The 56,355-nt window shown below is 58.6% G+C and carries 55 protein-coding genes (2 of these 55 running past the window's edge); 32 read left to right on the forward strand and 23 right to left on the reverse strand.

Translation table 11 applies throughout. The features are described from left to right. Nucleotides 1-840: the 3' portion of a LysR family transcriptional regulator gene (locus tag CKW16_RS22995; RefSeq protein ID WP_095130898.1), read on the forward strand. 33 nt of this gene lie to the left of the window's left edge; 840 of the gene's 873 nt are visible here — the last part of the coding sequence; its start codon lies beyond the left edge, outside the window; the stop codon is at nt 838-840. A gap of 116 nt (nt 841-956) precedes the next feature. Here the strand turns inward: CKW16_RS22995 and CKW16_RS23000 are convergent, their stop codons facing one another. Continuing rightward, on the reverse strand, nt 957-1,988 hold the full coding sequence (locus tag CKW16_RS23000) for a LacI family DNA-binding transcriptional regulator (protein ID WP_095130900.1): 1,032 nt from the start codon (nt 1,986-1,988) through the stop codon (nt 957-959). 213 nt (nt 1,989-2,201) lie between these two features. On the opposite strand from CKW16_RS23000, the gene CKW16_RS23005 reads away from it, so the two are divergent. Next, nucleotides 2,202-2,735: a gluconokinase gene (locus tag CKW16_RS23005; protein WP_046049516.1), complete on the forward strand. Its 534-nt coding sequence runs from the start codon at nt 2,202-2,204 to the stop codon at nt 2,733-2,735. A gap of 82 nt (nt 2,736-2,817) precedes the next feature. After that, the gene (locus tag CKW16_RS23010; protein WP_074879321.1) at nt 2,818-4,170 is read left to right on the forward strand and encodes a GntP family permease; all 1,353 of its coding nucleotides are present in this window, start codon (nt 2,818-2,820) and stop codon (nt 4,168-4,170) included. Between the two features lie 166 nt (nt 4,171-4,336). On the opposite strand, the gene alaC is transcribed toward CKW16_RS23010, so the two are convergent. Beyond that, the gene (gene alaC, locus CKW16_RS23015; RefSeq protein WP_095130902.1) at nt 4,337-5,554 is read right to left on the reverse strand and encodes an alanine transaminase; all 1,218 of its coding nucleotides are present in this window, start codon (nt 5,552-5,554) and stop codon (nt 4,337-4,339) included. Between the two features lie 139 nt (nt 5,555-5,693). Here alaC and CKW16_RS23020 point away from each other — a divergent pair, with 139 nt between their 5' ends. The 9 genes from CKW16_RS23020 to CKW16_RS23060 all read left to right on the forward strand — a co-directional run bounded on the left by CKW16_RS23020 (nt 5,694) and on the right by CKW16_RS23060 (nt 16,258). After that, nucleotides 5,694-6,356, forward strand: a complete 663-nt coding sequence (locus CKW16_RS23020) for a LysE family translocator (protein WP_095130904.1) — start codon at nt 5,694-5,696, stop codon at nt 6,354-6,356. A 67-nt stretch (nt 6,357-6,423) separates the two neighbouring features. Continuing rightward, nucleotides 6,424-6,909, forward strand: a complete 486-nt coding sequence (locus CKW16_RS23025) for a GyrI-like domain-containing protein (protein ID WP_095130906.1) — start codon at nt 6,424-6,426, stop codon at nt 6,907-6,909. 263 nt (nt 6,910-7,172) lie between these two features. Then, entirely contained in the window at nt 7,173-7,271 is a 99-nt protein-coding gene (gene kdpF / locus CKW16_RS23030) for a K(+)-transporting ATPase subunit F (protein ID WP_095130908.1), read from the forward strand. 167 nt (nt 7,272-7,438) lie between these two features. Then, nucleotides 7,439-9,145, forward strand: a complete 1,707-nt coding sequence (gene kdpA, locus CKW16_RS23035; RefSeq protein ID WP_095130910.1) for a potassium-transporting ATPase subunit KdpA — start codon at nt 7,439-7,441, stop codon at nt 9,143-9,145. A gap of 10 nt (nt 9,146-9,155) precedes the next feature. Further along, nucleotides 9,156-9,836, forward strand: a complete 681-nt coding sequence (gene kdpC / locus CKW16_RS23040; RefSeq protein WP_095130912.1) for a K(+)-transporting ATPase subunit C — start codon at nt 9,156-9,158, stop codon at nt 9,834-9,836. An 11-nt stretch (nt 9,837-9,847) separates the two neighbouring features. After that, entirely contained in the window at nt 9,848-11,917 is a 2,070-nt protein-coding gene (gene kdpB / locus CKW16_RS23045; protein ID WP_095130913.1) for a potassium-transporting ATPase subunit KdpB, read from the forward strand. Nucleotides 11,918-11,971: 54 nt separating this feature from the next. Next, nucleotides 11,972-14,665, forward strand: coding sequence for a sensor histidine kinase KdpD (locus tag CKW16_RS23050; RefSeq protein WP_095130915.1), 2,694 nt, complete (start codon nt 11,972-11,974; stop codon nt 14,663-14,665). After that, entirely contained in the window at nt 14,662-15,354 is a 693-nt protein-coding gene (locus CKW16_RS23055) for a response regulator (protein ID WP_095130917.1), read from the forward strand. The genes CKW16_RS23050 and CKW16_RS23055 overlap by 4 nt, the downstream gene beginning before the upstream one ends. Nucleotides 15,355-15,760: 406 nt before the next feature. Beyond that, on the forward strand, nt 15,761-16,258 hold the full coding sequence (locus tag CKW16_RS23060) for a GNAT family N-acetyltransferase (protein ID WP_095130919.1): 498 nt from the start codon (nt 15,761-15,763) through the stop codon (nt 16,256-16,258). Between the two features lie 135 nt (nt 16,259-16,393). On the opposite strand, the gene CKW16_RS23065 is transcribed toward CKW16_RS23060, so the two are convergent. Together CKW16_RS23065 and CKW16_RS23070 are read right to left on the reverse strand one after the other, a co-directional pair. Next, complete coding sequence (locus CKW16_RS23065) at nt 16,394-16,999, reverse strand: pyridoxamine 5'-phosphate oxidase family protein (RefSeq protein WP_095130921.1); 606 nt, start codon at nt 16,997-16,999, stop codon at nt 16,394-16,396. A 7-nt stretch (nt 17,000-17,006) separates the two neighbouring features. Continuing rightward, nucleotides 17,007-17,492 (reverse strand): N-acetyltransferase, encoded by a 486-nt coding sequence (locus CKW16_RS23070; RefSeq protein ID WP_095130923.1) that lies wholly within the window; start codon nt 17,490-17,492, stop codon nt 17,007-17,009. Between the two features lie 140 nt (nt 17,493-17,632). Here CKW16_RS23070 and CKW16_RS23075 point away from each other — a divergent pair, with 140 nt between their 5' ends. The 3 genes from CKW16_RS23075 (at nt 17,633) to CKW16_RS23085 (ending at nt 19,724) form a co-directional block, all read left to right on the forward strand. Continuing rightward, nucleotides 17,633-18,058 carry an SgcJ/EcaC family oxidoreductase gene (locus CKW16_RS23075; RefSeq protein WP_008151160.1) on the forward strand — a complete coding sequence of 142 codons (426 nt, stop codon included), beginning with the start codon at nt 17,633-17,635 and terminating at the stop codon, nt 18,056-18,058. Nucleotides 18,059-18,138: 80 nt separating this feature from the next. Continuing rightward, nucleotides 18,139-18,489 carry a YciI family protein gene (locus CKW16_RS23080; RefSeq protein ID WP_008151161.1) on the forward strand — a complete coding sequence of 117 codons (351 nt, stop codon included), beginning with the start codon at nt 18,139-18,141 and terminating at the stop codon, nt 18,487-18,489. Continuing rightward, nucleotides 18,489-19,724: an RNA polymerase sigma factor gene (locus CKW16_RS23085; protein ID WP_095130925.1), complete on the forward strand. Its 1,236-nt coding sequence runs from the start codon at nt 18,489-18,491 to the stop codon at nt 19,722-19,724. The genes CKW16_RS23080 and CKW16_RS23085 overlap by 1 nt, the downstream gene beginning before the upstream one ends. 142 nt (nt 19,725-19,866) lie before the next feature. Here CKW16_RS23085 and CKW16_RS23090 read toward each other — a convergent pair whose 3' ends face one another. Further along, entirely contained in the window at nt 19,867-20,721 is an 855-nt protein-coding gene (locus tag CKW16_RS23090) for a LysR family transcriptional regulator (protein ID WP_095130927.1), read from the reverse strand. Nucleotides 20,722-20,811: 90 nt separating this feature from the next. Between CKW16_RS23090 and CKW16_RS23095 the strand changes: the two genes are divergently transcribed. After that, nucleotides 20,812-21,249, forward strand: a complete 438-nt coding sequence (locus CKW16_RS23095) for a multidrug/biocide efflux PACE transporter (protein ID WP_095130929.1) — start codon at nt 20,812-20,814, stop codon at nt 21,247-21,249. Between the two features lie 206 nt (nt 21,250-21,455). Here the strand turns inward: CKW16_RS23095 and CKW16_RS23100 are convergent, their stop codons facing one another. Together CKW16_RS23100 and CKW16_RS23105 are read right to left on the reverse strand one after the other, a co-directional pair. Beyond that, a complete protein-coding gene (locus CKW16_RS23100; protein WP_095130931.1) occupies nt 21,456-23,069 on the reverse strand; it encodes an inorganic phosphate transporter in 1,614 nt (537 codons plus the stop codon). A gap of 239 nt (nt 23,070-23,308) precedes the next feature. Further along, entirely contained in the window at nt 23,309-24,331 is a 1,023-nt protein-coding gene (locus tag CKW16_RS23105) for a transporter (protein ID WP_008145929.1), read from the reverse strand. Between the two features lie 465 nt (nt 24,332-24,796). Here CKW16_RS23105 and CKW16_RS23115 point away from each other — a divergent pair, with 465 nt between their 5' ends. Both CKW16_RS23115 and CKW16_RS23120 read left to right on the forward strand, forming a co-directional pair. After that, nucleotides 24,797-26,422: a methyl-accepting chemotaxis protein gene (locus CKW16_RS23115; protein WP_095130933.1), complete on the forward strand. Its 1,626-nt coding sequence runs from the start codon at nt 24,797-24,799 to the stop codon at nt 26,420-26,422. A gap of 269 nt (nt 26,423-26,691) precedes the next feature. Further along, nucleotides 26,692-27,039: a hypothetical protein gene (locus CKW16_RS23120; RefSeq protein ID WP_095130935.1), complete on the forward strand. Its 348-nt coding sequence runs from the start codon at nt 26,692-26,694 to the stop codon at nt 27,037-27,039. 15 nt (nt 27,040-27,054) lie between these two features. Here the strand turns inward: CKW16_RS23120 and CKW16_RS23125 are convergent, their stop codons facing one another. The 3 genes from CKW16_RS23125 to CKW16_RS23135 all read right to left on the reverse strand — a co-directional run bounded on the left by CKW16_RS23125 (nt 27,055) and on the right by CKW16_RS23135 (nt 29,904). Then, nucleotides 27,055-28,227, reverse strand: coding sequence for a GAF domain-containing sensor histidine kinase (locus CKW16_RS23125; RefSeq protein WP_095130937.1), 1,173 nt, complete (start codon nt 28,225-28,227; stop codon nt 27,055-27,057). Between the two features lie 134 nt (nt 28,228-28,361). Further along, complete coding sequence (locus CKW16_RS23130) at nt 28,362-28,667, reverse strand: PepSY domain-containing protein (RefSeq protein ID WP_095130939.1); 306 nt, start codon at nt 28,665-28,667, stop codon at nt 28,362-28,364. Between the two features lie 109 nt (nt 28,668-28,776). Continuing rightward, nucleotides 28,777-29,904 (reverse strand): glycerophosphodiester phosphodiesterase, encoded by a 1,128-nt coding sequence (locus CKW16_RS23135; protein WP_095130941.1) that lies wholly within the window; start codon nt 29,902-29,904, stop codon nt 28,777-28,779. Nucleotides 29,905-30,138: 234 nt separating this feature from the next. On the opposite strand from CKW16_RS23135, the gene CKW16_RS23140 reads away from it, so the two are divergent. Then, on the forward strand, nt 30,139-30,495 hold the full coding sequence (locus tag CKW16_RS23140) for a DUF2025 family protein (protein ID WP_095130944.1): 357 nt from the start codon (nt 30,139-30,141) through the stop codon (nt 30,493-30,495). Between the two features lie 87 nt (nt 30,496-30,582). On the opposite strand, the gene CKW16_RS23145 is transcribed toward CKW16_RS23140, so the two are convergent. Both CKW16_RS23145 and CKW16_RS23150 read right to left on the reverse strand, forming a co-directional pair. Further along, the gene (locus CKW16_RS23145; protein ID WP_095130946.1) at nt 30,583-30,906 is read right to left on the reverse strand and encodes an antibiotic biosynthesis monooxygenase; all 324 of its coding nucleotides are present in this window, start codon (nt 30,904-30,906) and stop codon (nt 30,583-30,585) included. Continuing rightward, nucleotides 30,903-31,610, reverse strand: a complete 708-nt coding sequence (locus CKW16_RS23150) for a CTP synthase (protein WP_095130948.1) — start codon at nt 31,608-31,610, stop codon at nt 30,903-30,905. The genes CKW16_RS23145 and CKW16_RS23150 overlap by 4 nt, the downstream gene beginning before the upstream one ends. A gap of 15 nt (nt 31,611-31,625) precedes the next feature. Between CKW16_RS23150 and CKW16_RS23155 the strand changes: the two genes are divergently transcribed. Then, the gene (locus CKW16_RS23155) at nt 31,626-32,567 is read left to right on the forward strand and encodes a LysR family transcriptional regulator (protein ID WP_095131005.1); all 942 of its coding nucleotides are present in this window, start codon (nt 31,626-31,628) and stop codon (nt 32,565-32,567) included. Between the two features lie 7 nt (nt 32,568-32,574). Here the strand turns inward: CKW16_RS23155 and CKW16_RS23160 are convergent, their stop codons facing one another. Further along, nucleotides 32,575-33,114, reverse strand: coding sequence for a DUF1003 domain-containing protein (locus tag CKW16_RS23160; protein ID WP_095130950.1), 540 nt, complete (start codon nt 33,112-33,114; stop codon nt 32,575-32,577). A gap of 139 nt (nt 33,115-33,253) precedes the next feature. Beyond that, on the reverse strand, nt 33,254-33,862 hold the full coding sequence (locus CKW16_RS23165) for a TetR/AcrR family transcriptional regulator (protein ID WP_095130952.1): 609 nt from the start codon (nt 33,860-33,862) through the stop codon (nt 33,254-33,256). A 213-nt stretch (nt 33,863-34,075) separates the two neighbouring features. Here CKW16_RS23165 and CKW16_RS23170 point away from each other — a divergent pair, with 213 nt between their 5' ends. Next, nucleotides 34,076-35,134, forward strand: a complete 1,059-nt coding sequence (locus CKW16_RS23170; RefSeq protein WP_095130954.1) for an MBL fold metallo-hydrolase — start codon at nt 34,076-34,078, stop codon at nt 35,132-35,134. Between the two features lie 51 nt (nt 35,135-35,185). Here CKW16_RS23170 and CKW16_RS23175 read toward each other — a convergent pair whose 3' ends face one another. The 3 genes from CKW16_RS23175 to CKW16_RS23185 form a co-directional block, all read right to left on the reverse strand. After that, nucleotides 35,186-35,446 carry an XRE family transcriptional regulator gene (locus CKW16_RS23175; RefSeq protein WP_080932525.1) on the reverse strand — a complete coding sequence of 87 codons (261 nt, stop codon included), beginning with the start codon at nt 35,444-35,446 and terminating at the stop codon, nt 35,186-35,188. A gap of 11 nt (nt 35,447-35,457) precedes the next feature. Further along, the gene (locus tag CKW16_RS23180; protein WP_046045462.1) at nt 35,458-35,775 is read right to left on the reverse strand and encodes a helix-turn-helix transcriptional regulator; all 318 of its coding nucleotides are present in this window, start codon (nt 35,773-35,775) and stop codon (nt 35,458-35,460) included. Nucleotides 35,776-35,868: 93 nt separating this feature from the next. Then, nucleotides 35,869-36,636: a helix-turn-helix transcriptional regulator gene (locus CKW16_RS23185; RefSeq protein WP_095130955.1), complete on the reverse strand. Its 768-nt coding sequence runs from the start codon at nt 36,634-36,636 to the stop codon at nt 35,869-35,871. A 110-nt stretch (nt 36,637-36,746) separates the two neighbouring features. On the opposite strand from CKW16_RS23185, the gene CKW16_RS23190 reads away from it, so the two are divergent. Both CKW16_RS23190 and CKW16_RS23195 read left to right on the forward strand, forming a co-directional pair. Further along, nucleotides 36,747-37,562 carry a sulfite exporter TauE/SafE family protein gene (locus tag CKW16_RS23190; RefSeq protein ID WP_095130957.1) on the forward strand — a complete coding sequence of 272 codons (816 nt, stop codon included), beginning with the start codon at nt 36,747-36,749 and terminating at the stop codon, nt 37,560-37,562. Between the two features lie 149 nt (nt 37,563-37,711). Then, nucleotides 37,712-38,416: a hypothetical protein gene (locus CKW16_RS23195; RefSeq protein ID WP_095130959.1), complete on the forward strand. Its 705-nt coding sequence runs from the start codon at nt 37,712-37,714 to the stop codon at nt 38,414-38,416. A 14-nt stretch (nt 38,417-38,430) separates the two neighbouring features. Here the strand turns inward: CKW16_RS23195 and CKW16_RS23200 are convergent, their stop codons facing one another. Continuing rightward, entirely contained in the window at nt 38,431-39,420 is a 990-nt protein-coding gene (locus CKW16_RS23200; RefSeq protein ID WP_095130961.1) for a hypothetical protein, read from the reverse strand. A 253-nt stretch (nt 39,421-39,673) separates the two neighbouring features. On the opposite strand from CKW16_RS23200, the gene CKW16_RS23205 reads away from it, so the two are divergent. Both CKW16_RS23205 and CKW16_RS23210 read left to right on the forward strand, forming a co-directional pair. After that, nucleotides 39,674-41,233: an McrB family protein gene (locus CKW16_RS23205; protein ID WP_176471596.1), complete on the forward strand. Its 1,560-nt coding sequence runs from the start codon at nt 39,674-39,676 to the stop codon at nt 41,231-41,233. Further along, a complete protein-coding gene (locus tag CKW16_RS23210) occupies nt 41,230-42,531 on the forward strand; it encodes an McrC family protein (RefSeq protein ID WP_095130965.1) in 1,302 nt (433 codons plus the stop codon). Before CKW16_RS23205 ends, CKW16_RS23210 begins: the two co-directional genes overlap by 4 nt. Nucleotides 42,532-42,588: 57 nt before the next feature. On the opposite strand, the gene CKW16_RS23215 is transcribed toward CKW16_RS23210, so the two are convergent. From CKW16_RS23215 to CKW16_RS23230, 4 genes are all read right to left on the reverse strand, one after another. Then, nucleotides 42,589-43,044 (reverse strand): Bro-N domain-containing protein, encoded by a 456-nt coding sequence (locus CKW16_RS23215; protein WP_095130967.1) that lies wholly within the window; start codon nt 43,042-43,044, stop codon nt 42,589-42,591. A gap of 33 nt (nt 43,045-43,077) precedes the next feature. Continuing rightward, nucleotides 43,078-44,328 carry a ribonucleotide-diphosphate reductase subunit beta gene (locus tag CKW16_RS23220; protein ID WP_008034875.1) on the reverse strand — a complete coding sequence of 417 codons (1,251 nt, stop codon included), beginning with the start codon at nt 44,326-44,328 and terminating at the stop codon, nt 43,078-43,080. Between the two features lie 518 nt (nt 44,329-44,846). After that, nucleotides 44,847-45,122, reverse strand: coding sequence for a hypothetical protein (locus CKW16_RS23225; protein WP_046045455.1), 276 nt, complete (start codon nt 45,120-45,122; stop codon nt 44,847-44,849). 190 nt (nt 45,123-45,312) lie between these two features. Then, nucleotides 45,313-45,576, reverse strand: coding sequence for a DUF2790 domain-containing protein (locus CKW16_RS23230; RefSeq protein WP_038979415.1), 264 nt, complete (start codon nt 45,574-45,576; stop codon nt 45,313-45,315). A gap of 414 nt (nt 45,577-45,990) precedes the next feature. On the opposite strand from CKW16_RS23230, the gene acs reads away from it, so the two are divergent. The 7 genes from acs to argR all read left to right on the forward strand — a co-directional run bounded on the left by acs (nt 45,991) and on the right by argR (nt 53,864). After that, complete coding sequence (gene acs / locus CKW16_RS23235) at nt 45,991-47,946, forward strand: acetate--CoA ligase (RefSeq protein WP_095130969.1); 1,956 nt, start codon at nt 45,991-45,993, stop codon at nt 47,944-47,946. A 668-nt stretch (nt 47,947-48,614) separates the two neighbouring features. Further along, a complete protein-coding gene (locus CKW16_RS23240; RefSeq protein ID WP_008154331.1) occupies nt 48,615-49,388 on the forward strand; it encodes an ABC transporter substrate-binding protein in 774 nt (257 codons plus the stop codon). Nucleotides 49,389-49,479: 91 nt separating this feature from the next. Further along, complete coding sequence (locus CKW16_RS23245; protein ID WP_008154330.1) at nt 49,480-50,169, forward strand: ABC transporter permease; 690 nt, start codon at nt 49,480-49,482, stop codon at nt 50,167-50,169. Beyond that, nucleotides 50,166-50,864, forward strand: coding sequence for an ABC transporter permease (locus tag CKW16_RS23250; protein ID WP_095130971.1), 699 nt, complete (start codon nt 50,166-50,168; stop codon nt 50,862-50,864). The genes CKW16_RS23245 and CKW16_RS23250 overlap by 4 nt, the downstream gene beginning before the upstream one ends. A gap of 1 nt (nt 50,865) precedes the next feature. Continuing rightward, complete coding sequence (locus tag CKW16_RS23255; protein WP_095130973.1) at nt 50,866-51,978, forward strand: M14 family metallopeptidase; 1,113 nt, start codon at nt 50,866-50,868, stop codon at nt 51,976-51,978. A gap of 27 nt (nt 51,979-52,005) precedes the next feature. Continuing rightward, nucleotides 52,006-52,770 (forward strand): ABC transporter ATP-binding protein, encoded by a 765-nt coding sequence (locus CKW16_RS23260; protein ID WP_008154324.1) that lies wholly within the window; start codon nt 52,006-52,008, stop codon nt 52,768-52,770. 113 nt (nt 52,771-52,883) lie between these two features. Continuing rightward, complete coding sequence (gene argR, locus CKW16_RS23265) at nt 52,884-53,864, forward strand: transcriptional regulator ArgR (protein ID WP_008154322.1); 981 nt, start codon at nt 52,884-52,886, stop codon at nt 53,862-53,864. 32 nt (nt 53,865-53,896) lie between these two features. Here argR and CKW16_RS23270 read toward each other — a convergent pair whose 3' ends face one another. Then, on the reverse strand, nt 53,897-56,355 hold the 3' portion of the coding sequence (locus CKW16_RS23270; RefSeq protein WP_095130975.1) for a leucine-rich repeat domain-containing protein. 2,407 nt of this gene lie beyond the right edge of the window; 2,459 of the gene's 4,866 nt are visible here — the last part of the coding sequence; the start codon falls outside the window, past its right edge; the stop codon is at nt 53,897-53,899.

The raw sequence follows: 56,355 nt of genomic DNA on the forward strand, positions 1-56,355 counted from the left end.
CTCGCGGTGATCGAGCGCGGCTCGTTTTCCGCTGCCGCCCGGGCGCTGGGTAAAGTGCCGTCGGCGGTGAGCATGGGCATCGCCAACCTGGAAGCCGAACTCGGTTATCCACTGTTCGATCGCAGCCATCGCGAGCCGGTGCCGACGGCGATGGCCAGCGCATTGGTGCCGCATGCGCGACTGATTGCCGAGCAACTCAAACAGCTGCAAGTGCATGCGGTCGAGTTGTCGCTGGGGCTGGAAAGCAAGTTGTCGATCGGGGTCGTGGCGGACATCGACAAGGGCCGCGTGATGACGGCGATCAAGGTCATCGCCGAGCGACATCCGCTACTGGAAATCGAAATGCTCAGCGCGCCGCAGGATGATGTGCTGGCGATGCTCCACAGCGGCCGGGTCAGCGTTTGCCTGGCGTTCGCCGGGCTGAGCATGAACGTGCTGGAGCGGTTCCAGTTCGTCGGCACCGAGCGGATGATTGCCACGCTGGCGGCGGACAATCCGCTGTTTCAGGGCAAGGATTTGTTCCTGGAAGACTTGGTCCACGTACGGCAAATCATCGTCGCCAGCCGCGACCTGCCGATCAGCGAAACCCGGCCGCTGGTGGCCGAGTCTTACTGGCGCACTGACACGCTGGCCATGGCGCTGGAAATGGTCGAGGCCGGATTGGGCTGGGGTAATTTTCCGCTGTCGGTGGTCCAGCCGTTGCTGGATGCTGGAAGGTTCAAGTGCCTGAGCTTCCGCAACATCGAGAACGGGTTGGTGCTGCCGGTGCATGCGGTGTGGCTCAAGAGCCAGCCATTGCAGAAAGGGGCGTTGGCGTTTGTGGAACTCATTTCCACATGATCGTTCCCACGCTCTGCGTGGGAAAGCCTCAATGGACGCTCTGCGTCCGCTTCTGGGACGCGGAGCGTCCCGGGCTGCATTCCCACGCAGAGCGTGGGAACGATCAAGGTGCCGCGTCAGGTACTCTCGCGCACCTTCAACTCAAACCCCATGTCCTGCACCGGTTTCGCAACCGTATTACCAGCCATCAACGTCAACATCTGCTCCGCCGCGCGCCGACCGATGGCTTCTCGCGGGGTGCTGATGCTGCTCAGGCGCGGGACCATGTGGGCCGAGGCCGGCAGGTCGTTGAAGCCGAGGATCGCCACTTGTTCGGGGATCTTGATCCCGCAGCGCATGGCTTCGAGCAGTGCGCCCTGGGCGAGGTCGTCGTTGCCAAAGAAGATCGCATCGACATCGGGATGACTGGCGAGCAGTTGCAGGAACAGTTCGCCACCAAGGCCGACGGAGGAAGAACGAGGTGTCAGCACTTCCAGGTCCGGGTCATACAAACCGGCCTTTTGCAGGGCTTTGCGGAAACCTTCGCCGCGCAGCAACGTGCGTTGATCGAGTTGCGCGCCGATGTAAGCCAGGCGTTTACGACCGCGTGACAGCAAATGCCCGGCCGCGGTCTCGCCAGCCGCGAGTTGCGAAAAACCCACGCAATTCAGACCGGCGGCGCTGTCCAGTTCCATCATGTACACGCAGGGAATGTTGCTGGCCTCGATCATCCGGCGCGAACTTTCGGTGCGGTCGAAACCGGTCAGCAGCAAACCGCGAGGTTGATACGCCATGTAGTTGCGCAGCAGGTTTTCTTCTTCATCGCGTGAGTAATGGAAGTTCCCGATCAGCACTTCGAAGCCTTTTGGGCGCAAAACCTGATGAATGGCTTCCAGCGTGTCGATGAACAACAAGTTGGACAGCGACGGCACCAAAACCACCACCGAATGGCTCTGGGCCGAGGCTAACGCGCGGGCGGCGGGGTTGACCACGTAGTTGAGTTCAAGCGCCGCTTTCTGCACTTTTTCCACCAGTTCGGTGGCCACCGTGCTGACCCCGCGCAGGGCGCGAGAGGCGGTGATCGGGCTGACACCGGCCAGGCGTGCGACTTCGTTCAAAGTGGGGCGGCCAGTGGTGCGCGTATTTTTATCGTTTTTAGGAGAGATCATCGGACGGCTTGCCAAACAAAATTCGAGGCACTAAGGTAGCGCTGTCTCGACGCAGCTGCAAATGCGTGAGCGGGGTTTGCCTGATCCCCGTTTTTTGGCGTTGGGAACGAACATGCTGCAACCCACAAAAATGACAAGAAGGCGTCGGCAACTTCTGCTTTTTCTAGTGTCATAACTGGCAAAGGTAGCGCTGTCTGCGCGCTGAGGTGTTACATGAATCATCCCATCACCGCCCTGGTCATCATGGGCGTTGCCGGTTGCGGCAAGACTTGCGTCAGCGAGGCCTTGTGCCAACTCAGCGGCGCGACCGCCATTGAAGGCGACACTTTCCACCCTGCCGCCAATATCGAAAAGATGAGCGCGGGTATCCCCCTGAACGACGACGACCGTGCCGGCTGGCTCGACAGCCTGTGCGATGAATTGCGCCGCATTGACGCCAAGGGCGAACGCCCGGTGCTGACCTGCTCGGCCCTCAAACACATTTACCGCGAACGTCTGCGCAGCGCCTTGCCGGGCCTGGGCTTCGTGTTCCTTGAGCTGACCCCTGAAGTTGCCGCCGATCGTGTCTCCCATCGGCCGGGCCACTTCATGCCATCGACCCTGATCGACAGCCAGTTCGCCACCCTTGAATCACCTGTTGGCGAGCCCCTGACCCTGGCTCTGGACGCTTCGAACCACAGCGTCGACCAATTGGCGAAGCAAGCTCATGACTGGTGGCAGGCTCATGGCCTGAAACACGCCGTATGAGTTTTGCCAGAAGAGATAGCGCTGTCCTGATGGCTTGCGAATTCCCCGCTTTAATAACAACAACAACCAGGAGACACCCCTAATGTTTGGCATGTCCCACGAGACGTTCCTGCTGCTAGACGCAGTGGTCACGGTGATCGGACTTATCGTCCTGATTACCAAGTTCAAGTTTCACCCGTTCATTGCCCTGATCATCGCTGCAGCCTTTCTCGGGCTGACCTCCGGCATGCCAATTGGCACCATCATCAAGGCGTTCCAGGACGGCTTCGGTGGGGTGCTCGGGTTCGTCGGGATCATCCTCGCGCTGGGCACGATGCTCGGCAAAATGATGGCCGAGTCGGGCGGGGCGGATCAGATTGCCCAAACCCTGATTCGTGCGTTCGGCAAGGACAAGGTGCAGTGGGCGATGATGTTCGCGGCCTTCCTGGTCGGCATTCCGCTGTTCTTCGAAATCGGCTTTGTGCTGCTGATCCCGCTGGTGTTCATCGTGGCCCGGCGTACCGGCGTGTCGATCATCAAGATCGGTATCCCGCTGCTGGCCGGTCTGTCCGCCGTGCACGGTCTGGTTCCGCCGCACCCGGGTCCGTTGCTGGCCATCGGCGTGTTCGGTGCCGACATCGGTAAAACCATTCTGTACGGCCTGATCGTTGCGCTGCCGACGGCCATCATCGCCGGCCCGATCTACGGCACGTTCATTGCCAAGTACATTCCGGGTCATCCTAACCAGGAACTGGTCGATCAACTGGCGCGTGATGACGAATCTGCCGATCTCCCGAGCTTCGCCATCACCTTGATCACCGTGCTGTCGCCGGTGTTCCTGATGCTGCTCAAGACTTTTGCCGATGTGGTGCTGCCGGATGGCAACTTCTTCCGCACTTTCATGGACCTGATCGGTCACCCGATCTCGGCGTTGCTGCTGGCGTTGCTGCTGTCGCTGTACACCTTCGGTTACAAGCAGGGCATTGGCTCCAACCAGATGCTCAAATGGCTGGATGCCAGCCTTGCGCCAACCGCCGCCATCATCCTGATCATCGGTGCCGGTGGTGGCTTCAAGCAGATGCTGGTCACGAGCGGCGTTGGTAATGTCATCGGCAACATGGCGGTGGAAGCGCAGATCTCGCCAATCCTTCTGGCGTGGCTGGTGGCGGCGGTGATCCGTATCGCGACCGGTTCGGCGACCGTGGCGACCATTACTGGCGCAGGCATTGTGGTGCCGGTGGTGGGGATGATTCCGGGTGTGAACCGTGAGTTGCTGGTGCTGGCCACCGGTGCCGGTTCGCTGATCCTGTCTCACGTCAACGACGCGGGTTTCTGGCTGGTGAAGCAGTACTTCAACATGACCGTGGCGGAAACCTTCAAGACCTGGACCGCGATGGAAACCATCCTGTCCGTGGTGGGTCTGGGCTTCATCCTGCTGTTGTCGTTGTTCGTTTAAACACACTGCACTGATCGTTCCCACGCTCCGCGTGGGAATGCCGCGATGGACGCTCTGCGTCCACTGTGACGCGGAGCGTCACAGGATGCATTCCCACGCAGAGCGTGGGAACGATCAAGCACAAAAAAACCGCATCGCTGCGGTTTTTTTGTGTCTGCTTAATAAATCAGGCGTTGGCTTTCTGAACCAGCCCATCCGCCCGGAACATCCCGCGAATCCCGCGTATGGCCTGACGAATCCGGTCCTGGTTTTCGATCAGCGCGAAGCGCACGTGATCGTCCCCATACTCACCAAACCCTACGCCCGGCGAGACACAAACCTTGGCCTCGGCCAGCAGTTTCTTGGCGAACTCCAGCGAGCCCAAGTGCGCATACGCCTCGGGGATCTTCGCCCAGACATACATCGACGCTTTCGGGTTCTCGACCATCCAGCCCAGTTCATGCAGGCCTTTGACCAGTACGTTGCGACGCTGACGATACTGCTCGGCAATGTCTTTGACGCACTGCTGATCACCTTCCAGCGCCGCAATCGCCGCGACCTGCAGCGGGGTGAACGTGCCGTAGTCGTGGTAGCTCTTGATCCGCGCCAGGGCGTTGACCAGTTCGGCGTTGCCGACCATGAACCCGATGCGCCAGCCCGCCATGTTGTAACTCTTGGACAGGGTGAAAAACTCCACCGCAATGTCCTTGGCGCCCGGCACTTGCATGATCGACGGGGCTTTCCAGCCGTCGTAGACGATGTCGGCGTAAGCCAGGTCGTGCACCACCAAAACGTCGTACTGTTTGGCGAGTGCGATCACCCGTTCGAAGAAATCCAGTTCCACGCATTGAGCAGTGGGATTCGACGGGAAGCCGAGGATCATCATTTTCGGTTTCGGGATCGAGCCGCGAATGGCGCTTTCCAGTTCGGCGAAGAAGTCCACGCCCGGAATCAACGGCACCGAACGCACCTGGGCGCCGGCAATCACCGCGCCGTAGATGTGAATCGGGTAGCTCGGGTTCGGCACCAGAACGGTGTCGCCCTGGTCGAGGGTGGCCAGCATCAAATGCGCCAGGCCTTCCTTGGAACCGATGGTGACAATGGCTTCGCTTTCCGGGTCGATGTCGACCTCGTAGCGATCCTTGTACCAATTGGAAATCGCCCGGCGCAGACGCGGAATGCCCTTGGACGTCGAGTAACCGTGGGTGTCTTCGCGCTGGGCGACGGTCACCAGTTTTTCGACGATGTGCGGCGGAGTAGGGCCATCAGGGTTGCCCATGCTGAAGTCGATGATGTCTTCGCCACGACGACGGGCGGCCATCTTCAGCTCGGCAGTGATGTTGAATACGTAAGGGGGGAGTCGATCTATGCGCGCAAAGCGGCGCGGCGAACCTGGGTTAGCCATTGTTGCCTCGGATAACGTGAGCGCCCGGAACCGTCCGAGCGACGCTGGCCACTGCGGTGGCCTGTGGCGGAATGTAAGGGCTGATGTGGCAAACTGTCCAGCGACTATGTAAACAAATTTATCCGAAGGAAATCGGTTGATGGAATTTACCAGTGGCTTCTTGCTGAGCCTTTCGCTGTGCCTGGACATCGGCGTGGCCAATATCGCGATGATCACGTTGGCGATGCAGCGTGGCTATTTTCAAGGCTTTGCGCTGGGTTTGGGGACCTGTGTCGGCGACCTGATCTACGCCGTGCTGGCCTTGGCCGGGATGACCGTTTTGCTGCAATACGAAACCGTGCGCTGGGTGCTGTGGATTGGCGGTTCGGCGCTGTTGTTGTACTTCGCGGCGAAGATGATCTATTCGGCGATTCACCATGAGGCGGTATTGGCGCAGGCCGAAGACGTGGGACAGAACTCTCACCGGAAGGAGTTTTTCCGCGGGATCTTCCTCGCCATGTCGTCACCCAGTGCCATTCTCTGGTTCGCGGCGGTGGGCGGCACATTGATCGCTCGTTCCGGTGGCGGTGGTGCCCTCAGCTCGGCGTTGTTTCTTGGCGGGTTTCTCTGCGCCGGGTTGCTCTGGTGCGTGGCTTTGTGTTTCGCCGCGAGTCACGGCGGCAAGTTGCTGGGGGACAAACTGCTGCGTTACTCCTATATGGCATCGGCGGCGATCTTCTGCTATTTCGCGGTCTACGTGATCCTATCGGGGTATAACGAGTTTGTCGGCGCAGGTGCTGTCGAGCAGTTGCATGCACTGTAACTGGGCGAATTCGGTTTGGGTTCTATACTCCCAGCCGAACCCACTTTTTTGTTCCAGGAGTTGAGTCATGGATGAGCACGCACGCGTCGAAGTGGTTGAGCCGCGCTTCGAACACGGTCACTTCCTGCTGATTGCAGGGCTTGGTGGACGATTCAGTCAAGCAACCACCCAAGAGATTCCCGCGCTCTGGGATAAATTCATCCCCCATTTGGGCAAAATTCCGGGTCAGAAAGGTGAAGTGACCTACGGCGTCTGTTGCAATTTTGACGGCAAGGGCGGCTTCGATTACATCGCCGGGGTCGAGATCAGCAAACTCGACGATTTGCCGGAAACGTATCGCTGGGTGGAGGTCCAGCCTCAGCTGTACGCGGTGTTCGAGCACAAAGGGTCGTTGGATACCTTACCGCAGCTGTTTCAGTACATCTTCGGCACCTGGCAGCCGCAGTCCGGGTATGAGGTGTTGGATGCGCCGGAGCTGGAGCGCTACAGCGAAGACTTCAACCCGAAGCTCAATACCGGCAAGCTGGAAATCTGGGTGCCGATCAAATCTTAGTGAACCAAGCCTGGAACGGGCACTTCACAGTGCCCGTTCGTGACTGTCGTTGGCCCCTCGCATCACCTCCCGCATACCGCTCGTTTCGCTCGATCTATACGCCGTCTTAATACCGCTGCCCCCAATCAGTGTCCGTCCTTGATACCCCCTCACTTACCCTGCAAGGCGCAGATGAGAGCGCGAATTCAGTGCGTTTTTTGTACTGACGCTCTCAGCCGGTACCCGATTGCGGGTGTCCTTTCGTTTTGTCAGGGGGAGCTGTCTTGTTAACACTCGAGTTCATTTACATCGCCAGCGGCCTGTGTGCCGCCTTGTTGTTTGCCTACCTGGGTTACGCCCTTATCCGTGCAGAGAAGTTTTGATGGCCGCAGTCATTGCGGCACAGGCTTTTTTATCAGCCCGCCAGGGCGGTCTTGAGAAAGGAAATCGGCAATGTACGACCTGATTTTTATGGGGGTTAGCGTGGTTTTTTTTGCTGCGACAGCCATGGTCATCGTCGCCATGGGCAAGATTTGAACGGAGCATCGACATGTTGAGCACTATGCTGGAATTTGCGGTGATTCTCGGGTTGATGACCGGACTCGCCGTGTTGATGGGTAAGTGGCTGACGCTGGTATTTACCGGGCGTAAACATGCCTTGGCGGAGCGCGCTACTTATCGTCTGCTGGGGATCGATACGGCCGAAACGATGGGCTGGGCACGTTATGGCTCGGCCCTGCTGCTGTCTAATGCGGCGATGATGTTGCTGGGTTACATCGTGTTGCGCCTGCAAGTTTTCATGCCGCTCAACCCCTTGGGGCTGAACGCGCAAACCCCTGATCTGGCGTTCAACACCGCTGCGTCTTTTATCACCAACACCAACTGGCAGGCTTATTCAGGTGAAACCAGCCTGTCCAATTTCAGCCAGATGGCGGTCATCACCTTCCTGATGTTCGTCGGCGCAACGTCCGGCGTTGTGGCAGCGGCGGGTTTCATCCGCGGCCTCAGTCGGTCGAACTCCGCTGATATCGGCAACTACTGGGTGGACTTCACCCGAACGCTGTACCGGGTGATGCTGCCGCTGTGTTTTGGCATGGCGCTGGTTTATGTCTGGCAAGGCATGCCGCAAACCCTGAATTCCCAGGCACTGGCCACCACTCTGGAAGGTGCACAGCAGCAATTGATCGTCGGCGCGGTGGCGAGTTTCGAGTCGATCAAACACATCGGCACCAACGGCGGCGGCTTCTTCAGCATGAACGCCGCACACCCGTTCGAGAACCCGACTCCGCTGACCAACATGCTGCATATCCTCAGCATGCTGTTGATTCCGTCGGCGCTGACGTACACCTTCGGCAGCATGCTGATGCGTCGCCGTCAGGGGTGGGTGTTCTTTGGCACGTTCCTGGTGATGTTCGTCGGCTTTCTGAGCATCGTTTACACGGCTGAACAAAGTGGCAACCCGCTGCTGACCCGGGTGGGCGCAGACCAGGTGCTGTCGGCCACCCAGAGTGGCGGCAACATGGAAGGCAAGGAACTGCGCTTCGGGATTGCCGACACCAGCCTGTTCGTGACCACCACCACTGGCGCAACCACCGGTTCGGTGAACGCGATGCATGACTCGCTGACGCCCATGGGCGGCTTCGTACCGTTGGCGCAGATGATGCTCAATTGCGTGTTCGGTGGCGACGGAGTGGGGTTTATCAACCTGATCCAGTACGCGCTGCTGACGGTGTTTCTGGTGGGGATGATGATCGGCCGCAGTCCCGAATTCCTCGGCAAGAAGATCGAGGCACGGGAGATCAAGCTGGTCATGCTTTCGGTGCTGGCGCACCCCATCTGCATTCTCGGCTTCACCGCCCTGGCGACACTCTGGCCGGACACCCTGAACAGTCTCAACAACCAGGGGCCCCATGGCTTCAGCGAGGTGCTTTATGCCTACACCTCGGGCACTGCCAACAACGGTTCGGCGTTCGCCGGATTGAACGCCAATACGCCGTTCTTCAACACCACAATCGGTCTTGCCATGTTGCTCGGACGCTTCTTCACCATGTTGCCGATGCTCGCGGTCGCCGGTTCCTTGGCGATGAAAAAGAACATCCCGGCCGGTGCCGGCACCATCCCGACCGCCACACCGCTGTTCATGTTCCTGGTGGTGTTCGTGGTGCTGGTCGTGGGCGGCCTGACTTTCCTGCCGGCGCTCGCGCTCGGCCCGCTGGTCGAGCAACTGCAGTTGCTGTCTGGCCAGACCTACAAGTAAGGGGGCTGTGATGACTCAAGTACAAACACAAACCAAGACGCAATTTCTGTTTACCGGCCTGTTGCGCCCGGTGCTGATTTCGGCGGCGTTTTTCATGCTGCTGACCGGGCTGGCGTATCCGTTGTTCACCACACTGGTGGCCAACGTGCTGTTCCCGTTTCAGGCCCAGGGCAGTCTGGTTGAACGGGATGGGTTAGTGATCGGTTCGGCGGTGATCGGCCAGCACTTCACCCGTCCCGAGTATTTCCAGGGACGGGCGAGCATGACCCTCGGTGCAGATCCACTGGACCCGAGCAAAAGCGTGGCGCAGCCGTATAACGCAGGTTCCAGTGGCGCCAGCAACCTTGGCCCTACCAGCCAGAAGTTGATCGATGCTGTGGCCGTGCGGGTCGAAGCCTACCGCCGGCAGAACGGCCTGGCGGCAGACGCGCAGGTGCCGGTGGATGCGGTCACCTCGTCGGCTTCAGGCCTGGATCCGCACATTTCGGTGGCCAACGCACAGATTCAGGCGGCGCGCGTCGCACGTCTGCGCCACCTGCCGCAAGCCGATCTGTTGAAGCTGGTGAATACCCACACCGAACAACGCACCTTCGGCCTGCTCGGCGAACCCCGAGTCAATGTGCTGCAACTCAACCTCGCGCTGGATGCACTGACACCTGTGCATCAGCCACCCCTTGCGGCCAGTGAGTAAGAGAAACAACCATGAGTAAGCAAGCTCGTTTGCCTTTGTTCGACCGTGGGTTGTTGCTCACGGCGTGCCTGGATGCCTTCAAGAAGTTGCTGCCCCAGGCGCAGTGGAAGAACCCGGTGATGTTTGTGGTGTACCTGGGCAGCATTCTCACCACGCTGTTGTGGTTTCAATCACTGGGCGGCAAGGGTGAAGCCCCCAGTGGCTTCATTCTCAGCATCACGTTGTGGTTGTGGTTCACGGTGCTGTTCGCCAACTTCGCCGAAGCCCTGGCCGAGGGGCGCAGTCGGGCCCAGGCGGCCAGCTTGCGCGGGATGAAGCGCCAGACCCTGGCCAAGCTGTTGAAGCAACCCCGGCATGGCTCCGCCTGGATGCCGATGCCTTCCGGCGAACTGCTCAAGGACAATGTGGTGTTGATCGAGGCTGGCGATCTTGTGCCCCTCGATGGCGTGGTGATCGAAGGCGTGGCGTCGGTTGATGAAAGCGCGATTACCGGAGAATCGGCACCGGTGATTCGCGAGGCGGGCGGCGACTTTTCATCGGTAACCGGTGGGACAAAAGTGCTGTCGGACTGGCTGGTGGTGCGCATCAGTGTCAACCCGGGCGAGTCATTTCTGGATCGCATGATTTCCATGGTCGAATCCGCGAAACGCCAGAAGACTCCCAACGAGGTGGCGCTGAACATTCTGCTGGTGGGCCTGACATTTTTGTTTCTGCTGGTGATCGTGACCCTGGGTCCATCCTCGATGTTTGCGGTGGCCATGAGCGGAGGCGACGTGGTCAGCGCAACGGTACTGGTGGCGCTGCTGGTTTGCCTGATCCCCACGACCATTGGCGGTCTGTTGTCGGCGATCGGTGTGGCGGGCATGAGCCGGATGATGTCGGCCAACGTCATTGCCACCTCCGGGCGAGCCGTGGAAGCGGCGGGCGACGTTGACGTCCTGCTGCTGGACAAGACCGGCACCATCACGCTAGGTAACCGCCAGGCCAGCATTTTCCTGCCGGCGCCCGGGGTTAAGGAGTCGGAACTGGCCGACGCTGCGCAACTGGCCTCGCTAGCCGACGAAACGCCGGAGGGGCGCAGTATCGTGGTGCTTGCCAAGCAGAAGTTCGACCTGCGGGCGCGGGACCTCAATGCCCTGGGTGCGAGCTTCGTGCATTTCACCGCGCAAACCCGCATGAGCGGCGTCGATCTGGCCGGTGGCCGGAGCATCCGCAAAGGTGCGGCAGATGCCATTCGTCTGCACATCGAGGCGCTGGGCGGCAGCTTCCCGTCCGCGTTGCAGGCCAGGGTCGATGAAGTCTCGCGTCGTGGCAGCACACCGCTGGTCGTATGCGATGGCCAACAGGCCTTGGGCGTGGTGGAGCTCAAGGACGTGGTCAAGGGTGGCATCAAGGAGCGCTTTGCCGAACTGCGGCGCATGGGGATCAAGACAGTCATGATCACCGGCGACAACCGCCTGACGGCGGCAGCGATTGCCGTGGAAGCCGGGGTTGACGATTTTCTCGCCGAGGCTCGGCCGGAAGACAAGCTGCAACTGATCCGCGACTACCAGGCCCAGGGCAAGCTGGTGGCCATGACCGGAGACGGCACCAACGATGCGCCGGCACTGGCTCAGGCAGACGTGGCGGTGGCCATGAACAGTGGTACTCAGGCCGCCAAGGAAGCGGGCAACATGGTCGATCTGGACAGCAACCCGACCAAGCTGATCGAGGTGGTGGAAGTCGGCAAACAGATGCTCATGACGCGCGGCGCGTTGACCACCTTCAGCGTGGCCAACGATGTGGCCAAGTATTTTGCTATCGTACCGGCCGCATTCGTCGCGACCTACCCGCAACTGGGCGCACTGAACGTGATGCACCTGAGCAGCCCGAACTCGGCGATTCTCAGCGCAGTGATCTTCAATGCCCTGATCATCGTGTTTCTGATCCCGCTAGCGCTCAAGGGCGTGACTTACCGAGCCATCGGCGCGGCGGCGTTGCTCAATCGCAACCTGCTGATCTATGGCCTGGGTGGCGTGCTGGTGCCGTTCGCGGGGATCAAGGTGATCGACATGCTGTTGGCCGGGCTCGGCCTGGTTTGAAAGGACTGACTGCACGGCGCCGTGTATGGCGCCGTGCAGTTCAAAAGGATTGCCATGCCCGTTATTGATACGTTCACCGCTTCACGAGACGGCCGCCCTGATCCCGACGCGCTGTTGGAGAAGCTGCAACAGGACGAACAGGCCGCCCTGCGTGGGAAACTGCGCATCTATTTCGGTTCCAACGCCGGGGTGGGGAAAACCTGCGCGATGCTCACCGCGGCCCAACGCGAAGTGACCCTGGGCCGTGACCTGGTGGCTGGCGTGATAGAAACCCATGGCCGCCGGGAAACCGCCGAACTGCTCGCTGGCCTGGAGTTGCTGCCGCGTTATAACGTGATGCATCGCGAGTGTGCCCTCAGCGAGTTCGATCTGGATGCCGCGCTGGCACGGCGTCCGGCGGTGCTGCTGGTGGATGAACTGGCCCACAGCAATGTTCCCGGTTCGCGTCACCCCAAGCGCTGGCAGGATGTCGAGGAACTGCTGCGCGCCGGCATCGACGTCTGGACCACCCTCAATGTCCAGCACCTGGAAAGTCTCAACGATATCGTCAGCGGGATCATCGGCATCCGGGTGCGCGAGACCGTGCCCGACCATCTGTTCGACGGTGCCCATGAAGTGGTGGTGATCGACCTGCCACCCGATGACCTGCTGCGCCGTCTCAAGGAAGGCAAGGTCTACCTGCCGCCCCAGGCCGAGCGCGCGTCCCGGCATTTCTTTCGCAAGGGCAACTTGCTGGCCTTGCGCGAGCTGGCGTTGCGGCGTACCGCTGATCGCGTCGATGCACAGATGCGCGACTATCGCCGCGAGCGGTCCATCAACTCCCTTTGGCCCGCGCGCGAGCGTTTACTGGTTGGCGTGGCAGGGCACCCTTCGGATGAACGTCTGGTTCGTGAAGCGGCGCGTCTGGCACAAAAGCTTGAGGCGGACTGGATTGTCGTTCATGTGCCTTCGGTGCAGCGACGTGGCGCGGGTGCGCACCGCTATGCCGCCGCCATGAAGACCTTGGCACTGGCCGCCGAATTCGGTGCCGACACGGCCACGCTGTCGGGCATGGACGTGGCCGAGGCTTTGGTGGCGTTTGCTCGTGAGCACAACGCCAACCGGCTGGTGCTCGGGCATTTCCCGCGCAAGGTCTGGCAGTTTTGGCACCAGTCGGTCAGTGACCGCATCAGCCGTCGCCATCCCGAGATCGATCAGATTGTCATCGCCCATGGCCCACTGCCTATCGTGGTTGCGGTGGCGGTGAATACAGATACAGCGCTGCCGCCCAGCAGGGTTCCGGCTTATCTGTGGGCCAGCCTGGCCTGTTTTGCCGCCACGGCGGTGGCCGCGTTGCTGTTGCAGGTGTTTGACCTGGCCAACGTGGTCATGCTGTTTTTGCTCACGGTGGTGCTGGTCGCCTTGCGCTTTGGGCGAGGGCCGGGTGTCTGGGCGGCGATGCTGGCGGTGCTGTGTTTTGATTTCTTCTTCGTCCAGCCACGCTGGTCGTTTACGGTCAACGACACCCAGTACTTCTTTACCTTCGCCCTGATGCTGGGTATTGCGTTGATCACCGGGCAGCTCACGGCACGCTTGCGTCATGAAGCCCGCACCGCTGCCAGCCGTGAACGGCGCGCGACTTCGTTGGCCAGGTTGGCTCGCGACTTGTCGGCGGCGCTGACGGTGGAGCAGATCACGGAGGTGGCGCTACGCACCTTCAGCGGCGTATTTGAAGCGCGGGTCGGGCTGACACTGCCGGACGCCGCCGACAGTGTCCACGCTCGTGGCGCGGGTGCATTTGCGATCGATGAAAACATTGCTCAATGGGTTTACGACCATGGCCAACCCGCCGGCCAGGGCACCGATACGCTGGCCGCCGCTCAGGGCCGGTATTTGCCGTTGAAGGCGCCAATGCGCGTGCGTGGAGTGTTGGTGCTCGCGCTGGCTGAGCCCGAGCGGTTGAACGGGCCTGAAGAGCAGCGCTTGCTCGAGGCCTGCATGAGCCAACTGGCGATAGCGCTGGAACGGGTGCATTTCGTCGAAGTGGCGCAAAGCACCCTGGTGCAGATGGAGGGCGAGCGCATGCGCAATACCCTGCTGGCCGCGATCTCTCATGACCTGCGCACGCCGCTGACCACCATAATCGGCGCGGCAGACGCAGCAGCGCCCCATGCGCCGCCCGGACCGCTGACCCAGTTGCTGGGTGGTATTCGCGATCAGGCCAGCTCCATGCAGCGGTTGATCGAAAACCTGTTGGACATGGCCCGAATGCAGGAACGCGGTGTGCGCCTCAACCGGCAATGGCACTCACTGGAGGAAATTGTCGGCAGTGCTTTGCGTCAACTGCGCGAGCCATTGGCGCGGCATGTGGTGCGCACCGCCCTGTCGCCGCTGTTGCCGTTGGTGGAAGTCGATGCGCTGTTGATCGAGCGCGTGCTGGTCAACCTGCTGGACAACGCTGCCAAGTACACCCCGGCCGGAACGCTGGTGCAGGTTGTGGCTCGGCAAGAGGAGGACAGCATTGTGCTGGAGGTGATCGACGCCGGTCCCGGTTGTCCTCAGGGCAGCACGCCTCAGAGCTTGTTCGAACCGTTCACCCGGGGTCAGCAGGAGTCGGCCGTTGCCGGCATCGGCCTTGGGCTGGCGTTGGCAAAACGGATTGTCCAGGCCCATGGCGCAACGATCGAGGCTCAGCCTCAGGCCATCTCGGGCATCCGCTTTGTCATTACTCTACCGGCGGGTCATCCGCCTTCCATGGAATCGCTATGACCAGTGCACGCATCCTCATTGTCGAGGACGAGGCCAACATCCGCCGTTTCGTCGGTATCGCGCTGCAGGACGAAGGTTTTCAGGTGTTCGAGGCCGACAACGTCAAACGCGCCCTGATCCACGCCGCCAGCCGTCAACCGGATCTGGTGATTGTCGATCTGGGCTTGCCCGACGGTGACGGCAAACAATTGATCAGTGAGTTGCGGGGCTGGATGACGGTGCCGATTCTGGTGCTGTCGGCCCGTGATCGTGAAGAGGAAAAAGTGGCGGCACTGGATGCGGGGGCGGACGATTATCTGGTCAAGCCCTTCGGCGTGCCCGAGTTACTCGCGCGTATTCGCGCCCAGTTACGTCGGCATGTGCAGAGCGGGACCGCCGCGGTCACCAGCAAGGTAACATTTGGCATGATCGAAGTGGATCTGGCCACGCACGAGGTCCGGCGCGAGGGCCAATCGGTCCATCTGACACCCATCGAGTATCGCTTGCTTTGCGCGCTGATTCGCGGACAAGGCCGGGTCATGACCCATCGCCAGCTACTGTTGGAAGTGTGGGGCCTGGATTACGTCGATCGTGCTCACTATCTGCGGGTGCACATGGCGCACTTGCGGCAAAAACTGGAGGCCGATGCGGCCCAGCCGCAGCATTTCATCACCGAATTGCAGGTAGGTTATCGCCTGGTGGGGCTGTAAAGCACGGCGGGCGCTGGCTGCAGCGCCTGGCCGTGTGTCGCTCACTTGTCTTTCTTGATCCGGCGCTCGTGCAGGAAGTCGATGTACAGCGTGATGAAACCGAACGAAGAAATGCTGAACAACACGAGTAGGCCGATTTGAGTCGTGCTCATGATCAAAGTCCTGTGGGTGGGACGAGGAGCGCTCAACCTGCCGTGGCTGGGCGTCATTAATCGTCGAGGCACAGATAAATAATACGAACCCGGGGCCTTGGGTAGCGGTTATATGAAAGCTTTACGGCGCTGTCCTTGAACCCTATGCACTTCATACGAGAGGTGGTTATCGGGCGTTCGAGAGCAAGCAAGTATTGCTAGAATCGGCGAGCGTTATCCTGTCATCTCACTTGCCCCAAGGTCTGCGCTGCGCCATGAACTCGTCGAACCCTGTCATCCGAAACGTCCTGCCTGCTGATCTGGACCGCTGCTACGCCATCGAAACCGTTGCCTACGAAGGCGACGAAGCCGCCACCCGCGAAAAAATCGCCACGCGCATTGCCACCTGGCCCGAAGGTTTCATCGTGGCTGAAGCCGACGGCGTCGTAGCCGGTTTCATCAATTCCGGTGCGGCGTTTCAGGTCGAGATGTCGGACGAGGCGTTCAAGGAACTGATCGGCCACGACCCGGCCGGCCCGCACGTGGTGATCATGTCGGTGGTGGTGCACCCGGATTATCAGGGGCAGGGGCTGGCGAAACGGTTGATGGGCGAATTCATCGAGCGGATGCGCGCGTTGGGCAAGACCAGCATCCATCTGATGTGCAAGGAGCGACACATTCCGCTGTATGCCGGGCTTGGGTTTGCCTACATCAAGCCTTCAGCGTCTGACCATGGCGGGATGGCGTGGCATGAGATGGTGTTGGAGTTGTAACCACAATCTCTCGAACACCGCAGAACACCTGTGGGAGCGGGCTTGCTCGCGAATGCGGTGTGTCAGTCAACATCATTCGTGACTGACACACCGCATTCGCGAGCAAGCCCGCTCCCACATTGATTCGACGTTGTGTCAGTAGAGGCTGTTGCGCACTCTGGCCGGCGCTTCCCGGTCATACGTCTCGGCATCGAACTGCCCATCGTTCAACCGCTTGTGAAAGGCACCCGCCGTCGGCAGCGCCGAGCGTTCGAGGTGCTTCTCAGGGTTCCATAAATCCGAACGAACGATGGCCTTGGAGCAGTGGAAGTACGCCGCTTCCACCGTCACCAGCATCACCGTGCGCGCCGGTTTGCCATTCACCGCAAAGCTCTCCAGCAACCCAGGTTCGGCGCTGATCTTTGCCGTTCCGTTAACCCGCAACGTTTCGCCAATCCCGGGAATGATGAACAGCAGCGATACCCGCGAGTCGAGTACGACGTTACGCAGCGTGTCGATACGGTTGTTGCCCGGCCGATCGGGGATCGCCAGGGTGCGATCATCAATGATTCGCACGAAACCCGGCGTGTCGCCCCGTGGCGAACCGTCCATCCCGTCAGGCCCCACCGAGCTGACGATCACCAGCGGCGAGGCGCGGACCATCGCCTGATAGTCCTCGTTCAGAAAAGGGATCTGCTTGCGCACGGCGCGGTCGTGGGGCTGGCCGTAGAGGGCTTCCAGTTCTTCGATGCTGTTGAGCATAACCACCTCAGAAAATCAGCCCCATGCGCCGTTCGTAACCGATGCGGCCCCTGTAGGCTTCGCCGCTGTCGACCCAGCCGAACTTTGCGTAAAGCGCGATGGCCGATGCGTTATCCGCATCCACCGACAACTCCAGCCCCTTTATTTCCGGAAACGCCTGACGCGCTACGTCGGGCAGGGCTTGCAGGCAGGCCTTGCCATAGCCTTTGCCCTGAGCCCGATGATCGACTTGCAGTGCGTGAAGGGTGGCGCTGTGTTCATCGGCCCACGCCGGTAATACGGGCGGGCGTTTGAGCAGCAGAAAGGCCACGGGAACCTCCTCGACCAGTAGCGCAAATCCTTTGACGCCGGGGCCGGGTTTGGACAGCAAGGTGTGCAACGCACCGTGAATGTCGCCGGAGAACCTGATTTGTTCTTTGTGAACTTCAATGGCCTCGACCTGCTGGCGCTGGAGCGCGTTCAGGCTGTCGTATGGCACGAGTCGGGCTGTCACTGGAGTGTCCTTTTTCCAACAAAATGTGTTTCGGATTCTAACGAGTTTGCGTCCATGGATTATTTTTATTTGGACTGTCGATTTGGCTTTTCGCCAGACGACTAAGGGTGTCTTCACAACAAAAACCACGGAGAACCACCATGAACGCTACCCACGAAATCCAGACCCTGATCGATACCTATCGTCAGGCGGTCATCGCCAAGGATGTCGAGAAACTCATGCCCCTGTATGCCGAGGACATCGTCTCCTACGACGCGGTCAAGGCCCTGCAATTTCGAGGCAAGGCCGCCTACCGCGCGCATTGGCAGGAATGCATGGAAATGTGCCAGGGCGCGCACAAGTTTGATTTCGACCATATGAATATCGTGGCAGACGAGCACATCGCCTTCGCCCATTGGCTGGCCCATTGCGGCGGCACCAACGAGAAGGGCGAAACCCAGGCCTGCTGGATGCGCGTGACCGCCTGCTATCGGCGCGACGATGGGCAATGGCGCATCGTCCACGAACACTGGTCGGCACCGTTCGACATGATGAGCGGCACGGTGCTGTTCAACCTGGAACCCTGAGCGTCAGGCCGATTCGTCGGGAATGTCGCGAAAGCGCCAATCAGCAGCCATAGTTGATCCGTTCGATTCAGGAGAGCCCCATGAAGTATTTATGCCTGGTCTACAGCAACGAGCACGAGTTGCACTCGCTGCCCGAAAGCCCGAATGACGCTGAATGCATGGCCTACGCCGAGGCGATCCAGGGCAGCGGCCGAATGGTCGCCGCCGAGGCGCTGGAATCGGTGCAGACCGCGACGACCGTGCGCATGCGCAACGGGAAAATGTCGATCACCGACGGCCCGTTCGCCGAAACCAAGGAGCAATTGGCCGGCTTTTACCTGATCGATGCCAAAGACCTCAATGAAGCCATCCAGGTCGCCGGCAATATTCCGGCGGCGCGGGTCGGCTGTGTCGAGGTGCGTCCCGTTCGTCAGTTGAATCCCGGCGCCTGATGTCGACCGAGTCGGTACGGGCGCGGGTCGAGCAGGTTTACCGCGAAGAGTCACGGCGGATTCTGGCGACCCTGATCCGTTTGCTTGGCGATTTCGACCTCGCCGAAGAAGCCTTGCACGAGGCGTTTTTCGTCGCGGTCGAGCGCTGGCAGCGTGACGGCGTGCCGGACAATCCGCGTACCTGGCTCGTGTCCACGGGGCGCTTCAAGGCCATCGATGTGTTGCGTCGGCGCGCACGCTTCATCGCGTCGCAACCGATGTTGATCGCTCAACTGGAGGCGCTGGAGCAGGCCGACTGGAGTGACGAAGACGTGGAAGACGATCGCTTGCGCCTGATCTTCACCTGTTGTCACCCGGCACTCGCGGCGGACGCCCAAGTGCCGTTGACGCTGCGCGAAGTCTGCGACCTGACCACGGAAGAAATCGCCCGAGCCTTTCTGTCGGCGCCAGCGACCATCGCCCAGCGCATCGTGCGTGCCAAGGCGAAAATCCGTGACGCGAAAATTCCTTATCAGGTGCCGACCCTGGCGGAATTGCCCGAGCGCCTGGACAGCGTGCTGCGGGTGATTTACCTGGTGTTCAACGAAGGCTATTCCGCGTCCATGGGGGCGGAACTGACCCGTGAGGATTTGACCCGCGAGGCGATTCGACTCGGTCGTTTGTTGATGGAACTGCTGCCGGAACCCGAGGTGATGGGGCTGCTGGCGCTGATGCTGTTGCACGAGTCTCGACGCCCGGCCCGGACGTCGGCGAGCGGGGAGTTGATCGTGCTGGATGAGCAGGACCGTTCGTTGTGGGACACCGAGATGATCGAAGAAGGTTGCGCGTTGGTAGAGCGGGCGCTGACGACTCGGCAATTCGGTCCTTATTGCCTGCAAGCGGCGATAGCGGCGTCGCATGCCGAAGCGCCCTCGGCGGCGGAAACGGACTGGTTGGAGATTGTGGGTCTGTATGACGTGCTGTTGCGGGCGGCGCCTTCGCCGGTGATCGAGTTGAACCGTGCGGCGGCGATCTCCAAGCGGGATGGACCGCTGGCGGGGCTGACGTTGGTTGAAGGGATTATGGCGCGGGGTGATTTGCTGGATTACCACTTGGCGCACGCGGCGCGGGCGGAGTTTTGTCGGCAGTTGGGAAGGGTAGAGGAAGCGCGGGCGGCTTATGAGCGGGCGCTTGAGTTGACGCAGCAAGTGCCGGAGCGGCGGTTTATCGAGGCCCGGTTGCGGGCGTTGGAGTGATGTGATCTTGCGGGCCTCTTCGCGAGCAAGTCGAATCGTCGCACCGCCGCTCCCACATTCGACCGCATTTCTGTTGAAGGAACTCGGTCAACTGTGGGAGCGGCGGTGCGACGATTCGACTTGCTCGCGAATGGCAGCACTGCTATTCCAGCATTTTGCCAAGCAACCAACTCCCCGCCGGCCCCGGTGGATGCAGCCGCGACCACAGCGCATCGACGAACACCGGTTTCGGCCAGCCGCGCACGTCCAGTTCCTGCAACGTCCCTGGTCCAAACCGCTCCACCAGCCACCGGGGCAACGGCGCCCAGCCGAACCCGCCCTGGGCCATTTCCAGCAGCATCAGATAACTCGGCGCCGACCAGACGCGTCCCTTCGCGCGGCTTTCATACGGATTGACGATCGTCGCCAGACGCAGCTCCCGGTGTTGTTGCAACACGTCCTGATCGATGTGGTTCAGCGCCGCCAACGGATGCTCGCGGGACACGAACAGGGCAATCTCCGTCCGTTCTTCCACGGTCGAACTGACCAGGTCCGGCGGGTAACTGTCCTGTTTTTCGGCGAAGGCCACATGCGCCCGACCCCGTTGCACCAAGGCCACCAGGTCATCGCATTCAGCGATCAGGCATTCAAGTTCCAGGTCCGGATAACGCTGCTCGAAGGCGCTGAGCGCCGCTTCGAATCGGTCGGACTGATAAGTGTCGGAAATCGCCACGGTCAGCTTCGGCTCGACCCCTTGGGACAGTTGGCTGGCGGTCATTTCCAGTCGGCTGGTGGCGGCCAGAATGTCCTCGGCCCGTTGCAGCATCACGTGCCCGGCCGGGGTCAGGCTCGGTTTGCGGCTGCTGCGGTCGAACAGAGTCAGGTTCAAGTCGATTTCAAGGCTGGCCACGGCGGCGCTGATGGTCGACTGACTGCGGCCCAATTTGCGCGCCGCGGCGGAAAACGAGCCTTGAGTCGCTGCCTGAACAAAGGCCTGCAACACTTCTTGAGAGGCCATGAACTATCGCCTTGATCGATGGTTATTGGTTATGAAGTATCGGTGTGAAGAAGGATCATGGCAACCACAGTCACTCAGAGGAGTCTGGCCATGAGCGCCAACAAATCCATCACTGAACGTATTTTCCAGGCCATCGGTTTCGAATTGCTGGCCATCCTGATCTGTACCCCGTTGCTGGCCTGGATCATGGACAAACCGATGCTCGACATGGGCGTCGTGACCATGGCTATCGCGGCACTTGCCCTGGGCTGGAACGTGGTCTTCAACGGATTGTTCGACCGTGCACTCAAACACTACAACCTCGTGCACAGCGCGTGGGTGCGTGTTGTCCATGCGCTGTTGTTCGAAGGCGGTCTGGTCGCGGTGGGTGTGCCGTTGATTGCCTGGTGGCTGAAGGTCAGCCTGTGGCAAGCGTTCGTGCTGGATATCGGCGTGCTGCTGTTTTTCCTGCCGTATACCTACGTCTACCACTGGACGTATGACGTGGTACGGGAGCGGGTGGTGATGCGCCAGACCGTCTCGGGATAAAAGCAAAGATCTTTGACGGGTTTACTTACAAAAACATCCCGCCCGATGCTTCTACGCGCTGCAGGTTGGGGCAGGTGATCCAGTCCACCACTTGATCGCACCTGTAGGAGCAAGGCTTGCCCGCGATGAACGATAACGCGGTTTCAACTTGTAAACCGCGGCGTCTGCATCGCGGGCAAGCCTTGCTCCTACAGGTCATTTGTTAATCAGAAGAGTTTGGTGAAGAGCCAATACAAACTGCCCGATAACAGAATCGCCGCCGGCAAGGTCAACACCCAGGCCATCAGCAGGTTGCGGATAGTCTTCATCTGCAAGCCGCCGCCGTTGGCGACCATCGTGCCGGCCACTCCCGAAGACAATACGTGCGTGGTTGAGACCGGCAGGCCGAACATGTCCGCCGCGCCGATGGTCAGCATCGCGACGGTTTCCGCCGAGGCGCCTTGCGCATACGTCAGGTGGGTCTTGCCGATCTTCTCGCCGACCGTCACCACGATACGTTTCCAGCCGACCATCGTGCCCAGGCCCAGGGCGATGGCCACCGCGATTTTCACCCACAGCGGAATGAACCGCGTGGCGTTGTCGATCTGCTGCTTGAACAGTTGCAGCTTGCCGTTGGTGTCGGCGTCGAAGTTGCCGACTTTGTTTTTGTCCATCAGGCGAATGGTTTCGCTGGTCAGGTACATGTCGTTACGCACGTTGCCCATGGCCTCGGCCGGGACTTTTGAGAGCGAGCCGTAGCCCTTCACTTCGTTCCCGATATTGCCGGTCAACGCGGCGAGGGCAGGGATCAGTTGTGGTGAGGCTTCCTTGCTGCGCATGTATTCGGACAGCACCGCGCGAGGGTCGGCGGGCGCCGGCAGCGGCGAACTTTTGACCAGCGCTTGCTGGGTGACTTCGGCCACGGCGGCAAATTGCAGCGCCTGGTCCGCCGGCATGGTGCGGTTCAGCGCGTAAGCCATCGGCAGGGTGCCGACCAGAATCAGCATGATCAGGCCCATGCCTTTCTGGCCATCGTTGGAACCGTGGGCGAAGGACACGCCGGTGCAAGTCAGGATCAACATGCCGCGAATCCACCACGGTGGCGGAGTGTCGCCCTTCGGTGCTTTGTACAGCGCACGATTCTTCACGAAAGCACGCAAGGCCAACAGCAACAGCGCGGCAAACACGAAGCCGATCAGCGGCGACAGCAACAGCGCGTAACCGACTTTGGTTGCCTGCGCCCAGTCCACACCGCTGGTGCCGTCGCGGCCGTGCATCAGGGCATTTGCGACGCCAACCCCGATGATCGAGCCGATCAGGGTATGCGACGAAGACGCCGGCAAGCCCAGCCACCATGTGCCGAGGTTCCACAGGATCGCGGCGATCAACAGGGCGAAGATCATGGCGAAACCAGCAGAGGAACCGACTTGCAAAATCAGCTCCACCGGCAGCAGGGCGATGATGCCGAACGCCACCGCGCCGCTGGACAGCAGCACCCCGAGGAAGTTGAAGAACCCGGACCAGGCCACCGCGAAATTCGGCGGCAAGGAATTGGTGTAAATCACCGTGGCTACGGCGTTGGCGGTGTCGTGGAAACCGTTGACGAACTCAAAGCCGAGGGCAATCAACAGCGCCACGCCCAGCAGCAGAAACGGCGTCCAGGTGGTCACCACGGTGCCGAGTTCGTTCATGTCGTGCATCAGGCTGTAGGCGGTGAACAACAGCCCGCTGCCCAACACAGCGAAGAAAATCACGATGGTCAGCAGGCCGGGCTTTTGATCGAGTTGCGGCTTTGCGCTACTGGTGGGCGCCTGGGCGGCGGTGAAGGAAGGAGTAGCCATGACGGACAATCCTGAGGGGAGAAGGAGTGTCGCCCATGATCGTTGCTGAATATTACAGAGAGACTGCCCTGGATCAGTGTTTGGGGTTTTTGCTAATCCGTTAATCCGAATCCCCCCACCGTGATCGTTCCCACGCTCCGCGTGGGAATGCATCCATTGACGCTCCGCGTCAACGCTGGACGCAGAGCGTCCGGGGCGGCATTCCCACGCAGAGCGTGGGAACGATCGGCGGGAAAGGTTCAATAATCCTGGCGCTTGCGAAACGCCCAACGCCCGGCGATCACGGTAAACGTCGCGACCAATGCCACCAGAATCCAGAACCCCTCCGGGTCGCCGGAAAGCGGCACCCCACCGACGTTCATCCCAAAGAAACCGGCGATGATGTTGATAGGCAAGGCCAGCACCGTGACCACGGTCAGGGTGAACAGCGTGCGGTTGCTCTGTTCGTTGAGGTTGGCGGCGATTTCTTCCTGCAACAGCTTGATCCGTTCGCCTAGCGCCGTGAGGTCGTTGATGATCAACGCGAACTCCTCGGTGGACTTGCGCAATTCCTTCACATCCTCCTTCTGCAACCACTGCGGCGGGCGATTAAGCAGGCGCAGCAACGAGCCCGGCTCCAGCGCCAACAAGCGTTGCAGGCGCACCAGCACCCGTCGGTTGGCACCCAGCTCAGCCCGGTTGGTCGACAGCCGCGAGGACAGCAACTCATCTTCGATCTGATCGACACTGAGGCTGGTCTTGCGCACGATCTGGGTCAGCACTTCGCCCTGATCGCGCAGCAGATGCACCAGCAATTCCAGCGGCGAGCGAAAGCATTCACCGGCCTTCACCGACGAGCGCAGCTTGTCCACCGAGTGCAGCGGTTGCAGCCGCGCGCTGACGATCAGCCGACTGCGGGCGCAAACCCACAGCGTCGAAACATCTGAAGAAACCATGCTGCTGAGGTTGAACACCACGTCGTTGACCACCGCCAGCAACGCCGAATCCACATGCTCGATGCGCGTCGAACGCGAACCTTCATGCAGCGCTTCGAAAAATTCGTCGGGCAATTCCAGATGGCTTTTCATCCAGCGCTCGCACGCCGCATGAGCCAGGTTGAGGTGCAGCCAGAGAAATTCGTCGTTGTCGCCGGGTTGTTGCAGGCACTGCAACGCCTTGGCCGAATCGAGCTCCCGGCCGCGCTCACCGGGGCGAAAACTGAAACCGTACAGCAGACCGAACAGGTCCGTGTCGCGATGGCTTTGGTCGATGCTGTGGTTCATGAAGTCTCACTGAAGGAAGCGCTGTCGGTCGCTTTGTGTAGCAGCTGGCGAAGCCTGCGTTCGGCTCTGTAGCAGCTGTCGAGCTTGCGAGGCTGCGTTCGGCTGCGCAGCAGTCGTAAAACCTGAGTGCGAGGTTTTTCTGAAACACCGCATCGTCTGATTTCACGACTGCTTCGCAGCCGAACGCAGGCTTCGCCAGCTGCTACAGGTCGCGTTACGGCGGGTTTCACAGGTTCACTTGAGCCGCATCATCGCAAGGAGTTTTGACGGTTTTGTGACAGAGCAGTGAAGGCGAAATAGTGGCACTGCCGACGGTCGGAATTGATTAAAGAACCGCTCTGGCACGCCGATTACGCTTAGGTTAAGTTGCGCGCCTTCGCCATCAGCCAAGGTCGCAGACAGGGATGTCCGGACTTCTATCACGCCTCACCCGGCGTGCCTCATTCCTGTCATGAGTACCTTCCGATGTTTTTGCAAAAGTCCTTGAGAGCGCAAATTCTCGCCCTGCTGAGCGGCAGTCTGTTCGCGATGCTGTTGATCGCCCTGGCCTGCTTTCATTTTCTGTCCAGCGGTGTTCAGAACTACGCGAATCTGATCGAAGGCCCACTGCACACCTCGCAACTGATCGATGAAGCCAACCTGCAATTCAAAGTGCAGGTACAGGAGTGGAAAAACGTTCTGCTACGCGGCAAGCAGCCTGCGGACCTGGACAAATACTGGAAGCAATTCGAAGGCCGCCAGCGCGACGTGCAGGGCATCCTCGGTGAACTGGCCGGGCAGAAGGGTATCGAGCCGTCACTCAAGACTCGCATCGAACGCCTGCGGGACGAACATCGTCTGTTGGGCGCGGCCTATCAGAAGGGCCGTGACGCCTACGTGGCGGCAGGCGCCGACCCAACGGCTGGCGACACGGCGGTCAAAGGAGTGGACCGCGCGACCAGCGATCAGATGAGTGAGTTGGTCAGCGAACTGCGCAAGCAGGGTGCCGAACAATCGAAGCTGATCAGCGCCGACGCTGACCGCACCGTGTTGCTGGGGATCATTGTGATGCTCGCCTCGGGTCTGTTGATCGGGTTGCTGAGCCTGTGGCTGGTCAACCGCAACCTGGTCGAGCCGATTCGCAAACTGATCGAGTACGTGGCGCAACTCAGCCAGGGTCGTTTCGCCGAACGCGTGGCCAGCACCCGTCAGGACGAGCTGGGCAAACTGGCGATGGCCGCCAATACCCTGCGCGATTTTCTTGCCGAAACCTTCAACCGTTTGCAGCGCAGCGCCTCGGATCTGGACAGTGCCAGCGGTGAGCTGAATTCCATCGCCACGCTGATGGCCAGCGGCACCAACGAGCAGTTCAACCGCACCGATCAGGTGGCCACGGCAATGAACGAAATGTCCGCTACCGCGCAAGAAGTCGCGCGTCACGCAGCCGATGCGGCACGTGCCGCTGACGATGCCGACCAGTCCGCCCAGCAGGGCGAAAAGGTCATGCAGGGCACCATTCACACCATCACCCAAATGCGCGGCGAAATCGCCAATACCGCCACGGTCATCCGTCGTCTGGAAACCGACAGCGGGCGCATCGGCAAGGTGCTGGAAGTGATTCGCGGCATCGCCGAGCAGACCAATCTGCTGGCGCTCAACGCCGCCATTGAAGCAGCCCGCGCCGGTGAAGCCGGGCGCGGTTTTGCGGTGGTGGCCGATGAAGTCCGCAGCCTGGCCCAGCGCACGGCGGCGTCGATCATCGAGATCAACCAGATCATTCAAACGGTGCAAACCGGTGCGGTGGACGCCGCTCAGGCGATTGAAAGCGGTCAGTCGCGCAGTGAGGAAAGTGTCGAGCAAGTGACTCAGGCCGGCGCCATGCTGGAGCGCATCACCCTTGCCGTGGAAGCCATCCGCGACATGAACCGCCAGATCGCCACCGCCGCGGAAGAGCAGACGTCGGTGGCCGAAGACATCTCGCGCAACCTCACCGAAATCACCAGCATCGCCAGCACCAATCTGGACAACGTGCAGCGCACGGAAGCGGCCAGCCACAACCTGCACGGGTTGTCGGGGCAGTTGAATGAAGTGACGGCGCGTTTAAGCGCGTAACGGGAATGGCTGTGTACCGGTTTGCTTACCAAGTCGGTACACAGTCGATCTCAGTCACGGCAACCGCTGAGGCGTCCAGCGACACCTCTCTGGTCAGCACTTCGGCCTGATATCCCGTTCAGTAGGCATGACCGCTGGTCGGATTCGATCTTTCAAACCCGTTGATTTAGAGGGTACCTGTTATTTCTGACAGTAGACGGGACGCATTCCTGACGGCTTGATGATCGGGTCAGCGCAATGGCGCGATTATCCCGATAAGGAGTGTTCCCATGTCTACGCTTGAAGTGTTGGAAAAACTGACGATCCCGAGCATGACGCCGGTCGAAGGTCAGGAGTATGAGGGTGAGGTGTCTTTACTCTCGGCTCCCGGTCTGCGGGCGTTTGTCCCTGGCGAACAGGGTTTGAGCGAAGGGGATCATCTTGAAGTGGTATGGATCACCAACGCAGGCACTGAAACAGTTTTTATGCATAAGATCACCGTGATTGAAGAAGTAAACCCTGTGCATTTCTATGTGAAGGAAACCTTCATCACCCCGGGTTTGGTGACTACCTTTTATGAGGTTGTCAGAGACGACCGAATCTGGCGCTCCAAGCCGTTGATCATTATGGTCAAGTGATTCGAGCCTGGCAGATCACACCGGCAAGCTGAAAGTAAACGTCGTGCCCTGTTGCCCGGTCGAGACCACGTCCAGTTTTCCGCCATGGGACTGCGCAATCTGACTGGCAATGTACAACCCCAACCCGAGGCCGGTCTGCGGTGTTGCGCTGGCCGGTCGCGAGTAGGGCCGGAACAGATGTGGCAGCGCATCCTCGGCAATCAGCCCCTGATTGTTCACGCTCAGCACGAACTGTCCTTCATTGATCTGCGCGCTGATATCAATCGGGCCGTCGGGATCTCCGTGAGCAACCGCATTCGCCACCAGATTGGAGAGTAACTGCGCGACCCGCTCGCGATCGCAATGAACGCTGTGCAAGTCGCCGATGGACGATTGAATGGTGCGGTCGGGATGGACACTCTGAACCTCTGAAATCACATGCCGCAAGGCATCCTCGAGATCCGGGCACGGCTCGATGTTCACGGGAATGCCGCGGCCCAAAGAGCCGCGAGCGAAATCCAGAACGTCATCGACCAGTTTGGTCGCACGACGGGCGCTGGTGAGGATGTGCCGGGCTCGTTGCTGATTCGCCGGATCGGGTAGTTTGCGCAAGAGCATTTCGGCACCGGCGCTGATGGCGAATAAAGGGTTGCGCAGATCATGCCCGAGCACGGCGATGAACTGTTCGCGCAGTTCGGCGGTTTCCCGTTCCTGCCTCAACGCTGCTTCGGTCTTTTGCAGGTTTTCTTCGGCTTCGATCTGCAGCGCCAGCATCCGGGCGAAGGATTCCATGGTGCTCTGGATCGTGCTGGATTTGAGGGGCGCAGGGTTGGGATCAAGGGCGCAGAGGGTGCCGAAAAAGCGTCCGTCGGTGCGGAAAATCGGCACGGATATGTAGCTTTCGAACTGATAGAGGCGAGGGGTGTGGTGATCGCGGTAAAGCGGGTCTTCACTGGCCTTGTCGATGACCACCGAATGAGGCGCCTGACGAATTTCGTGGCACAGGGTCGTGACAAGATCCAGCTCACCGCCGACCTGCAAACCGAAATTCAGCTGATCGAGCACCGCACACGCTGTCCACGAATCTTCGGTGACCCGGGCCACAGCGGCGAAGCGCAGGCCGGTCAGTTCACGGATCACTTGAAGAATCGCCGGCACCGCACTGATCCGACCGATCGTGGCGATATCTGCTGCCGCTGCTTGCCCCATTTCAATCTATCCCTGCATGAACAGTGTGGTGGGATTCTAGCGGGCTGATGCTGCGTTGGTGCGATTTGATTGCTTGAATTTGACGTGCAAAAAAGCCGCACGATCCGAAGATCGTGCGGCTTGGTGTTTGTGCATCAGGTGTCTTGTTTGTCGCTCAGTACTTTGCCGGTTGCGGCATCGAAATCCACGTCCCACTCTTTTCCATCAGCGGCTTTCAGTTCGACTTCGTATTCATAGTTGTTGAAATGGTTGTCCAGATCCGTGTCGGTGATGGTCGCACCCGGATGCAGTTTCAGCGCAGCCTGGTTCATTTCTTCCAATGGCTTGATCTTGCCACTTTTGACCAGCTCAGGGATCTGGTCGACGCGGACATCGGCCTGGGCCAGGCCAGCGGTGAGGGTCAGGGCAGCGGCAGTGAACAGGGCAGTCAGGGTTTTCATGAGGTTCTATCCTTGGGTGATCTGTTTAAGTGGGATCAGGTTAACCGGAGCAACTTAATCCACCCTTAATTCTCCGAACGCGACTGGGTATAAATCGTTCCCACGTTCATCAGTAACCGTTGTTCTGCAGCAATTGAGCAACACTGGCCGCCGCCGGGCGTTTGTAGAACTTGAGCAGTTCGCTGGCGCGGTTGGTGAAGATGCCGTCGACGCCGGCGTCCATGACTTTCTGGTAATCCACGGCATCGTCGATGGTGTAGACGTGCACCAACAAGCCCTGATCGTGGGTGTACTGGTTCATCCACGGTTGCACCAGGTCCGAGTAACTCTGATCGCCACCCTTGGTCAGTGCGGCAGATGGGCCGGTGCCGATCGCGCCCTGGGCTTTGGCGTATTCGACCCATTGTTGGAATTCGGCTTTGTCTTTCGGTTGCTGTTTGGCGTAGTAAGTGGCTTTGTCCTTGTCGCCGGACTCGGCAAACGTCACCTTGGATTTCGGTTCAATACTGCCTTCACCGACCCACAGCAGGAGGATTTTCGGCACTTTCGGCATTTCCTTCTCAAGCAGTTCGAGGCTGCTCTTCTCGAAGGTTTGCAGCACGACTTTACCTTTGCCCTGGCCAACCGCCAGATTGCTCTTCGCCAGTTTCGAACCTGCCGGGCTCAACCAGCCGCGATCCTGAAGTTTTTCCTTGAGGTCGCGCTCGATCCCGGGAAACTGTTTCGGCTCTTTGGTTTCGATGTACAGACCGGGTTTGTGCAGCGGATTGCCTTGGGCAATGTCGATGATTTCGTCTAGGGTCAGGACTTTCAGACCCGCGTACGCAGGACGCGCGCGATCCGGGTAGGCGGTGTTGAACCAGCTCCCGGCATCGAGGGTTTTCAGCTCGGCGATAGTGAACTCGTTGGCCGGGCGGTCCTTGCGCTCAGGGAATTTGCTGGCGACGTCGGTGGTGCGTTGCAGGTTGTCGTCGTGCAGGGCGAACAGCACGCCATCCTTGCTGCGTTGCACGTCCATTTCCAGGTAGTCGACACCCAGATCGCGGGCCAGTTTGTAGGCCGCGGCGGTGGATTCCGGTGCATCGAAGGACGCGCCACGGTGAGCGATCACGGCCGGATGCGGGATGCCCGTGCGGGTTGCCAATGCGGTGGGGCTTGGTTCGCTGGTGGCCTGTGCCTGGCCGAGGCCCAGCATCAGACTCAGCAACAGGGCGCTCTTGGTGAAGGTAACAGGCATGGTCGAGGTCCTTTCGCAGATTTTCAAAGACGTATCTTTTAACAACTGAGCGCCGCTTGCGCTATCGCCAGACCGACATAAACGTGTTTAAAGCTGATTTTTTCAGCGCTTTTGTGCGCTTCTTTGCAGTACTCTTGGCCCCGGCAGTTACCCCGGCAGAGGGAACGCCCATTCGCTTGCCCTGCGTGTAAACCATCGATCACCGGTCCTTTACGACCTTTTGTGAGGTTTATCATGCGCATCACTTCCGAACTCATCTGCCAGGCCGCCGACCAACTCAAAGGCTTCGTCGGCCTCAATCGCAAGACCGGCCAGTACATTGTTCGTTTCAGCGAAGACTCTTTCGGCATGGACGTGGCTGACGACGGCATTATTCCCACCAGCGAATTCGTCTGGGCCCCAGGTTCCGCGCAGGCCATGACGCTCAAGCGTGAATTGATTCAGTTGCTGCTGGATCAGAACATCGATGACCGGATCAACATCACCGAGCCGTTGCGGGTGTACATGAATCGGCGGGAAGTGCCGGAGATTTCGGCGGTTCGCAGTCTGGTGAAGAGCTGTTGCGGTGGCTGTGGTGGTTCTGCAACATAGAATCTCCCACATTGGTCTTGTGATCGACACATAACCCATGTGGGAGCGGGCTTGCTCGCGAAGGCGGCCGGAAGAGCGCCGCATCATTTACTGCTTAAACGCATACGCCCGCTCAACCTTGCACACCCGCGTATGGCAAGACGAATACCAGGTCGACCGCCCGCGTTCGCGAATCTCACTGTGCTCGGGATGATGTTTCCACGCCAGAATCGCCGCTTCGCTGGCCCAGTAGGACACCGTAATCCCGAGCCCGTCTTCACCCCGAGCCGATTCCACACCCAGAAAACCAGGTTGCTCACGGGCCAGTTCGACCATGCGCGTGGCGGCCTGCTCGTAACCGTGATCACCGTCGGTACGCAGGGAGGTAAAAATCACCGCGTAGTAAGGCGCTGGCGGAGTCTTGGCGATCATGACTTCTGCCTCTTGCAGGCTGCGATCAACGCACGGACCAGCGGCGGCAGCTTGCCCTTGAGTGCTGCGCGTTCAGGTTGGAACAGCGTCGCGACGAAGAACGGATGCCCTTTGAGTTCCACCGCCCGCAAGTCGCCGGTTGAGTCGTGTCCAACGGCGCACAGCTGTTGGCTCAACAACTCACGTTCGAACGCTGGATTAACGCCGTAGCGGCAGCGATATCCTTCGACAATATCAGCGCTTTCGTACGCCTGGGCGATCAACGAGCCTTCCACCAGATGAATGCTGTCGACGGCCTCCACCAGCGAGCAGGTCAGTGGCGTGAGCAGCGCTCGCGCCGCATCGGGCGATGTCTCGCCGTGTTCGGCATCTTCCCAGCCCAGAACATTTCGGGCGTATTCGAGTACGGCGTGTTGAAAGCCGCCGCAGGTGCCAAGGAACGGCCGTTGCTGTTCACGGGCAAAACGAATCGCTCGCAACGCACCGTCCCTATCGCGGTAAGGGCTGGCGGGCACGCACCAGAAACCGTCGAAATCAGCCAATGGCGCATCGGCGCTGATGCGGTCGGTGGCCAACCACTGGAACTGCACGTCTGTGCCCGCCTGTTCAGCGGCCATGCCGAGGGCGACGGGAATGGCTTGGTGAGCGGTGACATGCGGGTCGTAATCGCCGATCAGGGCGATGCGGATTGGGCGGGTTTCCATGAGTGCGCTCCACGCTTGTTGATTCCTGGCACCCACTATAGATTGGCGTTCACGCACTCAATATTGGCGTTATCCCAATTGATCAATGCACCGACGCACTATCGACTGGATTACCCCGACCTGTCCCTGATCCTCGCGCTGGTGCGCGGCGGCTCTCTGGCCCGGGCGTCGACGCTGTTGAAGGTCGACGTTTCGACCGTATTTCGCGCCGTGCGCCGACTGGAAGCCGCGCTGGGCCAGCAACTGTTCGAAAAAAGCCGCGCCGGCTATTTACCCACCACCTTGGCGCAAACCCTGGCCGAGCAGGCTGAGCGGGCCGAACAGGCGCTGGAGGCGGCGCGCATTGGCGTGGAGCAGGGCGGTGAAGTCATCAGCGGCACCGTGCGCCTGACCTGCACCGATTCGGTCCTACAAGGTTTGCTGTTGCCAGCGCTCGCGAAGTTCATGCCCTGCTACCCGGCGCTGACCATCGAGCTGAGTACCTCCAACGACTTCGCCAACCTCAGCCGCCGGGATGCCGATATCGCCTTGCGCCTGACCCGCACACCGCCCGAGCACTTGGTCGGCCGGCGATTGGCCCAGGTTTCCTATCGAGTCTGTGCCAGTGAGACGTATCTGAAATCGGTCGATTCCGAAGATTTGGCTTCGCTGACCTGGATCGCCCCGGACGACTTCCTTCCCGATCACCCCACCGTCGCGTGGCGCCGTCAGCAGTTGCCCGGCGTCACACCGGGTTATCGCTGCAACAGCATGTTGTCGGTGACTGAGCTGGTGCGGGCCGGGCTCGGTGTCGCGGCATTGCCGGACTTCCTCATCGGTGAAGGGCTGCAACCGTTAAGTGAGCCGTTACACGGTTACGACACGGCGCTCTGGTTGCTGACCCGCCCGGACTGCCGCGCCTTGCGCTCGGTGGTGACGTTGTTCGATGAGTTGGGACGGGCGCTTCGATTGCCTTGAGCGAGCGCTAAACCTTCGGCTGATCTTTGCGCACGAAGTGCTGATGCATTTCCGACGTCAGGCTTTCGATGCGTTCGGTGAGGGCCTTGGTCATTTCGGTGAGCCGGGTGTTTTGTTCGAGCAACTCCAGCAGTTGCGCGGTGTTCTGCGCCGCTTGCGCCTGACGTTCACTGTTGGCGACGGCCAGGGTTTCGCGGTGCAGGGCGTCGGCGTCGGACTGGGCTTTATCCCGCGCCGCCTGACGGGTCTGGGCCAGCAGAATCAACGGCGCGGCATACGCCGATTGCAGGCTGAACGCCAGGTTGAGCAGGATGAACGGGTAGAGATCGAAGTGCGCCACGCCAAACAGATTGAGGCAAACCCATAACACCACGATCAGCGTCTGCGCACCGAGAAAGGTCGGCGTGCCGAAGAACCGCGCGAAGGCCTCGGCACGCAGGGCAAACTTGTCGTTGCCAAAGGTAGGCGCCAAGTGTGCATGGGCGCGATGAAAACGCAGATGGTCGACGGGGAGGGCGGGTTGAGTGTCGGAAGTCGTGGTGGTCATGGTGCTCTCTGCATGGCGCTGGGACTGAGGCTCACTATAGCCCCAGCGCCAGTTTCATTCTGAAACACATTGCGGAGTTTTATTCCGCGCTATTGATCACCACTAAAGCGGCGGACATTGTCATTTATTGCAACTCGATTTAGAGCTGATAGCAGGCCAGAAACATGTCCAGCGCCGACTCCACAACAGTGGTTTGCATCTCGGCTGACAGGCCGGGCAGGCCCATGGAAATCTGTGGCCAGAACGCAAAGGATTTGAGCATTCCCTGAATCTGTTGTGCAGCGAATTCGGGGGCGACCGGTTTCAAACGGCCATCGGCCTGAGCGGCGCGGATCCACACGGTCAGGCCTTCTTCGCGCTCACCCATTCGGGCGACCATGTTCTGGGCGCGCTCGGGGGAATGGATGGTGGCGGCGATGGCTACCCGCGCCAGGTCGAGAAAATTGTCATCGCCCAGCATCTGCAATTTCGCCATCAACATCCGGCGCATCTGATCGCGCAGCGGCAGGTCAGGGTGGTAGGGCGTTTCCTGTTCTGACATCACCCGCGCCCACAATTGATTGAGGATTTCGGCGAACAACTCTTCCTTGCTGGGGAAGTGGTTGTACACCGTGCGCTTCGACACGCCGGCGGTGGCAGCGATCTTGTCCATGCTGGTGATGTCGAAACCGTTGGCACGGAATTCGGCAATCGCCGCCTGAATGATGGCTTCGCGTTTTCGGTCGGTGAGGCGCTGTGGAGCTGTCATAAGTACGCTTCGGCAGGAAAAAGTGAGAATTACACTTGGCAGTTTACTTGTGATCGGGTTTGATGCAACCTAGAAACTACACTGTGCAGTGTAATGTTTTGTTAATCCTGCGCAGTGAACAATAGATCTCCGGCTGATGCGTGCGTGCCTTGGCCATTTATCGTCCCAAGCGGAAAACCGCGAATCATGTGGTTTTCCTGGAGTCATTCAGTCATGGCCACTTCAACTTCCCCTGCGGACAACGCCTCCACGCCTGAAGCATCCCGTCAGGCAGAAGGGCACTTCCGAAACCATGCGCCCGTGCAACGTGAAGGCTTTCGCAAAATGGTGCGCATCATGTGGAACATGATCTTCCACAAACCGCGTAACACCCGCCCGACGGTGCCTGTCCCGGTGCAAACCCTGACTCAGGCAGCCTTGATCGCCGCCCCCAATCACAGCGTTTACCGCCTCGGCCATTCCACCGTACTGCTGAAACTGCGGGACAAATTCTGGATCACCGACCCGGTCTTCGCCGAGCGCGCCTCACCGGTGCAATGGGCCGGCCCCAAGCGTTTTCACCAGCCACCGATCAGCCTTGAAGAGTTACCGCCGATCGAAGCGGTGATCCTGTCCCACGATCACTACGACCACCTCGATTATCAAGCGGTGCTCAAACTGGCGGACAAGGCCAAGTACTTCCTCACACCGCTGGGTGTCGGTGACACCCTGATCAAGTGGGGCATCGACGCCAGTAAGGTCCGTCAACTGGACTGGTGGCAAGGTACTGAGGTCGACGGTATTCAGTTCATCGCCACGCCATCGCAACATTTTTCTGGTCGAGGTCTGTTTGATGGCAACAGCACGCTGTGGGCCTCGTGGGTGATGATCGACGGCGACACGCGGATCTTCTTCAGCGGCGACAGTGGTTATTTCGACGGCTTCAAACGCATCGGCGAACAGTACGGCCCATTCGACCTGACACTCATGGAAACCGGTGCCTACAACGTCGAGTGGCCTCATGTTCACATGCAGCCGGAGCAAACCCTGCAAGCACACATCGACCTTAAAGGCCGCTGGTTACTGCCGATTCACAACGGCACCTTCGATTTGTCGATGCACGCCTGGTTCGAGCCCTTCGACCGGATTCTGGCGTTGGCCTGGGAGCGGAATGTTTCGATTACCACGCCGCAGATGGGTCAGGCGTTCAATATGATGTATCCGCAACGGGGTGGAGCCTGGTGGTCGGAGATGGAAAACGTTGGCGATCAGGTGGAACCTCAGAACGCTTGATAACGTGCTGCCGGGCCGACCCGCGGGAGCGGCCCGAGGTTCACATCTAAACTAGCTGCGTTCATCCTGTAGCAGGTTTAGATATTCCGAGATCTTTGCCACGGTCAAATCGCGAAATTTTCCGCGGAGCATTTCATTCAGCTCCTCCTGAGACAGTCCGAGCTTTTGTGCCGCCTCAGTCTTACTCAGCCGACCGGTTTCGAGAAATATGCCAATCTTCATAACGTATTCAGATTTGGCCCGCATCTCACCCGCATCGGGATATCCCAGCGCCTCATAAACACAGCTGTCGCTTCCATTGACTTCACTCATTCGCTGACTCCTCACTCAACCATCGCATAATCCGCCCGCCCCACCGGATCAGGCGTCGACCCTTTCACATTCATCCCTCGACCCGGCGCAAACCCCGGGAAGAACACCAACCCCTCCGATTCAAACCGATAAGCCAGCGCCAGCCGCGTAACATCTAGCACGTCGCGTTCATCCTCAAATCGCTGGATAGCGTCCACCGAAACCCCGGATTCCCGAGACAGTTCCTCCACACTCCAACCCAGCATCGCTCGGGCCTGAACGCTATGCGCGGGGGTGAATTGGAAAAGGGCGATACGTTCCAGGGTGATTTTCATCGCATGAGAGGCCATGGTGTTCTCCGGGCTCAAGAGTGCTGATTCAAAAAATACTGTGTTTTTGTACAGTTGTTTTGAGCGCGGATCAACCTCATTTTTTGATCGGTTCTATCTCGTCCCGTCCAGCCAGGTCGTTGGCGCCTGTCCCAGTACGCGGCGGAACATCGTTGAGAACGCTGCCGGGCTGTCATAGCCAAAATCCAGGGCAATCCGCGTCACCGGCTCGCCCACCACCAGCCGCGCCAGAGCCAGTACCACGCAAGCCCGCTGCCGCCATTGGCTGAAACTCAGGCCAGTCTGTTGGCGGAACAGGCGATTGAAGGTGCGCAGACTGATATGCAACTGATCGGCCCATTGCTGTGGCGACTGGTGAGCGTCGGGCCGCTGCACAAAGCCCTGGCACAACGCGAGCAAGCGCGCATCGACGGGCAGCGGAATGTGCAACGGCAGGTGAGTGCTGCGCGCCAGTTCATGCAGCAGCAAGCCGATCAGCGTGCCGTCGCGCCCGCGCTCGTCATACGCCAGCGGGATTTCCACCGCCTCCATCAGCAAATGCCGCATCAACGGCGAAACGCTGATCACCTGGCAGCGATCCCCCAGATCCACCGCTCCCGGCTCGATATACACACTGCGAGTACTCACCCCCAGCATCAGCACCTCGTGCGCCACTCCCGCCGGAATCCACACCGCCCGCTGTGGCGGCACCACCCAGTTGCCGTCGTGCGTGCTGACCTGCATCACCCCGGTGGCGCCGTACAGCAATTGCGCCCGCCGATGTGTATGACGAGGCAACAAATGGCTGTGGGAATAATCCGTACCGATGGCCACCACCGGCCGTGGCGTGTGGTCCAGCAGATCAATCGAAACATTGCGCATCGAGCAGCCCCAGCGGTTGGCGTAAACGCAAACATTATTGGCTGACTTGCTGAAGCAGGCCAAGGCGCATCGTTCTATCGTCGACCGCTCTCAACCAATGGACGACACCGATGTTCTATCTCCTGCTGGCACTCTTCGGCTGCATGACCGGCATCACCGCCGTGCTGTTCGGCTTCGGCGGCGGCTTCGTCGTTGTGCCATTGCTCTACCGCATGCTCATGACCAGCCACGGCACAGACGATCCCGTTAGCCAATCGGCGATGCACATTGCTGTGGCAACCTCGACCTGCGTGATGATCGTCAACGCAACGATCGCTACCGGAAAGCACCGACGCGCCGGTAATCTCATTCGTCATTACCTGTGGCCGTTGGGCGGGTTTATCGGCGTGGGCGCGGTAGTCGGCGCCGTAGCGGCGATGTGGGCAAGTGGCGAGGTGATTCGCTATGCCTTCATCGCGTACCTGGGCGTGACCATCGCGGATTGCCTGTTGCGACGCGGCTTTCTTACAGCGTCCGACACCGCCATCCCACGGCAATTGGGAAGGGCAGAAGTGTCTGGTGGCGGTGTAGGAATCGGCACCATCGCCACGTTTCTCGGCGTAGGCGGCAGCGTCATGACCGTGCCGTTGTTGCGGCGTTGCGGGTTGAGCATGTCCCAGGCGACGTCCATGGCCAATCCGCTCAGTTTGCCCGTGGCGCTGGCCGGGACGCTGACTTACATGGCCATGGCCGGCTTCACCGAGTTTGATCTTGGGCCGTGGTTTGTCGGTTATGTGGATCTGCTGGCGTTTGCGGTATTGACGGTGGGGTCGCTGGTGGGGATTCGATTGGCTACGCCTTGGATCGGGCGGATACCGGATCGAACCCATGCGCGGGTGTATATCGGTTTGCTGGTTTTGGTGATGCTTGGTATGTGGGTCAAGTAGGGTTGGAAGCGACTGGAAGAAGTTCAAGGAACTGCGCAAGATTGCGCTAGATCGTTTTTGCCAAGGTGTTCTTGCCGATGAAAAAGCGATTGCCCAACTAGTGCGGCAGGACTGAGAGTCGCACAACGTATCGAATTAAGGGACCAAGGATGTTGATCTTCAACTGCACCGACGCCGCGAGCAAATTCTTCAGCCGCGTCCACAAGGGCAAGAAAATTACCTCGGTGGAGAAACCACCATCGCCCACTATCGAAGATGATGAGCAAGGTGAGCTCGCCGAGCAGTGGCTGGTCCATGCCATCACCGTGCAACGTAAGCACGTGCTGTTTGTCATCCATGTTGAAACCCGTTACTGCATGATTTTTGCCGATGCAAAAAAGGCCGACGTCGAAGGTTTTGTTCAACGCTTTTCTAGTCGCTGGGTTGATGGCCTGATGCAAGATGCGTTGCACCATGACGTTCTGCAATGGGTTGGTTACGACGGCATGCTGGAGCGCCTCAATGGATGCTGCCGCCAGTACAGGCTATACAAACGCGGCCATCGCAGTGCTCAGGGCCACATAGGCGAAATCGCCTGGATCTTTGAGGATTACGCCGCAGAGTGGGGTTGTTTACCGCCAGACGAGATCATGGCAGGTCGCTTTGACGCGAAGATGAACCGCTTCATTAGAGGCAGCAAAAACGTCAAAGGTTATTTAGTGCCGGATGAGGAGATGATGGCTCACTGGATGCGTCAGTACTGTGGACTCGACGAGCCTGGCATCCAGGCCGCACGCAATCGACGTGATGAAGTAAAACGAGAAATGCGGGAGCTGGAAGCGGCCTACACGAAGCAGGGCCAGCCACCGCAATAATGCTGTGAAGCAAGTTACGTGTCCGCCAACCCCGGCGCTTCCCGAACAATAAAGTGATCCAGGTTCTCAATATTCGCACTGAACACCCCGAACGTCTGCTCGGGGTTTTTCTTGCTCGGCACCTGCTTCAACTCCGGCGTCACACCATAAAAGAAGCAATACAACTCTTTCCCACTCTCACTGGCGTGCTTGATCTCTTCCAGAAACGCTTTGCGCTTGCGGTAGTTGTCGATCAGCTTTTTGCTCAAGTAAACGTTGACTGAATAAGGCTTCTTCTTCGCCTCGTCCGGATGCTTGAACCAGACCTTCTGTTCGAAATCGATACGAAAGCTCTGCGTGTAATCCTTGATCTCCTTGATCTTGCCCCAGTAAATCAGCCCCTTGTTGTCCTGCAAATACTCGATCTTCTTGAAGAACGACCCATAAGGCGCCGTGTGCTCACCAATCTTCAGCGGCATGCGCTTGAGCAACTCCTTGTCCTCGAAGTTCGACACAAAACACTCCACCGGGTGAGCGAAGACACTGGTCTTGTCTGGTGCCGACTCGCGGCTTTCGTGTTCGACATCACTGGCCGCTGAAGGCGGTTTCGGATCGTTCCGCATCACGTCAGCCGCCACCGCCGGGTTCGATGGTTTACGCACATACTCACGCCGCGTCAGCAACAGCTCCGACGGGAAATGCTCCTCGCGACTGTCATCCGTTTCCGCACCGTCCGCGTCCACACCTGACGCCGACGCCTTGAGACTGACATAAGGACAATCCGCCACATGCCGGGTGCTGGGCGTGTTCTTGAAGTGTGGGGTACGGACGTAATTCACGTTTTTGGCGTTGAACGTCGTCAACACATTCGCCGCATCGAATGCCAAACGACAGGCATCGTTGGGGCACTGGAAGTGTTCCTTGGCGGAATCGAAATCCATGGTTTCGTCGAAATTCAAATCGCGCACGTCATAGATCGACAGCTTGTCGTCGAGGCTGAGGCAGTAGGCGAGGTCGAATTTCATGGGGTATCGGGCTCTTTGAGGGGATCGTTTTTATAGTCGCTAAGCGCTCGTCCTGCACAGCTTTTTCAACAGCGCGATCTACTTCTCTGTGCGGCTTTACCAGTGATGGCAATGTAGCTACCGTTGTAGGATAAATTTCCTGCGGCTGTGCGCTATTTCCTACGTCGAGTTTCGGTTTCTGCAACCCGTGTCGACCATGATCGAGCCGCACCCCGCGATGACCATTTGCTCACGTAGCAAGGATAGCGACTCGATGACTTCGCCTGCACTTAACCAAATCTTGTTTGGCCCTCCGGGAACCGGTAAGACGTACGCCACTATCGAGACCGCGCTGGAAATTCTTGCTCCTGAGTTTCTTCGGGCCAACAAAGGCAAACGGGTGGCTTTAAAGAAGTACTTTGATGAGTTAACCGAAGATGGGCACGTTGAGTTTGTCACCTTTCATCAAAGCTTCAGCTACGAGGACTTCGTCGAAGGTCTACGTGCTAAAAGCGGAGAAGATGGGCAATTGCGCTACGAAGTCGTCGATGGTGTGTTCAAAAAAATGTGCACCTCTGCCATGGCCAAGGCAAAGCACCCCGGTGCTCTATTTATAAAGGGGGAGTCATTTGGTTCGGGGTACATAGTCGCGAGTGCATCTGTTGAGTTGCTGAGCTTGGTTAAACCTAATGGTAAAGAGCTACCGATTGGGATGAGTATTCTTCACACGCTCGCTGAATATGTGCGCGCAGGGCGGTTAACCGTCGCAGATGTTCGCAACAAGCTAGTTTTTGACAAAGTGTCAGAAACTAAGCTGGAACCATATCTCATCAACGGCTACAACAATATTTTGCCGGTTTTGGTTCAGCGCATTTTGGATACGTCATCTGAAGACGCAAAGGTCAAGGAGACAGCTCAATCCAGCGACGCACGCGTACTCATCATCGATGAAATAAATCGCGGTAATATCTCTCGGATCTTCGGTGAGCTGATTACTCTCATCGAGCCATCCAAGCGTGCAGGAGCTGATGAGGCATTAAAGGTGACGCTGCCGTATTCGAAGGATCATTTCAGCGTTCCGAGCAATGTCTACCTCATTGGCACCATGAACACCGCTGATCGTTCATTGGCTGGTCTAGATATCGCGCTGCGTCGTCGTTTCACGTTCCGCGAAATGCCGCCTAAGCCTGAGCTGCTGAAAGACGTCACCGTGGGGGAACTCAATGTTGCCCAACTCCTAATAGTGATGAATCAACGAATTGAGAAGCTGTTAGACCGAGATCATTGCTTAGGGCACGCGTATTTCATGCCGTTAGAGAGTGAGCCAACGTTGGAGCGATTGGGCCAAATCTTTCGCGAGCAAGTACTCCCATTGCTGCAAGAGTATTTCTTCGAAGATTGGCTACGGATTCAATGGGTCCTTAACGATCATCGCAAGGCCCCTGAAAACTGCTTTATCGCGCAGGCGCTATTCAACTCAGGATTTTTGTTTGGCGATCAAGTGGTGCTAAGTAACCAAAATAACCAATGGGTAATCAACGAAGACGCCTTTGCTCGGATTGAGTCTTTTTGGGGTGTCATTGATCACCAAGCAGTACCTCCAAAGGTCCAGGAGGCTATCGAAGCTGAAAAAGACGACATTCAGGTTCGTCAGCTTGAAAGCGGATCAATCGAGGTTTTAAAGTCTGGGAAGATCGTCAGCCCATCTAAACCTATTTTGCGAGAGCTTGCCGCAGCGCATGGCCTGACAACCCACCATGCAAGTGGTCTTGAGTTTAATACTCGCCATCTTGGTGCGGCCGTTATCAGTGCATTGAAAGGCGTGACGGTGTGAAACCCGTCATCACGGTCCGAGAGTACGCGAGGCTGACGACAGATAAAATCACTGAGCCGACGTTGGATCTTGCTCAAGTATCGGTTTCCGCCTTTGACTGGCTGTGCAAGTTGAATGCTTCTTTCAGCAATGCTGGAGCTGCACTGGTTCAGCTTGAGAATCGGTGTTTACTCAAACTCGACAACTACGTTGGTGTACTAGAAACACCCTGTGGCACGCGTCTTGAAATTCTCCCCAAACATTTTGAGCGAGAGGACTGCATTAAGCAGAGCAGAGTGTTGTTGCGGCGTATGATCCAAACCTCTCTAAATTTACCCACCCGTGAAGTCGGCGCAGCAGATCTTCAAAATTTCGATGCACCGCTGAGCGAATGGGTCATGGGCCGATTCCTACTGGCTCTGGATCACTTGATCAAGCGAGGTCTACGCTTTGACTACCAGCGCGTAGAGGAGGAACAACGGTTCCTACGTGGTCAATTGGATGTGGTTAAGCAAATGCGCCAACCCCCTGGGCGCCAGCACCACTTCCAAATTCGACACGATATCTATTTGCCCGACCGACCAGAAAATCGCTTACTCAAATTCGCGCTAGATGAGGTCTGCAAAGCAACAAAAGATGCTGGTAACTGGCGTCTGGCTCACGAGTTAAGAAGTGTGTTGTTAGAGGTTCCTACAAGCCGCAATGTGCAGCAGGATTTCAAACAATGGAGTAGCGAGCGACTGATGGCGCACTATGTGCCGGTGAAGCCCTGGTGCGAGCTGATTATCAAGCAACAGATGCCTTTGGCGGTCGCCGGGGAGTGGCATGGCATGAGCTTGTTGTTTCCTATGGAGAAGCTGTTTGAGCGCTATGTAGCTGCGAGTCTAAACCGGGATCTGATGCAAGACGCTCGACTTCAAACTCAAACCCACACTGAATATTTGTGTCAGCACAAAGGCAAAAACTTCTTTCAATTACGGCCGGATTTGATGGTTCACCATAAGAACGAAAGCTGGGTGCTAGACACAAAATGGAAGCGGTTGAACTCCTCTGGGGAGGATAAGAGTTACGGTTTGAAGCAGTCCGATTTTTATCAGTTGTTTGCTTATGGCCACAAATATCTCGCGGGCGAGGGGGAGTTGGTGCTGATTTATCCAAGACGATCTGCGTTTGATGCGCCGTTGCAGATATTCGAGTTTGCACCACAACTCAAGCTTTGGGTGCTGCCGTTTGATATGGAACGTGGCGTATTGTTAGGCGCTCCTGAAGGGTTCCCGCTTCACTCTCAGGAGCTGCAATCGAGTGAACAGTCGGCGTGATGCTCAACGCCCTCAATCAAATGGGTGCAGAAAGCTGCACCCATCTTTAGCGGCTTTCTAAAATAGAAATAGCCGTGAAGCTTTCCTCCACCAGGATGTTTGCTGTTGGGTCGGCAGGATGCAAGGCATGTCCCGCATCCGAATCCATGGTTCATTCTGCCAATGCAGCAAACTCAGTTGCATCTGTGGCCAATCCAAAACGCTCAAGGTCGGCCGCTCAACTGCCCGCGATGGTCTTGCGTCACGCAGTGCAGCTACAACCTGATGCGTCAGCCATTCGCGTAGTGAGCGATATTCCGGGCAATAGTGATAAACCAATAATGCATACACGCCCGATTCGCTGAGCATCAGTCGTTCCTCTGCTACTCCGTGAGCGTGCACCAACAACATCCGTCGCTGATCTGTATCGAGTTTTCGGGACATTCGCTCATCCAAATACTTGCCCATCAGCCGCCCTATATCACGCGCGCAAAACCAGGCTTGGTTTTCGAAGAGTAGGGCGTGGAGATGAATGTCGTGGCGAGTGAATAGGGTGGAGCTAGGGAATCAATCCCAGCTAAGCGCACCGCCGGTTTGGTATTCAATAACCCGCGTCTCAAAGAAGTTCTTCTCTTTCTTCAAGTCCATAATCTCGCTCATCCAAGGGAACGGGTTAGTCGTCCCTGGGTACTCTTCTTTCAAACCAATCTGGCTCAAACGACGGTTAGCAATGAACTTCAGGTAGTCCTCCATCATCGCCGCGTTCATGCCCAACACGCCGCGAGGCATGGTGTCACGAGCGTATTCAATCTCCAGCTGAGTGCCCTGCAGAATCATCTGCGAAGCTTCTTCCTTCATTTCAGCGTCCCACAAGTGCGGGTTTTCGATTTTGATCTGGTTGATCACGTCGATGCCGAAGTTCAGGTGCATGGATTCGTCGCGCAGGATGTATTGGAACTGCTCGGCGACGCCGGTCATTTTGTTGCGGCGGCCCATGGAGAGGATCTGGGTGAAGCCGCAGTAGAAGAAGATGCCTTCCAGAACGCAGTAGTAGGCGATCAGGTTGCGCAGCAGCTCTTTGTCGGTTTCGACGGTGCCGGTTTCGAACTTCGGATCGGAGATCGAACGGGTGTATTTGAGGCCCCAGGTGGCTTTTTTCGCGACCGATGGGATCTCGTGGTACATGTTGAAGATCTCGCCTTCATCCATGGCCAACGATTCGATGCAGTACTGGTAGGCGTGGGTGTGGATCGCCTCTTCGAACGCCTGGCGCAGGATGTACTGGCGGCATTCCGGGTTGGTGATCAGGCGGTACACGGCCAGCACCAGGTTGTTAGCAACCAGGGAGTCGGCGGTGGAGAAGAAGCCGAGGTTGCGCATGACGATGCGGCGCTCGTCGTCGGTCAGGCCTTCCGGGTCTTTCCAGAGGGCGATGTCGGCGGTCATGTTGACTTCTTGCGGCATCCAGTGGTTTGCGCAACCGTCCAGGTACTTCTGCCAGGCCCAGTCGTACTTGAACGGTACGAGCTGGTTGAGGTCGGCGCGGCAGTTGATCATGCGCTTTTCGTCGACCGCCACACGGGCGGAGGCGCCTTCGAGTTCGGCGAGGCCTTCGGCGATGTCGAGGTTGTCCAGGGCAGCTTTTGCACGGGCGATTGCGGCGGAGTCGGACGCGGTTACAGCGCGGGCTTCTTGAGCCGCGACGCCACCAGCGGTGTCGAGGCGGTCCATGTTGGCTTCAGTTGCGTGCCCAGCGTTGGCGCCTTTTACAACGGTTTCGCCGCTGTCTTCTTTGTCGAATTCGTCCCAGCTCAGCATGACGTGTCGTCTCCTGCGTGAGGGCCAGATGCCCGTGTGAAAACTGATAGGTTGGTTTTTCACACGGCCGTACTGGCCGCGTTGGATAGCGTTTTTTGCAGCGGTACACGCAGGCAAATAAACATAATTTTGTACGGGGTTCCGAGAGCCTCTGAGGGGCGCAGAAATCGGTGAGGACTTCGGCGTGGGCTTCAGACTGGCTGTTATCCCTGTAAGGGAATATTGCAGGCCCGTTTAAGCCGGCATTATAGGGAAATTTTTGCGGCCGTGGTGGGGCGAATCCGCGCATGGAGCGGTCGAGAAGGAGGGTTTTTCGGTCGGAGCGAGGGTTTATAGGGCTTTGGCTGGATGTCGGGAGTGAAGATTTTTTTTCATAAATTTTGGCCAGCCATTTTTTTGTTCAAAAAACAGCCAAAAAACTGCGTTTTTCACTACATGTTGTGTTTTGAGTCACTTTTCGATGCCCCCAGACACAACTAAGCCCGGCCGAAGCCGGGCTGTAAAGTCACCCTTGATGATCAGCTGAGGCGAGCGGCACCCACGTGATCTGCGCCATCAGCAGCGACTTTGGCAGCGCCGGTGTGATCAAAACCGTCAGAAGCAAGTTTGGCAGCGCCCGTGTGGTCGGAGCCATCGGAGGCGAAAGACGCCGAACCGGTGTGGTCGTAACCGTCAGAAGCGACAGCCGCTTCAGTGGTGTAAGCAGCCGAGCCAGTGCGGTCGTAGCCGTCAGCGGCGAAGGTATTAGCGGCCAGGACAGAGAGGGTCAGGGCGAGGATCAGTTTGGTTTTCATGGTAGTGGCTCCAGGTTCGTTGGCGTTTTGTGCCTTGGGTGTGGAATTCATACTACGGCCAGCTAATTTGATTAAAAAGCGCAAATAAACGCTTAAATCAATCGTATAAATTGATGTATAGGGTTCGGCGCTTCATCTGCCTTAAGTAGCGGGCGGGTGGGTCGAACCTTGGGAGGGTGAGAGCGGGTGATTAGCCGTTGGAGCAGCCGTTACCCATGACGCTGTAACGAAGAATGTGGCGTTGGCCTTTAGAGTCGTCGTATTCCATTTTCGCCGGAACAACTTCACACACATTCGGGATTTCGCTCATGGAGATAACTTTGGCGATGTCCAGGTGAGTGGAGTAAGTGTATTCCTCGATGGCGGGTTGCTGCTGCGCGACATCAGTCGGGACCTCGTCTGCCATGGCGGTTGCGCACAGGCTGCTGAGGGCCAGAACTAATAAAGCTTTCATTTCAGATTTACCTTTTAGAGGTCGAGTGGGGTCACGCAACCTTTTTGGGGTTGCGTGTAGAACTTAAGTACTAGGTTTTGGATTAACTGCCTTCGTGGGGGCTGCAACTTGGTTAATCACGTTGCCTGGTTGGCGAGGCTGATTTTAGGCGTGGGGTTTACATTCATATAGCCGTGCTTTTGATAAACACTATTGGCAGATCCTGTAACAATCCTCGAAAAGCGACCTTTGGCTCGCTGATGAAGCCAATGTCATAAATGCTCAAAGCCCCTGAAATCACCGGCCTTGAGCGCCTCGGCGGGGTATAGCCACATTTTGTAGGGGCTTGTTACTACCATCGTCGAATGGTTCTATAGGCCCGGCCCGGCTACAACTGGGTCATACAAAAACAACTATTCCACCGAGGTAACAAAGATGAGTGCGGCTTCTCTGTATCCCGTTCGTCCCGAGGTTTTGGCCAACACGCTGACTGACGAGGCGACCTACAAGGCCATGTACCAGCAGTCCGTCGTTAACCCGGACGGCTTCTGGCGCGAGCAAGCCAAGCGCCTCGACTGGATCAAGCCTTTCACCACGGTGAAACAGACTTCTTTCGACGATCACCATGTCGACATCAAATGGTTCGCCGACGGCACCCTGAACGTTTCCTACAACTGCCTTGACCGTCATCTGGCCGAGCGCGGCGATCAAGTCGCGATCATTTGGGAAGGGGATGACCCTGCCGAAAGCCGCAACATCACCTACCGCGAGCTGCACGAACAAGTCTGCAAGTTCGCCAACGCCCTGCGCGGCCAGGATGTGCACCGCGGCGACGTGGTGACTATCTATATGCCGATGATCCCCGAAGCCGTGGTCGCCATGCTGGCCTGTACCCGGATCGGCGCGATTCACTCGGTGGTGTTTGGTGGTTTCTCGCCGGAAGCCTTGGCGGGTCGGATCATCGACTGCAAATCCAAAGTGGTGATCACGGCCGACGAAGGCATTCGTGCCGGCAAGAAGATCCCGCTCAAGTCCAACGTCGACGACGCGCTGACCAACCCGGAAACCAGCAGCATCCAGAAAGTCATCGTGTGCAAGCGCACCGGTGGCGACATCAAGTGGAACCAGCATCGCGACATCTGGTTCGAGGACCTGATGAAAGTGGCGGGCACTGTGTGTGCGCCGAAAGAAATGGGCGCTGAAGAAGCGCTGTTCATCCTTTATACCTCCGGTTCGACCGGTAAGCCGAAGGGCGTGCAACACACCACCGGCGGTTATCTGCTGTACGCGGCGATGACCCACGAGCGTGTGTTCGACTACCGCCCGGGCGAAGTCTACTGGTGCACCGCCGACGTCGGTTGGGTCACTGGCCACACCTACATCGTTTATGGTCCGCTGGCCAATGGCGCGACCACGCTGTTGTTTGAAGGCGTGCCGAACTATCCGGACATCACCCGGGTGGCGAAGATCGTCGACAAGCACAAGGTCAATATCCTCTACACCGCGCCAACCGCGATCCGCGCGATGATGGCGTCGGGCAAAGCCGCTGTTGAAGGCGCTGATGGCAGTAGCCTGCGACTGTTGGGTTCCGTCGGTGAGCCGATTAACCCGGAAGCGTGGGATTGGTACTACAAGAACGTCGGCCAATCCCGTTGCCCGATCGTCGACACTTGGTGGCAGACCGAAACCGGCGGCAACATGATGAGCCCGCTGCCGGGCGCTCACGGCCTCAAGCCGGGTTCTGCGGCACGTCCGTTTTTCGGCGTAGTGCCGGCACTGGTGGACAACCTGGGCAACATCCTCGAAGGCGTGGCCGAGGGCAACCTGGTGATTCTCGATTCGTGGCCAGGCCAGGCGCGCACGCTGTATGGCGACCATGACCGCTTCGTCGATACCTACTTCAAGACGTTCCGCGGCATGTACTTCACCGGTGACGGTGCGCGTCGTGACGAAGATGGTTACTACTGGATTACCGGTCGCGTGGATGACGTGCTCAACGTGTCCGGCCACCGCATGGGCACCGCGGAGATTGAAAGCGCGATGGTTGCCCACCCGAAAGTCGCGGAAGCAGCCGTGGTCGGTGTGCCGCACGACATCAAAGGGCAGGGCATTTATGTCTATGTCACGTTGATCGGTGGCGAAGAGCCGAGCGAACAGCTGCGCCTGGAACTGAAAAACTGGGTGCGTAAAGAGATCGGTCCGATTGCCTCGCCGGATGTCATCCAGTGGGCGCCGGGCCTGCCGAAAACCCGTTCGGGCAAAATCATGCGCCGTATCCTGCGCAAGATTGCTACGGCCGAATACGATGGGTTGGGGGATATCTCCACTCTGGCGGATCCGGGTGTGGTGCAGCATTTGATTGATACGCACAAGACCATGAACGTCGCTTAACCCGCCGTTCTTGAGTCATCGAAGCCCCGCCCGGCATTGCGCCGAGCGGGGCTTTTTCGTACCGATCGTTCCCACGCTCTGCGTGGGAATGCCGCCCGGGACGCTCCGCGTCCCTTACTGCATGTGACGCAGAGCGTCACTGGATGCATTCCCACGCGGAGCGTGGGAACGATCAACGGGCCAACCAATATTTATCGGCTTCTCCCGTAGGAGCATTCCTGTTGTTACCTGCCTTCGTTCAAGTAACTGAATGTGTAACCGCTCGCTCCGATACGGGGCATTGGGAAACGCGAAGTCCCATCATCGGGTCTCCTCAGGCCCTGCAACAAATAAGACACAACGCTACGCTTGCCGGATTAGAAGGGTTTGCCAATAATAGGCCCGCAATTTGCAGCATAGATCGGTTCACTGTCTTTTGCTCTTGCATGAATTTGCAAGGCTGTCAACGCGCCCAAGCGGCTTTCTCGGTGCTTCTGTAATTAGTTGTCGCATTGAAGAAATATCGGCTTCGGGCCTGTCGTTAGAATGCCGATCACTCGCTCGTTGTTGCTCGCGTTGAAAAAAGCGCGCGATTCCTACAACGCAGCACCGCTTTGCGGTTCCACTCATTCGCATATTGGGCTGTCGCTCACTCTGCCGTTTTAGCCCTTTACCGATGGAGTCCCAAGATGAAGAAACTCGTGCTGCTTGGCGCCCTGGCACTGTCCGTGCTGTCCCTGCCGACTTTCGCCGATGAAAAGCCTCTGAAAATTGGTATCGAAGCGGCTTACCCTCCGTTCGCTTCCAAAGCGCCGGACGGCAGCATCGTTGGTTTCGACTACGACATCGGCAACGCTCTGTGCGAAGAGATGAAGGTCAAGTGCGTTTGGGTCGAGCAAGAGTTCGACGGTCTGATCCCGGCACTCAAAGTGCGCAAGATCGACGCGATCCTGTCATCCATGTCGATCACTGAAGACCGCAAGAAGTCCGTGGACTTCACCAACAAGTACTACAACACCCCGGCTCGCCTGGTCATGAAGGCCGGCACTCCAGTCAGCGACAGCCTGGCTGAGCTCAAGGGCAAAAACATCGGCGTGCAACGTGGTTCGATCCACGAGCGTTTCGCCCGCGAAGTCCTGGCTCCGCTGGGTGCCGAGATCAAGCCATACGGCTCGCAAAACGAAATTTACCTCGACGTGGCTGCTGGCCGCCTCGACGGCACCGTGGCAGACGCTACGCTGCTGGATGACGGTTTCCTGAAAACCGACGCCGGCAAAGGGTTCGCCTTCGTTGGCCCGGCCTTCACCGACGTCAAATACTTCGGCGACGGCGTGGGTATCGCAGTTCGCAAGGGTGACGCGCTGAAAGACAAGATCAACACCGCGATCACCGCCATTCGCGAGAACGGCAAGTACAAGCAAATCCAGGACAAATACTTCGCCTTCGATATCTACGGCAAGTAACACGTCCCGGCGACAAGTCCGAAATGGCGCAAGCAACAGGATCTCTGAGGTTTGCGCCATTTTTTCATCCCCCTTTTCGAGGACCTGAATCATGTTGAAAGGCTACGGGGCTGTCATCCTCGATGGCGCATGGCTGACGCTTCAGCTCGCCTTGTCGTCCATGGTCTTGGCCATTGTTCTGGGTCTGATCGGCGTTGCGCTGCGTCTGTCCCCGATTCGCTGGCTGGCCTGGCTGGGCGACCTGTATTCCACGGTGATCCGCGGGATTCCCGACCTGGTGCTGATCCTGCTGATTTTCTACGGTGGTCAGGACCTGCTCAACCGCGTCGCGCCGATGCTCGGTTTTGACGACTACATCGATCTGAACCCGTTGGCCGCCGGTATCGGCACCTTGGGCTTCATATTCGGTGCGTATCTGTCGGAAACCTTCCGTGGTGCCTTCATGGCGATCCCGAAAGGTCAGGCAGAAGCCGGCATGGCGTACGGCATGAGCAGTTTTCAGGTGTTCTTCCGGGTGTTGGTGCCGCAGATGATTCGTCTGGCGATTCCGGGCTTCACCAATAACTGGCTGGTCCTGACCAAGGCCACCGCGCTGATTTCGGTGGTGGGTCTGCAAGACATGATGTTCAAGGCCAAGCAGGCGGCAGATGCCACCCGCGAGCCTTTCACCTTCTTCCTCGCAGTGGCGGCGATGTACCTGGTGATCACCAGTGTCTCGTTGTTGGCATTGCGTCACCTTGAGAAGCGCTACTCGGTAGGCGTAAGGGCGGCTGATCTATGATCTTCGACTACAACGTCATTTGGGAGGCCCTGCCGCTGTACTTCGGCGGCCTGGTGACCACCCTCAAATTGCTCGCGCTGTCGCTGTTTTTCGGTCTGTTGGCGGCCTTGCCGCTGGGGCTGATGCGCGTCTCGAAGAACGCAGCCGTCAACATGTCGGCCTGGCTCTTCACCTATGTGATCCGCGGCACGCCGATGCTGGTGCAGCTGTTTTTGATCTACTACGGTCTGGCGCAGTTCGAAGCGGTACGTGAAAGCTTCCTCTGGCCGTGGCTGTCCAGCGCCACGTTCTGTGCGTGCCTGGCCTTTGCGATCAACACCAGCGCCTACACCGCCGAAATCATCGCCGGCAGCCTGCGGGCCACGCCGAACGGTGAGATCGAAGCGGCCAAGGCGATGGGCATGTCGCGCTACAAAATGTACAAGCGCATCCTGCTGCCGTCGGCCCTGCGCCGGGCGTTGCCGCAGTACAGCAACGAAGTGATCATGATGCTGCAGACCACCAGTCTGGCGTCCATCGTGACCCTGATCGACATCACCGGTGCCGCGCGCACGGTCAACGCGCAGTTCTACCTGCCGTTCGAAGCCTACATCACCGCCGGCGTGTTCTACCTGTGCCTGACGTTCATTCTGGTGCGGATGTTCAAACTGGCCGAGCGCCGCTGGCTGGGCTATCTGGCCCCGCGGAAGCACTGATATGGAACGCATCGATCATTCATTGCCGTGGAGCCACTTGGGCAGCGAACGCCAGATTTCGGTGTTTCGCTTCGGCAGTGGCGAGCGCAAGGCCTACATTCAGGCCAGCCTGCACGCCGATGAACTGCCGGGGATGCGCACGGCCTGGGAGCTGAAAAAGCGCCTGACCGAACTCGAAGCCCAAGGCTTGCTCAACGGTGTGATCGAACTGGTGCCGGTGGCCAATCCACTGGGCCTCGGCCAACTGCTTCAAGGCAATCATCAAGGGCGTTTTGAGGCGGGCAGCGGCAAGAACTTCAACCGGGATTTCGTCGAGCTGAGCGCGCCAGTGGCCGCCGAGCTGGAAGGGCACCTGGGTGATGATCCGCACGCCAATATTCAGCTGATCCGTCAGACCATGAGCGATGTGCTCGCCGCATTGCCGCCAGCTACAAGTCAGTTGCAAGGCATGCAGCGCATTTTGCTGAGCCATGCCTGCACCGCTGACGTGGTGCTGGATCTGCATTGCGATGCCGAAGCGGCGCTGCACATGTACGCCTTGCCGCAACACTGGCCGCAGTGGCGTTCGTTGGCCGCGCACCTGGACGTGAAGGTGGGTCTGCTGGCGGAAGATTCCGGTGGCAGTTCGTTCGACGAAGCCTGTTCGCTGCCGTGGTTGCGACTGTCGCGTCTGTTTCCTGATGCGAAGATTCCCCTGGCCTGCCTGGCGACTACCATTGAATTAGGTGGTCAGGCCGATACCGGTCGCGCTGAAGCCTGCGCTTACGCCGAAGGCATTCTCGCGTTCCTCGCCGAGCAAGGCTTGATCAGCGGCGAATGGCCAAAACCTGCGCAAGATGCTTGCGAAGGCATGCCGTTCGAAGGCACCGAATTACTGTTCGCGCCACACCCTGGCGTGATCAGTTTCTTGCGTAAACCCGGTGAATGGATTGAAGCCGGCGATGAGATTTTCGAAGTGATCGATCCGTTATCGGATCGGGTCAGCACGGTGTGTGCTGGTACGTCCGGGGTGCTGTTTGCCATTGAACGGCTGCGTTATGCCCAACCCGGTTTCTGGCTGGCCAAGGTGGCGGGGCGCGAAGCGCTGCGTCACGGGCGCTTGCTCAACGACTGACTGACTGTTTTTGTGAGAACCGACCGCATGTACAAACTTGAAGTCCAAGACCTGCATAAACGCTATGGCAGTCACGAAGTGCTCAAGGGCGTGTCCCTGAAAGCGGCGGCTGGCGATGTGATCAGCATCATCGGCTCCAGTGGCTCCGGCAAAAGTACTTTCCTGCGCTGCATCAACCTGCTGGAGCAGCCGCACGCGGGCAAGATTTTGCTCAACAACGAAGAGCTGAAACTGGTTGCCAACAAGGACGGCGCGCTGAAGGCGGCCGACCCGAAACAGCTGCAACGCATGCGTTCGCGCCTGTCGATGGTGTTCCAGCATTTCAACCTGTGGTCGCACATGACCGCGCTGGAAAACATCATGGAAGCGCCGGTCCACGTGCTCGGCATGTCCAAGGCCGAAGCCCGCGAGAAGGCCGAGCACTACCTGAACAAGGTCGGTGTGGCCCATCGTAAAGATGCTTACCCGGGCCACATGTCCGGCGGCGAGCAGCAGCGTGTGGCGATTGCCCGTGCGCTGGCGATGGAACCTGAGGTGATGCTGTTCGACGAACCAACATCAGCGCTCGACCCGGAACTGGTCGGCGACGTGCTGAAAGTCATGCAGGCCCTGGCGCTGGAAGGCCGGACCATGGTGGTGGTGACGCACGAAATGGGCTTCGCCCGTGAAGTGTCGAACCAGCTGGTGTTCCTGCACAAAGGTGTCGTCGAAGAAAGCGGCAACCCGCGTGAGGTACTGGTCAATCCACAGTCCGAACGTCTGCAACAATTCCTCTCGGGCAGCCTGAAGTAATCGCTCCCGTTACGCACCAAATTAGGTCATGCTGCGCACCGCGCGCCAGATGGTCTAATTTGGTTGCAGCCGCTTTCGGCTTCTAACAGTGTTTTCGTTTCGGATTGCCCGCCATGACTGCCCATCGAATTGGTTTCCTGATTTGGCCCAGCACTAAAGCACTGACGCTTGCGCTGGCTGAGGAGGCCTTGCGTGTTGCCCAGCGTGTGCATCCGGACGTTGTCTACGAACTGTCGTTTTTGCAGGCCGAACCGCCGACCGAAGGCGCCTGGCAATTGCCGGGTGAGCCGTGGGCCGGCAAGCTCGAAAACTTCCAGAAATTGTTTCTGCTCGCCGATGAGCCACCCACCACACTCGCGCCGGCGCTCAGCAGTGCGCTGAAACAACTGGTGCGTGCTGGCTGCGTGATCGGCGGTTTGTCTGCCGGTGTTTACCCGTTGGCGCAACTGGGTTTGCTCGACGGTTATCGCGCGGCCGTGCATTGGCGCTGGCAGGACGACTTCACCGAACGCTTCCCGAAAGTCATTGCTACCAGCCATCTGTTCGACTGGGATCGCGATCGTCTGACCGCGTGCGGCGGCATGTCGGTACTCGACTTGCTGCTGGCCGTGCTGGCCCGCGACCACGGCGCCGAACTGGCCGGTGCTGTGTCGGAAGAACTGGTGGTGGAGCGCATCCGCGAAGGCGGCGAGCGCCAGCGCATTCCGCTGCAGAACCGTCTCGGTTCCAGCCATCCGAAGCTCACCCAAGCCGTGTTGCTGATGGAAGCCAACATCGAAGAGCCGTTGACCACTGACGAAATCGCCCAGCATGTGTGCGTGTCCCGTCGGCAACTGGAGCGGATCTTCAAGCAATACCTCAACCGTGTGCCGAGCCAGTATTACCTGGAGCTGCGCCTGAACAAGGCCCGGCAGATGTTGATGCAAACCAGCAAGTCGATCATCCAGATCGGCCTATCGTGTGGCTTCTCCTCGGGGCCGCATTTCTCCAGCGCCTACCGCAACTTCTTCGGCGCCACGCCGCGGGAAGATCGCAACCAGCGGCGCAGCAGCAGCCCGTTCGAATTGTCGTCGGTGCCCTCGGAGCGTGGGTGACAGAGCAATCACGTCACCTGCTGAAGACTGATTTATTCCTCCATGTCGGAGCCTTCAGAAGTCGAGATCTCCATCTCACCTCGATTGATCACCTCTTCCACGCCAAAGTCCATGCCCGTCCGTTCGAAGTAGCCGATCAGCCGTAGCAGGCTCTCCCCGGAAAACCGATTACCTCGAAAACTGATGTTTTCAGCGATTTCCACCGGCAGTTCCAGCACGTCGCTGGGGACTTCGGTGATGGCGTTGCCACTGAGGTCGGCCCAGTCCAGCTCTGTCATTTGCAGCAGGCCGTGCGGTATTTCGGTGATGCCGGTGTCATTCAGCAGTACGGTCGCGAGGCCCATCATCTGACTCAGGTCAGGCGTTTGCCCCAGGGGGTTGCGGGCCAGATCGAGATAATCGAGCTGTTCCATTCCCGCCAGCGCACTTGCCGATTCTGCTGACAGTCTGACGCGGCATTCAGGGAGCGACAGCGCCCGCAGTTGACCCATCTTGAACACCGCATCGGGAATGTTGCCCAGATTACAGTCGCGCAGTCTGAGTCTTTTGAGGTTGGGGAAAGACTCCAGAAAATTCCCGGCGCGGGTCACTCCGTCGACGCTGCGTAACTCCAGCGATGTCACATGACTGAAGTCGGCGTTCAGGGTAGGCAGGTCGCCGTTGATGTAGGATTCGAAAGCGAGATCATAGGTGGGCTCCAGCGCCTCATTGAAGTCATCCAGTTCGCTTTCATGCCGCCAGCACTGCTCCAGTGTCTGTTTGAACTGGTCGCGGTTCATGTGCTCGACAAGCTGTTGTTGGGCGGTGAACGGTTCGCCCGTCAACGGGTGTTGGGCCGGAAGGTCGGCGGCCCATGCCGCCAGGTCGTTGCTCAGTTGTGCCAACTCCGCTTCAAGGTTTGTCAGCTCGATCCGGCCGTCTGCCAGTGTGCCTGCCAGTTCATAGACAAACTCGCTCGCCTGTTCAACCTCCAGGTTCGGGTACAGCGCCCTGACTCGGTTGATGTCCGCCTCTGGGGCATAGATACCCAAATCGTATGAGCTGTCGAAGTAGTGATGCTTGATCAGTTGTCGGGCGTTATCCGAAAGCGGATTGTGCGTCAGGTGTATTGCGCGTTTGGCGTACACCGGGCTTTCGAATAATTGCGAAGGCAGCTCACTGATCCTGTTGTGTAGCAGCTTGGCAGTATCAAGTTTGGGGTGGCGAACTACGCTGTCGGGAATGTCGGTCAGGCCGGTACGGCTCAAGTCCAGGTGAACAAGCTCAGGCATGGATTCGACACTGGGCACCATAGTGAACGGGTTCTGGTACAGATCCAGCATGACCAGCTTGTTCAATGAGGACAGTTTCGCCCAGTTGGCTGCATCGAACCTGATTGCGCAATCGCTTAACACCAGCGCATCAAGGTCCGTCATTCGAGGAATGGCCTCGGGGAGGGAGGTTAGGGAAAAGCGTTTTAAATCGAGCCGGCGCAAGCTGGTGAAACGCTGAAGAAACTCGGGAACACCCTGCACAGCATGACTGCCTTCAAGGGACAGCAATGACACATGGGGGAAATCGGCCGTCAGCGTCGGTAGATCGCCAAGGATCGCCCCGGCAAATCTGAGTGCATAGCGTGGCGTGTCATCCGGGCCATTGAAGTCCCGCTCTGATTGTCGGCGCCAACTGCGCTGGATTTCCTGGGCCAGCAGCCTGCGATTGTGTCGAGCGACCTGCCGTTCCAATTCGTTCAGAGGGACCCGGGTTTGCGGGTGAGCAGTGGGCGAGTCATTTATCCAGGTGTTCAGGTCCTGATTCAGTCGCGAGAGTTCGCTGGACAGGCGTGAGAGCTCCATGCGAGCGCCATCGGGATGTGTTTGTAACTGGAGAACAACAGACTGGAGTTCCTCCTCGGAAAGGCTGGGGTAAACCTCGCGAACACGGTCGTTGAGGGACGGCGTCGGGAAGTAACTGCGTCGGTATCCATCCGAGCCGCCAGGCAAGCGCATGGTCGTCGGATCGTAGAACGGTTTTCGATTGGGATTTTTTGCGAACAGCTTGCGCAGTGCCGGTTGGTTCAGTGCATGTTCGGCGATGTGTAGTCTGAGTGCCTGAGCATTTGCGATCGATGGGCTCAACGCATTGCGCTGCGCTTGCGGCAGCGCCTGAAAAAGTCCCTGATAAAAATCACCGGGCGCCGATTCGCTGTCTTGATATACCTGGTAAGTGCCAACTTCAGCGCGCACCAGTGTTTTCACAGTCGGTGCATTGAGTTGGCCAATGCTGTCGCGCACACGTCCGTCATGGGCGTAATCCCTCACTTCAATACGCAGCTCGGCGGGAAAACCGGGCAGCGAATTCAGGCTTTGCAAGGCCAGTCGGTGGGTGTCGGTGTTGTCCAGAGCGTCGGAAAAAAGGCCTTCACAGGCTCGGGCTGCGCGTACGGCCTCCATGGCTTTTAGTGCTGCTTCCTTGAGCCGTTGGGGCGCGCGACCGTTGTGCAGCTGGCGTA

Source organism: Pseudomonas sp. Irchel s3h14, from assembly GCF_900187425.1.
Taxonomy (GTDB): domain Bacteria; phylum Pseudomonadota; class Gammaproteobacteria; order Pseudomonadales; family Pseudomonadaceae; genus Aquipseudomonas.

Bases quoted from the DNA above. Each gene is read 5' to 3' on its own strand.
- CKW16_RS23000 (WP_095130900.1), bottom strand. From the start codon at position 1,988: ATGATCTCTCCTAAAAACGATAAAAATACGCGCACCACTGGCCGCCCC.
- CKW16_RS23005 (WP_046049516.1), top strand. From the start codon at position 2,202: ATGAATCATCCCATCACCGCCCTGGTCATCATGGGCGTTGCCGGTTGC.
- CKW16_RS23010 (WP_074879321.1), top strand. From the start codon at position 2,818: ATGTTTGGCATGTCCCACGAGACGTTCCTGCTGCTAGACGCAGTGGTC.
- alaC (WP_095130902.1), bottom strand. From the start codon at position 5,554: ATGGCTAACCCAGGTTCGCCGCGCCGCTTTGCGCGCATAGATCGACTC.
- CKW16_RS23020 (WP_095130904.1), top strand. From the start codon at position 5,694: ATGGAATTTACCAGTGGCTTCTTGCTGAGCCTTTCGCTGTGCCTGGAC.
- CKW16_RS23025 (WP_095130906.1), top strand. From the start codon at position 6,424: ATGGATGAGCACGCACGCGTCGAAGTGGTTGAGCCGCGCTTCGAACAC.
- kdpA (WP_095130910.1), top strand. From the start codon at position 7,439: ATGTTGAGCACTATGCTGGAATTTGCGGTGATTCTCGGGTTGATGACC.
- kdpC (WP_095130912.1), top strand. From the start codon at position 9,156: ATGACTCAAGTACAAACACAAACCAAGACGCAATTTCTGTTTACCGGC.
- kdpB (WP_095130913.1), top strand. From the start codon at position 9,848: ATGAGTAAGCAAGCTCGTTTGCCTTTGTTCGACCGTGGGTTGTTGCTC.
- CKW16_RS23050 (WP_095130915.1), top strand. From the start codon at position 11,972: ATGCCCGTTATTGATACGTTCACCGCTTCACGAGACGGCCGCCCTGAT.
- CKW16_RS23055 (WP_095130917.1), top strand. From the start codon at position 14,662: ATGACCAGTGCACGCATCCTCATTGTCGAGGACGAGGCCAACATCCGC.
- CKW16_RS23060 (WP_095130919.1), top strand. From the start codon at position 15,761: ATGAACTCGTCGAACCCTGTCATCCGAAACGTCCTGCCTGCTGATCTG.
- CKW16_RS23065 (WP_095130921.1), bottom strand. From the start codon at position 16,999: ATGCTCAACAGCATCGAAGAACTGGAAGCCCTCTACGGCCAGCCCCAC.
- CKW16_RS23075 (WP_008151160.1), top strand. From the start codon at position 17,633: ATGAACGCTACCCACGAAATCCAGACCCTGATCGATACCTATCGTCAG.
- CKW16_RS23080 (WP_008151161.1), top strand. From the start codon at position 18,139: ATGAAGTATTTATGCCTGGTCTACAGCAACGAGCACGAGTTGCACTCG.
- CKW16_RS23085 (WP_095130925.1), top strand. From the start codon at position 18,489: ATGTCGACCGAGTCGGTACGGGCGCGGGTCGAGCAGGTTTACCGCGAA.
- CKW16_RS23090 (WP_095130927.1), bottom strand. From the start codon at position 20,721: ATGGCCTCTCAAGAAGTGTTGCAGGCCTTTGTTCAGGCAGCGACTCAA.
- CKW16_RS23095 (WP_095130929.1), top strand. From the start codon at position 20,812: ATGAGCGCCAACAAATCCATCACTGAACGTATTTTCCAGGCCATCGGT.
- CKW16_RS23100 (WP_095130931.1), bottom strand. From the start codon at position 23,069: ATGGCTACTCCTTCCTTCACCGCCGCCCAGGCGCCCACCAGTAGCGCA.
- CKW16_RS23105 (WP_008145929.1), bottom strand. From the start codon at position 24,331: ATGAACCACAGCATCGACCAAAGCCATCGCGACACGGACCTGTTCGGT.
- CKW16_RS23115 (WP_095130933.1), top strand. From the start codon at position 24,797: ATGTTTTTGCAAAAGTCCTTGAGAGCGCAAATTCTCGCCCTGCTGAGC.
- CKW16_RS23120 (WP_095130935.1), top strand. From the start codon at position 26,692: ATGTCTACGCTTGAAGTGTTGGAAAAACTGACGATCCCGAGCATGACG.
- CKW16_RS23125 (WP_095130937.1), bottom strand. From the start codon at position 28,227: ATGGGGCAAGCAGCGGCAGCAGATATCGCCACGATCGGTCGGATCAGT.
- CKW16_RS23130 (WP_095130939.1), bottom strand. From the start codon at position 28,667: ATGAAAACCCTGACTGCCCTGTTCACTGCCGCTGCCCTGACCCTCACC.
- CKW16_RS23135 (WP_095130941.1), bottom strand. From the start codon at position 29,904: ATGCCTGTTACCTTCACCAAGAGCGCCCTGTTGCTGAGTCTGATGCTG.
- CKW16_RS23140 (WP_095130944.1), top strand. From the start codon at position 30,139: ATGCGCATCACTTCCGAACTCATCTGCCAGGCCGCCGACCAACTCAAA.
- CKW16_RS23145 (WP_095130946.1), bottom strand. From the start codon at position 30,906: ATGATCGCCAAGACTCCGCCAGCGCCTTACTACGCGGTGATTTTTACC.
- CKW16_RS23150 (WP_095130948.1), bottom strand. From the start codon at position 31,610: ATGGAAACCCGCCCAATCCGCATCGCCCTGATCGGCGATTACGACCCG.
- CKW16_RS23160 (WP_095130950.1), bottom strand. From the start codon at position 33,114: ATGACCACCACGACTTCCGACACTCAACCCGCCCTCCCCGTCGACCAT.
- CKW16_RS23165 (WP_095130952.1), bottom strand. From the start codon at position 33,862: ATGACAGCTCCACAGCGCCTCACCGACCGAAAACGCGAAGCCATCATT.
- CKW16_RS23170 (WP_095130954.1), top strand. From the start codon at position 34,076: ATGGCCACTTCAACTTCCCCTGCGGACAACGCCTCCACGCCTGAAGCA.
- CKW16_RS23175 (WP_080932525.1), bottom strand. From the start codon at position 35,446: ATGAGTGAAGTCAATGGAAGCGACAGCTGTGTTTATGAGGCGCTGGGA.
- CKW16_RS23180 (WP_046045462.1), bottom strand. From the start codon at position 35,775: ATGGCCTCTCATGCGATGAAAATCACCCTGGAACGTATCGCCCTTTTC.
- CKW16_RS23185 (WP_095130955.1), bottom strand. From the start codon at position 36,636: ATGCGCAATGTTTCGATTGATCTGCTGGACCACACGCCACGGCCGGTG.
- CKW16_RS23190 (WP_095130957.1), top strand. From the start codon at position 36,747: ATGTTCTATCTCCTGCTGGCACTCTTCGGCTGCATGACCGGCATCACC.
- CKW16_RS23195 (WP_095130959.1), top strand. From the start codon at position 37,712: ATGTTGATCTTCAACTGCACCGACGCCGCGAGCAAATTCTTCAGCCGC.
- CKW16_RS23200 (WP_095130961.1), bottom strand. From the start codon at position 39,420: ATGAAATTCGACCTCGCCTACTGCCTCAGCCTCGACGACAAGCTGTCG.
- CKW16_RS23205 (WP_176471596.1), top strand. From the start codon at position 39,674: ATGACTTCGCCTGCACTTAACCAAATCTTGTTTGGCCCTCCGGGAACC.
- CKW16_RS23220 (WP_008034875.1), bottom strand. From the start codon at position 44,328: ATGCTGAGCTGGGACGAATTCGACAAAGAAGACAGCGGCGAAACCGTT.
- CKW16_RS23225 (WP_046045455.1), bottom strand. From the start codon at position 45,122: ATGAAAACCAAACTGATCCTCGCCCTGACCCTCTCTGTCCTGGCCGCT.
- CKW16_RS23230 (WP_038979415.1), bottom strand. From the start codon at position 45,576: ATGAAAGCTTTATTAGTTCTGGCCCTCAGCAGCCTGTGCGCAACCGCC.
- acs (WP_095130969.1), top strand. From the start codon at position 45,991: ATGAGTGCGGCTTCTCTGTATCCCGTTCGTCCCGAGGTTTTGGCCAAC.
- CKW16_RS23240 (WP_008154331.1), top strand. From the start codon at position 48,615: ATGAAGAAACTCGTGCTGCTTGGCGCCCTGGCACTGTCCGTGCTGTCC.
- CKW16_RS23245 (WP_008154330.1), top strand. From the start codon at position 49,480: ATGTTGAAAGGCTACGGGGCTGTCATCCTCGATGGCGCATGGCTGACG.
- CKW16_RS23250 (WP_095130971.1), top strand. From the start codon at position 50,166: ATGATCTTCGACTACAACGTCATTTGGGAGGCCCTGCCGCTGTACTTC.
- CKW16_RS23255 (WP_095130973.1), top strand. From the start codon at position 50,866: ATGGAACGCATCGATCATTCATTGCCGTGGAGCCACTTGGGCAGCGAA.
- CKW16_RS23260 (WP_008154324.1), top strand. From the start codon at position 52,006: ATGTACAAACTTGAAGTCCAAGACCTGCATAAACGCTATGGCAGTCAC.
- argR (WP_008154322.1), top strand. From the start codon at position 52,884: ATGACTGCCCATCGAATTGGTTTCCTGATTTGGCCCAGCACTAAAGCA.